At 65.7% G+C, this 57,671-nt stretch carries 49 protein-coding genes (1 of these 49 running past the window's edge); 23 read left to right on the forward strand and 26 right to left on the reverse strand.

From position 1 onward, the window contains the following. The coding region (locus ACQR1F_RS10965; protein ID WP_434913012.1) for a transposase at positions 1-684 on the forward strand (684 nt) is incomplete at its 5' end. A 302-nt stretch (positions 685-986) separates the two neighbouring features. On the opposite strand, the gene ACQR1F_RS10970 is transcribed toward ACQR1F_RS10965, so the two are convergent. The 3 genes from ACQR1F_RS10970 to ACQR1F_RS10980 form a co-directional block, all read right to left on the reverse strand. Further along, on the reverse strand, positions 987-1,889 hold the full coding sequence (locus ACQR1F_RS10970) for a 4-(cytidine 5'-diphospho)-2-C-methyl-D-erythritol kinase (protein WP_315802829.1): 903 nt from the start codon (positions 1,887-1,889) through the stop codon (positions 987-989). 167 nt (positions 1,890-2,056) lie between these two features. Next, positions 2,057-3,853 carry a tetratricopeptide repeat protein gene (locus ACQR1F_RS10975; protein WP_315802828.1) on the reverse strand — a complete coding sequence of 599 codons (1,797 nt, stop codon included), beginning with the start codon at positions 3,851-3,853 and terminating at the stop codon, positions 2,057-2,059. 241 nt (positions 3,854-4,094) lie between these two features. Then, positions 4,095-5,753 (reverse strand): electron transfer flavoprotein-ubiquinone oxidoreductase, encoded by a 1,659-nt coding sequence (locus ACQR1F_RS10980; protein ID WP_315802827.1) that lies wholly within the window; start codon positions 5,751-5,753, stop codon positions 4,095-4,097. A 304-nt stretch (positions 5,754-6,057) separates the two neighbouring features. Between ACQR1F_RS10980 and ACQR1F_RS10985 the strand changes: the two genes are divergently transcribed. After that, a complete protein-coding gene (locus ACQR1F_RS10985; protein WP_434913013.1) occupies positions 6,058-6,876 on the forward strand; it encodes a uracil-DNA glycosylase in 819 nt (272 codons plus the stop codon). Between the two features lie 147 nt (positions 6,877-7,023). Here ACQR1F_RS10985 and ACQR1F_RS10990 read toward each other — a convergent pair whose 3' ends face one another. The 4 genes from ACQR1F_RS10990 to ACQR1F_RS11005 form a co-directional block, all read right to left on the reverse strand. Next, a complete protein-coding gene (locus ACQR1F_RS10990; RefSeq protein WP_434913014.1) occupies positions 7,024-8,532 on the reverse strand; it encodes a glycosyltransferase family 39 protein in 1,509 nt (502 codons plus the stop codon). Between the two features lie 208 nt (positions 8,533-8,740). Beyond that, on the reverse strand, positions 8,741-9,595 hold the full coding sequence (locus tag ACQR1F_RS10995) for a ribonuclease HII (RefSeq protein ID WP_315802825.1): 855 nt from the start codon (positions 9,593-9,595) through the stop codon (positions 8,741-8,743). A gap of 76 nt (positions 9,596-9,671) precedes the next feature. Beyond that, the gene (locus tag ACQR1F_RS11000) at positions 9,672-10,121 is read right to left on the reverse strand and encodes a VOC family protein (protein ID WP_315802824.1); all 450 of its coding nucleotides are present in this window, start codon (positions 10,119-10,121) and stop codon (positions 9,672-9,674) included. A gap of 19 nt (positions 10,122-10,140) precedes the next feature. Then, positions 10,141-11,319 (reverse strand): PA0069 family radical SAM protein, encoded by a 1,179-nt coding sequence (locus ACQR1F_RS11005; protein WP_315802880.1) that lies wholly within the window; start codon positions 11,317-11,319, stop codon positions 10,141-10,143. A 188-nt stretch (positions 11,320-11,507) separates the two neighbouring features. On the opposite strand from ACQR1F_RS11005, the gene ACQR1F_RS11010 reads away from it, so the two are divergent. The 6 genes from ACQR1F_RS11010 (at position 11,508) to ACQR1F_RS11035 (ending at position 19,813) form a co-directional block, all read left to right on the forward strand. Then, positions 11,508-13,925 (forward strand): phosphoketolase family protein, encoded by a 2,418-nt coding sequence (locus tag ACQR1F_RS11010; protein WP_434913015.1) that lies wholly within the window; start codon positions 11,508-11,510, stop codon positions 13,923-13,925. A gap of 106 nt (positions 13,926-14,031) precedes the next feature. Further along, positions 14,032-15,957 carry a hypothetical protein gene (locus ACQR1F_RS11015; RefSeq protein ID WP_434913146.1) on the forward strand — a complete coding sequence of 642 codons (1,926 nt, stop codon included), beginning with the start codon at positions 14,032-14,034 and terminating at the stop codon, positions 15,955-15,957. Between the two features lie 8 nt (positions 15,958-15,965). Continuing rightward, positions 15,966-17,570: a PEP/pyruvate-binding domain-containing protein gene (locus tag ACQR1F_RS11020; RefSeq protein WP_434913016.1), complete on the forward strand. Its 1,605-nt coding sequence runs from the start codon at positions 15,966-15,968 to the stop codon at positions 17,568-17,570. 128 nt (positions 17,571-17,698) lie between these two features. Then, positions 17,699-18,271, forward strand: a complete 573-nt coding sequence (locus tag ACQR1F_RS11025) for a glycosyl transferase (RefSeq protein ID WP_434913017.1) — start codon at positions 17,699-17,701, stop codon at positions 18,269-18,271. Between the two features lie 65 nt (positions 18,272-18,336). Next, a complete protein-coding gene (locus ACQR1F_RS11030) occupies positions 18,337-19,266 on the forward strand; it encodes a bifunctional helix-turn-helix transcriptional regulator/GNAT family N-acetyltransferase (RefSeq protein WP_316217310.1) in 930 nt (309 codons plus the stop codon). Between the two features lie 133 nt (positions 19,267-19,399). Next, positions 19,400-19,813 carry a hypothetical protein gene (locus tag ACQR1F_RS11035; protein ID WP_316178186.1) on the forward strand — a complete coding sequence of 138 codons (414 nt, stop codon included), beginning with the start codon at positions 19,400-19,402 and terminating at the stop codon, positions 19,811-19,813. Between the two features lie 40 nt (positions 19,814-19,853). On the opposite strand, the gene moaB is transcribed toward ACQR1F_RS11035, so the two are convergent. Next, entirely contained in the window at positions 19,854-20,414 is a 561-nt protein-coding gene (gene moaB, locus ACQR1F_RS11040) for a molybdenum cofactor biosynthesis protein B (RefSeq protein ID WP_315802818.1), read from the reverse strand. Positions 20,415-20,425: 11 nt separating this feature from the next. Further along, positions 20,426-21,346 carry a KPN_02809 family neutral zinc metallopeptidase gene (gene ypfJ / locus ACQR1F_RS11045; RefSeq protein ID WP_315802817.1) on the reverse strand — a complete coding sequence of 307 codons (921 nt, stop codon included), beginning with the start codon at positions 21,344-21,346 and terminating at the stop codon, positions 20,426-20,428. Between the two features lie 386 nt (positions 21,347-21,732). On the opposite strand from ypfJ, the gene ACQR1F_RS11050 reads away from it, so the two are divergent. Beyond that, complete coding sequence (locus ACQR1F_RS11050) at positions 21,733-22,866, forward strand: site-specific DNA-methyltransferase (RefSeq protein WP_316178181.1); 1,134 nt, start codon at positions 21,733-21,735, stop codon at positions 22,864-22,866. 3 nt (positions 22,867-22,869) lie between these two features. On the opposite strand, the gene ACQR1F_RS11055 is transcribed toward ACQR1F_RS11050, so the two are convergent. The 8 genes from ACQR1F_RS11055 to mutY all read right to left on the reverse strand — a co-directional run bounded on the left by ACQR1F_RS11055 (position 22,870) and on the right by mutY (position 34,345). Next, positions 22,870-23,883: a hypothetical protein gene (locus ACQR1F_RS11055; RefSeq protein WP_434886881.1), complete on the reverse strand. Its 1,014-nt coding sequence runs from the start codon at positions 23,881-23,883 to the stop codon at positions 22,870-22,872. A 319-nt stretch (positions 23,884-24,202) separates the two neighbouring features. Further along, positions 24,203-26,734, reverse strand: coding sequence for an HWE histidine kinase domain-containing protein (locus ACQR1F_RS11060; protein WP_315802814.1), 2,532 nt, complete (start codon positions 26,732-26,734; stop codon positions 24,203-24,205). Beyond that, a complete protein-coding gene (locus ACQR1F_RS11065; protein ID WP_434913018.1) occupies positions 26,731-27,324 on the reverse strand; it encodes a biliverdin-producing heme oxygenase in 594 nt (197 codons plus the stop codon). The genes ACQR1F_RS11060 and ACQR1F_RS11065 overlap by 4 nt, the downstream gene beginning before the upstream one ends. A gap of 127 nt (positions 27,325-27,451) precedes the next feature. Next, the gene (locus ACQR1F_RS11070; RefSeq protein ID WP_434913019.1) at positions 27,452-28,072 is read right to left on the reverse strand and encodes a glutathione S-transferase family protein; all 621 of its coding nucleotides are present in this window, start codon (positions 28,070-28,072) and stop codon (positions 27,452-27,454) included. A 129-nt stretch (positions 28,073-28,201) separates the two neighbouring features. Beyond that, the gene (locus ACQR1F_RS11075) at positions 28,202-29,188 is read right to left on the reverse strand and encodes an MBL fold metallo-hydrolase (protein ID WP_316217316.1); all 987 of its coding nucleotides are present in this window, start codon (positions 29,186-29,188) and stop codon (positions 28,202-28,204) included. Positions 29,189-30,471: 1,283 nt separating this feature from the next. Then, the gene (locus ACQR1F_RS11080; RefSeq protein ID WP_434913020.1) at positions 30,472-32,715 is read right to left on the reverse strand and encodes a KAP family P-loop NTPase fold protein; all 2,244 of its coding nucleotides are present in this window, start codon (positions 32,713-32,715) and stop codon (positions 30,472-30,474) included. Positions 32,716-32,928: 213 nt separating this feature from the next. Next, positions 32,929-33,135 carry a hypothetical protein gene (locus ACQR1F_RS11085; RefSeq protein ID WP_434913021.1) on the reverse strand — a complete coding sequence of 69 codons (207 nt, stop codon included), beginning with the start codon at positions 33,133-33,135 and terminating at the stop codon, positions 32,929-32,931. A 115-nt stretch (positions 33,136-33,250) separates the two neighbouring features. After that, positions 33,251-34,345 carry an A/G-specific adenine glycosylase gene (gene mutY, locus ACQR1F_RS11090; protein ID WP_434913022.1) on the reverse strand — a complete coding sequence of 365 codons (1,095 nt, stop codon included), beginning with the start codon at positions 34,343-34,345 and terminating at the stop codon, positions 33,251-33,253. A gap of 121 nt (positions 34,346-34,466) precedes the next feature. Here mutY and ACQR1F_RS11095 point away from each other — a divergent pair, with 121 nt between their 5' ends. From ACQR1F_RS11095 to ACQR1F_RS11145, 11 genes are all read left to right on the forward strand, one after another. Further along, on the forward strand, positions 34,467-34,751 hold the full coding sequence (locus ACQR1F_RS11095; RefSeq protein WP_315802801.1) for a type II toxin-antitoxin system RelE/ParE family toxin: 285 nt from the start codon (positions 34,467-34,469) through the stop codon (positions 34,749-34,751). Beyond that, a complete protein-coding gene (locus ACQR1F_RS11100; protein WP_315802800.1) occupies positions 34,723-35,043 on the forward strand; it encodes a HigA family addiction module antitoxin in 321 nt (106 codons plus the stop codon). The genes ACQR1F_RS11095 and ACQR1F_RS11100 overlap by 29 nt, the downstream gene beginning before the upstream one ends. 26 nt (positions 35,044-35,069) lie before the next feature. Further along, a complete protein-coding gene (locus tag ACQR1F_RS11105; RefSeq protein ID WP_434840465.1) occupies positions 35,070-35,549 on the forward strand; it encodes a DUF721 domain-containing protein in 480 nt (159 codons plus the stop codon). 118 nt (positions 35,550-35,667) lie between these two features. Next, positions 35,668-36,324, forward strand: a complete 657-nt coding sequence (locus ACQR1F_RS11110) for a DsbA family protein (protein ID WP_315802798.1) — start codon at positions 35,668-35,670, stop codon at positions 36,322-36,324. Between the two features lie 243 nt (positions 36,325-36,567). Continuing rightward, a complete protein-coding gene (smc, locus tag ACQR1F_RS11115) occupies positions 36,568-40,032 on the forward strand; it encodes a chromosome segregation protein SMC (RefSeq protein WP_434913023.1) in 3,465 nt (1,154 codons plus the stop codon). A gap of 62 nt (positions 40,033-40,094) precedes the next feature. Beyond that, complete coding sequence (locus ACQR1F_RS11120; protein ID WP_434913024.1) at positions 40,095-41,084, forward strand: small ribosomal subunit Rsm22 family protein; 990 nt, start codon at positions 40,095-40,097, stop codon at positions 41,082-41,084. A 145-nt stretch (positions 41,085-41,229) separates the two neighbouring features. Next, positions 41,230-41,661: a COG4315 family predicted lipoprotein gene (locus tag ACQR1F_RS11125; RefSeq protein WP_434898209.1), complete on the forward strand. Its 432-nt coding sequence runs from the start codon at positions 41,230-41,232 to the stop codon at positions 41,659-41,661. A 189-nt stretch (positions 41,662-41,850) separates the two neighbouring features. Continuing rightward, positions 41,851-42,408, forward strand: a complete 558-nt coding sequence (locus tag ACQR1F_RS11130; protein WP_315802794.1) for a LemA family protein — start codon at positions 41,851-41,853, stop codon at positions 42,406-42,408. A gap of 33 nt (positions 42,409-42,441) precedes the next feature. Beyond that, entirely contained in the window at positions 42,442-43,641 is a 1,200-nt protein-coding gene (locus ACQR1F_RS11135) for a M48 family metalloprotease (protein WP_434913025.1), read from the forward strand. Between the two features lie 264 nt (positions 43,642-43,905). After that, positions 43,906-44,667, forward strand: coding sequence for a hypothetical protein (locus ACQR1F_RS11140; RefSeq protein ID WP_009025709.1), 762 nt, complete (start codon positions 43,906-43,908; stop codon positions 44,665-44,667). 56 nt (positions 44,668-44,723) lie between these two features. Beyond that, a complete protein-coding gene (locus ACQR1F_RS11145; protein WP_315802792.1) occupies positions 44,724-45,392 on the forward strand; it encodes a hypothetical protein in 669 nt (222 codons plus the stop codon). A 16-nt stretch (positions 45,393-45,408) separates the two neighbouring features. Here the strand turns inward: ACQR1F_RS11145 and ACQR1F_RS11150 are convergent, their stop codons facing one another. From ACQR1F_RS11150 to ACQR1F_RS11165, 4 genes are all read right to left on the reverse strand, one after another. After that, a complete protein-coding gene (locus ACQR1F_RS11150) occupies positions 45,409-45,948 on the reverse strand; it encodes an adenine phosphoribosyltransferase (protein ID WP_315802791.1) in 540 nt (179 codons plus the stop codon). Positions 45,949-46,082: 134 nt separating this feature from the next. After that, on the reverse strand, positions 46,083-48,245 hold the full coding sequence (locus ACQR1F_RS11155) for an anthranilate synthase component I (RefSeq protein WP_316178153.1): 2,163 nt from the start codon (positions 48,243-48,245) through the stop codon (positions 46,083-46,085). 1,057 nt (positions 48,246-49,302) lie between these two features. Beyond that, on the reverse strand, positions 49,303-50,103 hold the full coding sequence (locus ACQR1F_RS11160) for a DUF3658 domain-containing protein (RefSeq protein WP_316217323.1): 801 nt from the start codon (positions 50,101-50,103) through the stop codon (positions 49,303-49,305). A 60-nt stretch (positions 50,104-50,163) separates the two neighbouring features. Next, positions 50,164-50,364 (reverse strand): hypothetical protein, encoded by a 201-nt coding sequence (locus tag ACQR1F_RS11165; RefSeq protein ID WP_316217324.1) that lies wholly within the window; start codon positions 50,362-50,364, stop codon positions 50,164-50,166. A 242-nt stretch (positions 50,365-50,606) separates the two neighbouring features. On the opposite strand from ACQR1F_RS11165, the gene ACQR1F_RS11170 reads away from it, so the two are divergent. Continuing rightward, a complete protein-coding gene (locus tag ACQR1F_RS11170) occupies positions 50,607-51,785 on the forward strand; it encodes an integrase core domain-containing protein (protein ID WP_434913026.1) in 1,179 nt (392 codons plus the stop codon). 328 nt (positions 51,786-52,113) lie between these two features. On the opposite strand, the gene ACQR1F_RS11175 is transcribed toward ACQR1F_RS11170, so the two are convergent. After that, positions 52,114-52,686 carry a TetR/AcrR family transcriptional regulator gene (locus ACQR1F_RS11175; RefSeq protein WP_315802789.1) on the reverse strand — a complete coding sequence of 191 codons (573 nt, stop codon included), beginning with the start codon at positions 52,684-52,686 and terminating at the stop codon, positions 52,114-52,116. A 132-nt stretch (positions 52,687-52,818) separates the two neighbouring features. Here ACQR1F_RS11175 and ACQR1F_RS11180 point away from each other — a divergent pair, with 132 nt between their 5' ends. Further along, positions 52,819-53,235, forward strand: coding sequence for a 4-oxalocrotonate tautomerase (locus tag ACQR1F_RS11180; protein ID WP_316238228.1), 417 nt, complete (start codon positions 52,819-52,821; stop codon positions 53,233-53,235). Positions 53,236-53,296: 61 nt separating this feature from the next. Here ACQR1F_RS11180 and ACQR1F_RS11185 read toward each other — a convergent pair whose 3' ends face one another. Further along, a complete protein-coding gene (locus ACQR1F_RS11185; protein ID WP_316238227.1) occupies positions 53,297-54,349 on the reverse strand; it encodes a hypothetical protein in 1,053 nt (350 codons plus the stop codon). A 399-nt stretch (positions 54,350-54,748) separates the two neighbouring features. Between ACQR1F_RS11185 and ACQR1F_RS11190 the strand changes: the two genes are divergently transcribed. Further along, on the forward strand, positions 54,749-54,952 hold the full coding sequence (locus ACQR1F_RS11190; RefSeq protein ID WP_315802786.1) for a hypothetical protein: 204 nt from the start codon (positions 54,749-54,751) through the stop codon (positions 54,950-54,952). Positions 54,953-54,997: 45 nt separating this feature from the next. Here the strand turns inward: ACQR1F_RS11190 and ACQR1F_RS11195 are convergent, their stop codons facing one another. From ACQR1F_RS11195 to ACQR1F_RS11205, 3 genes are all read right to left on the reverse strand, one after another. Then, positions 54,998-55,672, reverse strand: coding sequence for a dienelactone hydrolase family protein (locus tag ACQR1F_RS11195; RefSeq protein WP_434890991.1), 675 nt, complete (start codon positions 55,670-55,672; stop codon positions 54,998-55,000). A 146-nt stretch (positions 55,673-55,818) separates the two neighbouring features. After that, positions 55,819-56,151: a YnfA family protein gene (locus tag ACQR1F_RS11200; protein WP_315802784.1), complete on the reverse strand. Its 333-nt coding sequence runs from the start codon at positions 56,149-56,151 to the stop codon at positions 55,819-55,821. Between the two features lie 115 nt (positions 56,152-56,266). Then, on the reverse strand, positions 56,267-57,671 hold the 3' portion of the coding sequence (locus tag ACQR1F_RS11205; RefSeq protein WP_434913027.1) for a cytochrome c1. Its footprint extends 662 nt past the window's final position; the window shows 1,405 of its 2,067 coding nt (coding positions 663-2,067); its start codon lies off the right edge, out of view — the gene reads right to left on this strand; the stop codon is at positions 56,267-56,269.

A 57,671-nucleotide genomic window follows, 5' to 3' on the forward strand; every position in this document is an offset into this window, starting at 1 on the left:
TTCGATCTGGCGAGCGAACGCTTTACCGCCTTCGAACTGACGGATGAGAGCGAGGGCGAGGTCATCGATCGCGCCGGTGTCGTGCCGGGCGAAATTCGCGTCGGCGATCGTGCCTATCTGCAGCCCGATCGGGTCGCCAAGGTGCTTGCTGAAAGCGCTGATATCGTAGTGCGCGCCAAATGGAATGGCGCTCGTTGGCTCGACGCCGACGCGAACCGTCTCGATCTCATTGCTCTGCTAAAAAAGTCGCGTGGCAAGGGACTGGTTGATCGGCCCGTCTGGATCAAGGCTTCGGCGAAAGAGCCTATCGCATTACGTCTGGTGGCGATCCGAAAGCCGAAGCAGGCGCGCGATGCCACGATCGAAAAGATCACGCGCCGGGCACGAGACATGGGCCGCAAGCTGCAGCCCGAGACGTTGGTCGCGGCCGAATGGGTCATCATCATCACCTCGCTCGATCGCGATGAATATCCACTTCCAGCAATCAGCAGCCTCTATCGATTGCGGTGGCGCATCGAGATCGCCTTCAAGCATCTCAAGAGCAGTATCGGCCTCGCGCGACCACCGGGCGAGGATCCCAGGAGCGCGAGAGCGCACATCCTCTGTCATCTTCTGCTGGCGCTGCTGACCGAGCCGCTCATCGCGGAACATCTCGGTGACTCTCCCCGCGGGGAGGCCGCGTGAAGAACGGCGTCTGGCGCCTATTGCGCTTGATCGTCGAGGCCCTCGTCGACGCCGTCATCCCCAAACCCGACGTGCAAACGTTGCAGGCCGCTGCGCGGAACATTCAACGCCATCTCCGAGAGCCGCCAAGAAAACGAGAATACCAAGCGTTAATTTGGTAAGTTAGCGCCAATGAAGCATACCCCTCACCCAACCGATCTTGTCGCTCCGTCCTAAATGCCCTCTCCCACCCTGGCGAAGCTTCGCTTCGCCTTGGGGGCGAGGGCGCTGTATTGGGCAGTCGTTTCGCAGATGCTGATGAGTTAGCTCAGCGTTCCCGCATGCACCCACCATTCGGGATGCGCGGCGGCGATCGCGGCGCCGGCGGCCTTCGCGTCGGCCTTGCTGCCATAGATCGCAAAGCACGTCGCGCCGGAGCCCGACATCCGCGCCAGCAGCACGCCCGCGCTCGTGCGTAGCGCCTCGAGCACGGTGCCGATGATCGGCTGCACCTTCAGCGCCGGCGGCTCGAGGTCGTTGCGCACCTGATCGAGTGCATCGACCCAGCCGCCGACCGAGGCTCCAGCCTTCGGCCAGGACGGCGCGGTGAGAACATCCGTCACCCCGATCAGCAGATCGCCCGGCTTGAGACCAAGCGCCTGGAACACGTCCTTGGTCGCCACCGGCACGCGCGGATTGATCATCACGCAGGGCAGGACGGGAAGCGCGAGCGGCTGCAGGTTCTCGCCGACGCCCGTCATGGTGCAGGCGCGCGAGGGCACGCAAACCGGCACGTCGGCGCCGGTCTTCAAGGCCACCGCCGCGAGGCGCGGGTCGTCCAGGGACAGGCCATTCAGTTTCGCCAGCAACCGCAGCGCCGCCGCCGCATCGGCGGAGCCGCCCCCAATGCCCGCCGCGACCGGCAGCACCTTCTCAAGGGTGAAGGCGCCGAGCTTCAGGCCGGGAACGGCCTCCGCCAGCAGCCGCGCCGCCTTCAGCACCAGATTGTCCGTGGTCTCGCCGCAGGCGTCCGCCAGAGGACCGGTCGTCGTCAGCGTCAGCTCCGGGCCCGGCACCAGCGTCAGCTGGTCCGCGCAGTCGGCAAAAGCAACGACGCTTTCGAGATCATGATAGCCGTCGACCCTGCGGCCGACGACCCGCAGGGTCAGATTGACCTTGGCGCGCCCCTGCTCCTGCAGCGCGCCGGTGACCGTGGACGCCAACATCAGCGCAATGCCCCCAGCATGTTCGGTGGTGGAGGTCGGTTGCCAACGCGCTGCGGCTCAGGCCGAAACGGACGTGGCCGACAACCGCCACCCCTTCATCAAAATCATCCGGGCTCCCCGGCAAGCCGAGGAGCCCGTGATGGCTCTCATATCGCGATCAGGACGAACTAGCCGCCCTTGCCATCGTCCTTCTTGGCGTCGGACGGCGTGTCCTTGGTGTCGTTGCTGGCCGCAGCGGGCGCCGGATCATCGGGCAGGCCATTCTGGATCTTGGCCTCGATCTTCGGCAGCTCCTCGGCCTCCGGCTTCAGGTCGCGGGCATGGGCCCACTGGAACTTGGCTTCCAGCTTGCGGCCGACGCGCCAATAGGCGTCGCCGAGATGGTCGTTGATGGTCGGATCCTCGGGCTTGAGGTCGATCGCGCGCTCGAGGTTCTTGACCGCCTCCTCGTAATTGCCGATGCGGTAGTAGGCCCAGCCGAGCGAGTCGACGATGTAGCCGTCGTCGGGCCGCTGCTCGACGGCGCGCTTGATCATCTTCATGCCTTCGTCGAGATTGATGCCCTGGTCGATCCAGGAATAGCCGAGATAGTTCAGCACGTGCGGCTGGTCGGGCTGCAGCTCGAGCGCCTTGCGCATGTCGGCCTCGGCCTTCGGCCACTGCTTGGAGCGCTCCAGGCAGATGCCGCGATAGTAGTAATAGACGCTGTTGGCCTTGTCGTTGTTGGCGGGCAGCGAATCGACGCCGAGCGAATAGGTCTTGGCGCAATCGGCGAACTTCTTGCGGCCGCGCTCGATGTTGCCGAGCGCCATGATCGCCTCGAGATCCTTCGGATCCTGGGCAATCACGTCCTTGAGGATCTTGATCGCCTCGTCGCTGCGGTCGGCGCTGTCGAGATCGGTGGCGAGCTGGATCTGGGCGTTGCGCTTCAGCGGCGAGCTCGCCGGCACCCGCTCATAGACCTTGATCGCCATCTGCGGCTTCTTCACCGTCTCGTAGAGATCGGCGAGCGACAGCAGCGCCAGCGGATGATTCGGCTGCAGGTGCAGCGCGAGCTGCAGATAGACCAGCGCCAGATCCTCGCCGCCGCGGCGGCTCAAGGTGGCGCCGATGCCGTACAGCGCCTCGGCGGCGCCGGCCTGCGGCGAGTCGACCAGCGGCGGCAGCTTCTTGCCGGCCTTGGTCTCGCGCAGACCCTCCTGCACCAGCGGATGGCGCGCGAGCTTCTTGTCGAAGGCTTCATAGATCGCGGTCGCCGCCGCCGCATCCTTGTTGCGCGACAGCCAATGCGCATAGGCCTCGGTGATGCGCAGCATCGAATCGTCGAGCTTGTATGCGCGCTCGAACCGGGTGCCGGCGTCCTTCTCCTTGCCGGCCAGCTCCAGGATCATGCCGGCATGAAGGTCCTTGAACAGCGGATACCATTCGGGACCGGTCAGCTTGTCGATATTGGCGACGGCGGTCTTCGAATCGCCCGCGCCCGCCGCGGCCCACGCCGACAGCAAGGTGGCGACGAGATCGGTGATCGGCCCGCGCACCGACTGGTTGATGTTGGTCTGGGCAGCCGCGTATTTCTTCTGCTTGATGTCCTGCACGCCGACCACGAGCCGCGCGATGCGGTTCGACTTGTCGATCGTGAGCACGCGCTCGGCGAGCTTCACGGCCTCGTCGATGTCGCCATCGGCGACCGAGGAGATGAAGGCGCGGTCGAGCAGCTCGTTGTTCTTCGGGTCGCTGCGTAGCGCCGAGCGGTAGAACGCCGCCGCCGAGGCTGCGTCGCGCTCGACGCTGGCGTGGCGGGCCGCCAGATAGCTGCCCGATGTGGTGAGCGACTTCAGATCGACGCTGGTTGGAAATTTTGCGGCGTTATCCGCAGGATGATCCGGCGTCTGGGCCAGGACGGCACCGGGGAGCAGCAAGGCAGAAACGGCAATTGCGGTCCAGCGATTGCGAATTGACAACATCACGGTGCGCTCTGGTTGTTGGAAATGACGGATCGGTACGGACACGAACCCGATCGGCAGCTCTTCAAGGCGCCGACAATGCCGCGTTTGGCGGCCAACCGCAAGGATTTGCAGGATATTCGGGTCAGCCGGGAGCCCCTTTGGCGAAGGTGACCTGCGTCAAACCGCGCCAGTATGGCCGTATCGTGGCCGGCTGCCCTCCCCGGGGCAGCCGACTCACGCAATCGTGCGCATGCGGAGGCTACATCGCCTCGTAGTTCGGCCCGCCGCCGCCTTCCGGAGGAACCCAGGTGATGTTGCCGTTGGGATCCTTGACGTCGCAGGTCTTGCAGTGGACGCAGTTCTGCGCGTTGATCACGAAGCGCGGGCTCGTGCCCTCCTCGACCCATTCGTACACGCCCGCCGGGCAATAGCGGTTGGACGGCCCGGCATAGACGTCGTGCTCGGAGCTCTTCTGCAGCGCCATGTCGGCGACCTTCAGATGCACCGGCTGGTCTTCCTCGTGATTGGTGTTCGACAGGAACACCGAGGACAGCCGGTCGAAGGTCAGCTTGCCGTCCGGCTTCATCGCAGGCTTCGGCTGATGCGCCTTGGCGGGATCGAGCGTGGCGCGATCGGGCTTGGCGTGCGACTGGGTGCCGAACAGCGAGAAGCCGAGCGTGTTGCACCACATGTCGAAGCCGCCGAGGACGACGCCGAGCACGGTGCCGAACTTCGACCACAGCGGCTTGACGTTGCGGACCTTGAACAGGTCCTCGCCCACCGGCGAGCCGCGCCAGGCGTTCTCGTAACTCACCAGCTCGTCATTGGCGCGGCCGGATGCGAGCGCGGCATTGACGTGCTCGGCCGCGAGCATCGCGCTGCCCATCGCATTGTGCACGCCCTTGATGCGCGGCACGTTGACGAAGCCCGCCGCGCAGCCGATCAGCGCGCCGCCGGCGAACGACAGCCGCGGCACCGACTGATAGCCGCCCTCGGTGATCGCGCGCGCCCCGTAGGCAAGCCGCTTGCCGCCCTCGAACACGCCGCGGATCGAGGGATGGGTCTTGAAGCGCTGGAATTCCTCGAACGGCGACAGATAGGGATCGTCGTAGTTCAGGTGGACGACGAAGCCGACCGCGACGAGGTTGTCGTCATAGTGATACAGGAACGAGCCGCCGCCGGTCTTCATGTCGAGCGGCCAGCCGAACGAATGCTGGATCAGGCCCTTCTGATGCTTGGCCGGATCGATCTGCCAGACTTCCTTGAGACCGATGCCGAATTTCGCCGGCTCGCTCTTGGCGTCCAGCGCGAACTTGGCGATCAGCTGCTTGGACAGGCTGCCGCGCGCGCCCTCGGCGAACAGCGTGTACTTGCCGAGCAGCTCCATCCCGCGGGTGAACGAGGCTTTCGGCTTGCCGTCCTTGCCGATGCCCATGTCGCCGGTGGCGATGCCGCGCACCGCGCCCTGCTCGTCATACAGCACCTCGGTGGCCGCGAAGCCCGGATAGATCTCGACGCCGAGCGCCTCGGCCTTGCGCGACAGCCAGCGACAGACATTGCCGAGCGAGCCGACGTAGCAATGATGGTTGTCCATCAAGGGCGGCATCGCGAAGCCCGGCAGCGGGATCGCGCTGCTTTCGGTCATCCAGAAGAACTTGTCGACCTTGACCTGGGTCTTCAGCGGGCAATCATCGTCCGAGCGCCAATCGGGAATGAGCTTGTCGAGCGCAGCCGGATCGATCACCGCACCGGACAGGATGTGCGCGCCGACCTCGGAGCCCTTCTCGACCACGACGATGTTGAGGTCGGCATTGAGCTGCTTCAGCCGGATCGCGGCAGTCAGGCCCGACGGGCCGGCGCCGACGATGACAACGTCGAACTCCATGGATTCGCGCGGAGGTAACTCTTCGGTGCTCATGTCTCTCAATCTCAGGCCCGGCCGGTGCAGTGGATCTGGCCTTTGCATCCCCCTGGCGCGTGCAAAGGTCAAACCCGGAGCTGCAACAGCAACAATGACTTAACTAGGGTTCCTGGAGGCGCCGGCGGTTCGCTGATGGGCAGGTCCCGAGGGGAGCGAAGGCTGGCGCCGGAACACTAGGGCGTTCCGTCCCTTTTTTGGGTTATTCCAAGCTCTTGTTTCCGATTTTTCGAGGCAGGACAACCACCGAAATGCATTCCGCCATGCGCCGAGGCGGCGTACACTGTGGCGACGATCGATCATGATGACCCCCGAGCCCCTCCCCGACGTCCGCCAATTGCTCGCCTTCTATCTGGAGGCGGGAGTCGATTGCGCGCTCGCCGACGAGCCGATCAACAGGCTGGTGGAGCCTGAGGCCGCGGCTGCTGCCGCTCCTGCCGCCCGTCAGGCGGCGGCGCCGCAGGCCGGCCGGCTGGCGGCGCCGGCGATCATTCCGCCGCGCGGCGAACCGCCGCCTCCGCCGGAAGCGGCCGTCGCCTCGGCCCGCGAGGCGGCGCGGACAGCGCCGACCCTGGAGGCGCTGCGCGCGCTGCTGGAGAGTTTCGACGGCTGCGCGCTGAAGCAGACGGCGTCGCGGCTGGTGTTCGCCGACGGCAATCCGCAGGCGCGCATCATGCTGGTCGGCGAGGCGCCCGGCCGCGACGAGGACATCGAGGGCCTGCCATTCGTCGGCCGCTCCGGCAAGCTGCTCGACCGCATGATCGCCGCCATCGGGCTCGACCGCAGCAAGGTCTACATCGCCAACGTCATTCCCTGGCGCCCGCCCGGCAACCGTACGCCGACGCCGCAGGAGACGCAGATCTGCCTGCCGTTCATCCGCCGTCAGATCGAGCTGGTCGATCCGGACGTGCTGGTGACGCTCGGCAACCCGTCGACCCAGGCGCTGCTCGGCACCACCGAGGGCATCATGCGCACGCGCGGCAAATGGCGCGACTACGACACCGGCAAGCGCACCATCCGCGCGATCGCGACCTTCCATCCGGCCTATCTGTTGCGCTCGCCGTCCTACAAGCGGCTGTCCTGGCAGGACCTGCGCGCGATCGCGACGGTGCTGGCGGTCTGAGCGCCAGTCTCCCCCGTCATTGCGAGCGAAGCGCCTTGTCCGCCGAAGCCTTCTTGGGCGTAGGCAGACGCAATCCAGAGTCCCGCCCACGACTCTGGATTGCTTCGTCGCTGCGCTCCTCGCAATGACGGAGAGCGCGGCGAAGCGCTACGGCCCTTTCGGTCGCACGATCGCCCAGCCGATGCGCAGCACCGGCTGGCGGCCGTTGATCAGCCAGTCGAAGCTGCGCGGCACCTCCGGCACCAGCCCGGGAAAGCGCTGGGCGATCTCCGGCGGGGGGGTGCCGACCGTGTCGGAGGCGCGCCACACCACGACGCCGCCGCTCTCGGCGAATTTGGCCGGCGTGACCCAGGGTGTCCGCTGCGGGGTGGCATCGAGGAACAGATGCGCGCGGCGGCGGCCGAGCGCGACCAGGCTGGCGAGTTGCGGATCGCCGGCGACCGCCTGCAGCCGCTGGTTGGTACGGCGCTCGAAACTCTCGACGAAGAAACGGGAGATGTCGCGGGCCGGCATCGCCGTCGCGACCTCGCGGTCGCCGAGCAACGGCAGCACCACAGCGCTGCCCGCCGCGAGGATGGCGGGCGCGGCGACCGCAACCGCCCAGACCAGGCGCAGCAGCCGCTGCCGCCGCAGATAGATCAGATCGCCCGACGCGACCACCATGGCAAGGCCGACCATGGTCAGGGTCACGGCAGTGCCGCCGTACACGGTCGGGAGGCCGAACAGAGCGGAGATCAGACTGCCCGCCAGCGCTGGTGCAATCGCGAAGCAATAGACGAAGTCGCGCGCGAGCGGCGGCACCGAGCGGCGATAGATGATCGGCGCATCGGTCTCGCCGCGATCGATCCAGCCGGCGTCGAGCAGCACCAGCAGCAGCACGGCCGAGATCGCCAGCAGCAGTCCCCCCGCCAGCGCGAGCCAATGCCAGGCGCGCACCGAAAGCTCGGCGAGAACGGGCAGCGCCGGTAGGCCGACGCTGTCGGAACGCAGCACGAAAATGAGATAAGGCAGTGCCAGCGCCACCACCACAAGCAGCGCGAACAGCGGATCGAACGAGCGCAGCACGCGGCGGCCCTGCGCGGTCGAGACCACGAAGCCCGCGATCAGCAGCAGCAGGCCGACGGCGGCCGGCGTGGTCAGCAGCAGCAGGCCAGCTTCGATCGACCAGGCAAACCAGGCGTTGCGCCGGCCCTCGCCGAGAATCCGCCAGCTATGGAGCAGCAGCAGCGCCCAGAGCGGACGCGCCAGCACCTCCGGACCGAATTCCAGCGTGGGCGCACCGAACGCGGTGATGGTCATGGTCAGCAGCACGGCGAGCACCGCCTGCTGGCCGCCGACGATCGCCGCCGCGAGGAGATACATCACCCACAGGCTGAGCGCCGAGCACAGCACGGCCAGCACGTAGACGCCGAGCAGATGATCGCCGGCGAGGCGATAGGCGATGTCCGACAGCCAGAACGACAGTGGCGGGCCGAGATCGGTGCCGACCTGGTACTCGCGTCCGAACGCGATGGTGGTGGCAAGCTGGCCGGGCGGGCTGCGATAGAACAGCACGGCCACGCCGAGCCACATCAGGGCCTGGCACAGCACCACGATGACGACGACCAGCCGCGGCCTTGCGCGGATCAGTTCGACAACCAGTGACGTGAAACGCATGAACGGCTGGATCGCTTAGCTGGATCGCTGAGGACGTCGAAGAGGCCGGCAGAACCGTCCCTCATCCGCAGCAGCCTCGCTGTCCGACGCCCGCAATCGATACCGCATGATCGAGGCGCACAAGACCGCCCCCGCTGCGAGGAGTGACAATTCGTGCCGGTTCGCTATCTCAAGCTTTAAGACCGCGGCGCGATCGAGGCAACCAGCATCAGGCCCCGAGCGAGATTTCGGTGGACGTGACCACCGTCACCTCTGCGAAAAGGTCGGGCTCCGGCACCTCGGTCCAGGGCTGATGCTTGCGCCGGGCGGCGACGACCGGCGCAAACAGGCTGCGATGATGTACCGAGGGGCCGAGCCGGTCCAATGCGGCGAGGTGTTCGGGCACAGCATAGCCCTTGTGCTGCTCGAATCCGTAACCAGGGCAGTCCTGCGCCAGTGCGCACATCAGCCGGTCGCGCGTGACCTTGGCGACGATCGAGGCGGCCGCGATCGACATCACCAGACCATCGCCGCCGATCACCGCCTCGCACGCGCAATCGACGTCGATGCGGTCGCGACCGTCGACGAACACGTGCTTCGGCGCCTCGGGCAGCGCCCTCACGGCGCGAGACAGCGCCCACAGCGAGGCACGCAGGATGTTGTCGCGGTCGATTCGGGCCGGCGAGGCGACGGCCACCGCAAACGCAGACGTCTTGCAGATCTTGTCGAACAGCGCCTCGCGCTGCTCCGCGCTCAGCCGCTTGGAATCATCGAGCCCCTTCGGAATGCGCGCGGGATCGAGAATCACGGCAGCAGCGACCACCGGACCAGCCAGCGGCCCCCGTCCCGCCTCGTCGCAGCCCGCGACCGGCCAGATCCCCTGCTTCAGCAGCGCACGCTCCCGCCGGAAGCTCGGCGGCGCCACCGCGATGACGCCCTTGCCGAGCTTGGCGGCGGTCTTGCCCTTGGCGCTCTGCGGCGCAGGCTTGGTCCCGGCCTTTGCAGCGGCGCTCTTCGCCACGGCACCGCTGGCGGCCTTCGCCCTGCCCGGTTTCTTTGACTGATCGCGAATCATGGCCGGCATGGTGCGGAACGGCCCGCGGCGGTGCAACCCGAACGGACCTCAATTCCCCGCTATTCGCACCCTCTCCAGCAACCGGCTACGCCGGCAGATGCACCCGATCATCGTCGCCGACATCGATTCCCGGCGCCACCACCACTTCCCAGACATGACCGTCCGGATCGGCAAAATAGCCGCTGTAACCGCCATAGTCGGTCCGTTGCGCGAGCTTCAGCAGCAGCGCGCCCTTCTCCACTGCCGACGCGAGCGCCGCATCGACCTCGGCGTCCGAACGGCAGTTCCATGCCAGCGTCACGCCGCGGAATGCCTGCGGCCGCGGCGTGTCCGGCACACCCGCGTCGTGGGCGAGCGCGCTCCACGGGTACAGCGCCAGCACCGTCCCGCCAGTGTCGAAGAATGCCACTTCCTCGCCGGTCGCGCGGAATTTTCTGACGAAGCCGAGCGATGCATAGAAGGCGATGCTCCGCCGCATCTCGGATACACCGAGTGTGATGACGGTGAACCGCGGGATAACCGCACCTGCACTCATCGCGCCACCTCCACACATGTCAGAACAGGCTGAGCTGCTGCCCGCCGCCCTTCGGCCGGACGAAATGATCGGTCGTCAGCTTGGTCCGGCGCTTGTTCAGCCCCAGCTTTTCGCAGGCGATCTCGAAGCGGCGGCCGATCATCCAGGCCATCGGGCCTGTCCCCTTCATCCGCGTGCCCCATTGCGAGTCGTAATCGCGGCCGCCGCGCATGTCGCGGATCAGGGTGAAGACGTGGCGGTAGCGGTCGGGATAATGCTCGAGCAGCCATTCGCGGAACAGGTCGCGCACCTCCAGCGGCAGCCGCAGCAGCACATAGGAGGCTTCCTTGACCCCGGCATGGGCGGCGGCATCGAGGATGCGCTCGATCTCGCTGTCATTGAGCGCCGGGATCACCGGCGCCACCATCACCGTCGTCGGGATGCCAGCCTTCGAGAGCGCCTGCAGCGCCTCCAGCCGCTTCGATGGCGTCGACGCCCGCGGCTCCATGGTGCGCGCCAGCTTCGGATCCAGCGTGGTCACTGATATCGCGACCTTCGCCAGGTTCTTCTTGGCCATCCGCGCCAGGATGTCGGCATCACGCATCACCAGCGCCGACTTCGTGACGATCCCGACGGGATGGCCAACCTTTTCCAGCACCTCGAGGATGCCGCGCATGATCTTCCGCTCGCGCTCGATCGGCTGGTAGGGATCGGTGTTGGTCCCGATCGCGATCATCCGCGGCTCGTAGCCGCTGGCCGCGAGCTCCTTCTCCAGGAGAGCGGGCGCATCCGGCTTCACGAACAGCTTGGATTCGAAGTCGAGGCCAGGCGACAGCCCGAGAAACGCATGGGTCGGCCGCGCGAAGCAGTAGACACAGCCGTGCTCGCAGCCGCGATACGGATTGATCGAGCGATCGAAACCGATGTCCGGCGAGTCGTTGCGGGTGATGACCTTGCGCGAGGTATCGGTCGCGACCGTGGTCTTGAACGGCGGCAGATCTTCGAGGCTCTGCCAGCCGTCGTCGAAGACAACGCGCGCCTCCGCCTCGTAGCGGCCGCTCGCATTGGATTGTGCACCCCGGCCGCGGCGCCGGCCCCGTTCGATGGCGACCGCGAGTTCGGGGAAGTCCTTGTCAGGACCGAAAGAAGGCGCGCCCGCCGGCTCGGAGGGCACCGGGACCGGCGGGCGCTTGAGGGCATGTGAAGATGCTCGGCTCATGGCCAAGACATAGCACACAAAGCGAACATTACAAGAACAAAGGAGAACATTTGCGCAGTGGTTCTGAGCCGGCGCAAGGCCAACCATCACATTCCCGTTCTATCCTCGCAGCGCACTGGAACGGGACGGTGCGGCGTTACTCTAATGCACTCTCCCGCGGGCGCGAAGCGGACGGCAAGCGAGGTTACATGAATATCACGTCTTCCCACCAGACCATCCCGGCCGATGATCTCGACCTGCTCGACCGCTACTGGCGTGCGGCCAATTATCTCTCGGTCGGGCAGATCTATCTGCTCGACAACCCGCTGCTGCGCGAGCCGCTGAAAGCGGAGCACGTCAAGCCGCGCCTGCTCGGCCACTGGGGGACGACGCCCGGACTGAATTTCATCTACGCCCATCTCAATCGCGCCATCCAGGCCCAGGATCTCAGCGTCATCTATATCTGCGGTCCCGGCCATGGCGGTCCGGGCATGGTCGCAAACACCTATCTCGAAGGCACATACAGCGAGATCTATCCGGATATCACGGGCGATGCCGATGGCCTGCGCAAGCTGTTCCGGCAGTTCTCCTTCCCTGGCGGCATTCCGAGCCATGCGGCGCCGGAAACGCCGGGCTCGATCCATGAAGGCGGCGAGCTCGGCTACGCGCTGGTGCACGCCTATGGCGCGGCGTTCGATAATCCCGATCTGATCGTGGCCTGCGTGGTCGGTGACGGCGAGGCCGAGACCGGCCCGCTCGCCGCGTCCTGGCATTCGAACAAGTTCCTGAACCCGGCCCATGACGGCGCGGTGCTGCCGATCCTGCATCTCAACGGCTACAAGATCGCCAATCCCACCGTGCTCGGCCGCATGGGCGACGCCGAGCTCAAATGCCTGTTCGAAGGTTACGGTTATGAGCCGCTGTTCGTCGAAGGCGCCGAGCCCAAGGCGATGCATCGGCAGATGGCGGACGCGCTCGATGTCGCGCTCGCAAGCATCCGCTCGATCCAGCAGAATGCGCGTCAGCCGGATGCAACGATCCAACGGCCGCGCTGGCCGATGATCGTGCTGCGCAGCCCGAAGGGCTGGACGGGCCCGAAGGAGGTCGACGGCCTCAAGGTCGAAGGTTTCTGGCGTGCCCACCAGGTGCCGATCGCCAATCCGCGCGGCAAGCCGGAGCATCTCGCGCTGCTCGAAGCCTGGCTGAAGAGCTACGAGCCGGACACATTGTTCGACGCGCAGGGCCGGCTGATGCCGGAGCTGCAGGCGCTGGCGCCGAAGGGCGCGCGGCGCATGGGCGCCAACCCGCACGCCAATGGCGGCCTGCTCAAGCGTGAGCTCAAGCTCCCAAACTACCAGCATTTTGCGGTCGACGTGTCCTCTCCGGGCCAGACCATCGCTGAAGCCACGCGCGAACTCGGCAAGTTCCTGCGCGACGTGATCACGCTGAATGCAGAGACACGCAACTTCCGCATCATGGGCCCGGACGAAACCGCCTCGAACCGGCTCGATGCCGTGTTCGAGGTCACCGAGCGGGTGTGGATGGAGGGCATCGAGCCCTACGACGTCCACCTCGCCCATGACGGCCGCGTCATGGAGGTGCTGAGCGAGCACCTCTGCCAGGGCTGGCTGGAAGGCTATCTGCTCACCGGCCGCCACGGCCTGTTCTCCTGCTACGAGGCGTTCATCCACATCGTCGATTCGATGTTCAACCAGCACGCCAAATGGCTGAAAGTGTCACGCGAGCTGCCGTGGCGGCGCCCGGTCGCGTCGCTGAACTATCTCCTGACCTCGCATGTCTGGCGGCAGGACCATAACGGCTTCAGCCACCAGGATCCGGGCTTCGTCGACCTCGTCGCCAACAAGAAGGCGGACATCGTCCGCATCTACTTCCCGCCGGACGCCAACACGCTGCTGTGGATCGCCGACCACTGCCTGCGCACCTATGACCGCATCAACGTCATCGTCGCCGGCAAGCAGCCTGCGCCGCAATGGCTGTCGATGCAGGATGCGGCCATCCATTGCGACGCCGGCATCGGCATCTGGTCGTGGGCCGGCACCGAGCCCGCCGACGAGGAGCCCGACGTGGTGATGGCCTGCGCCGGAGACGTCCCGACTTTGGAAACGCTCGCTGCCGTCGACCTGCTGCGCAAGGAATTGCCCGACCTCAAGATCCGCGTCGTCAACGTCGTCGACCTCATGACCCTGCAACCGAAGCAGGACCATCCGCACGGCCTCAGCGACCGCGACTTCGACAGCCTGTTCACGACCGACAAGCCGGTGATCTTCGCCTATCACGGCTATCCGTATCTAATCCATCGTCTCACCTACAGCCGCACCAACCATGCCGGCATGCACGTGCGCGGCTTCATCGAGGAAGGCACCACGACGACGCCGTTCGACATGGTCGTGCTCAACGAGCTCGACCGTTTCCACCTCGCCATCGAGGCGATCGAGCGCGTGCCCGGCCTCAGCGTGTCGGCGGCCCATGTGAAGCAGAAATTCCGCGACGCACTGATCGAGCATGCCCGCTACATCCGGGCGCATGGCGAGGACATGCCCGAGATCCGCGACTGGGTCTGGCCGAACAGCACCGGCGGCACCATGCCGACACAGGCAGGCGACTGACGTCGCCCGCACACCTTATATGACGGTTCGATGAATGATCCAACGCAAGGACTTGCGTGCGGTGCTGAGGCACGGTGACGGCATCGGAAACCTGATCGATGCCGTCATGAAATCCCAGATCATCAAGGAGCTCGGCGAAGCCGACATCCTGCTGCCGTCACTGATTGCCGACGGTCTCGCTGCCAACGACCGTGTCAAGGTGCGCATGAGCGCGCTGCAGGCCGCCGCCCAGCACGCTCAGGCGCCGGAACAGCGGCCGACCGATCTCTCGACCGAGTGCCGCGCCGCGCGCATCGCACCGGCTGATCTCGCGAGCCTGATCGGCGGCGCGCATCGCACCGCGACCGGACGCCTTGCCGCTCCCGGTCTCGCCGCGCTGATCGGTGATATCGAAAACGATACGCGCGCGATGATCCGCGCGGTCAACGCCGGACGAAGCTCCGAGGGCCAGTCTGCCGAACGCCGGCTCGGCACGATGCAACGCGCGGGCCTGCTGACGATAGGCGACGAAATCGATTTCACGCGCGTCGCGCGTCTGACTGGCGCCCAGGAAGAAGCGGACAGCCTGCACCGGCTGGTGATGGATCTCCACAAGGCGCTCAACCGCATCGCGGCCGACTGCGCCGAGGACACGCTCGACGGAGCTCATGTGTACGGGCTCGCCGCTGACGACAAGCCCGCTGTCGTCGCCTTCATGCGTGGGCTCAACGCGACGCGCGCACTCAAGTTCGACCATCCCGGCCTGGACACGATGGCGACCCGCGCCGGCGAACGCCTCCTAATCCAGAACGACATCGGCACCACCGATGCGCATGTCATGGTGATCGCGGTCCAAGGTCTGACGGTCACGGTCACCTACACCGACGTTCACCTCGCCCGCGCGAAGTTCTTCGTTCGCCTGTTCGATGGTTTCGCGGCGACCTGGAGCGGTCTCGACCGTCACACCGGGACGAACCTCGCGGACGAGAACGCGTTCTACCTGGTGACCGGCCAATTCCAGGGCAACACCGCGCAAGCGCGCGACGATTTCCTCACGGCACTCGGCGCCGCGCTGGTGTTCCTGATCGACTGGAACAAGGCCCGGAAACTGCTGCGGACCTGGCTGTCCAAGGATGATGCGATCAGACTTCTCGACTGGGCGGCGCGCAACCGGATCGGCCACCGCGCCTTCCTCGAGCTCGGCGGCAACGAACTGTTGGGTGCGGCCGTCCGGAACGCGGCGCCCCATCGTATCGGCTTCGGCGAACGTCTGGATCGCGCCCTGGGCCGCACCGCTGCAGTCGAATTTCTCAAGGCCGCGTTGCGTGCTGCGACCGAGGGCCTGCAGGCCGGCCGCTCGGTGCGGCTGGTCCGCGACCAGATCGAAGCCGATCTGGTGCGGCATCTCGATCGTGCCGACGGTGCGCTGCTCGCGATCGTGATGCGCCAGCTCGGCCTGGCCCACGACCTCGCCGCCGCGCTGAACCGCGATCTCAGTGCGCTGCAGTCCGGTGTTTCCGGCGACCGCAAGCTGCTGGCCGCACGCGCCAGCAGGATCGAACAGAAGGCCGACCGGATCGCGATCGAAGCCCGCGAGGAGATCACGCGGCTCAATGCCGAGCCGCTGATCGCGCAACTGGTCGACCGGGTCGAAGAGACGGTCGACGAGCTCGAACAGGCGGCGTTCATCGCCTCGCTCGCGCCGGCTGCGATGCCGCCGACGCTGTCGGCAGCCTTGGCCGAACTCTGCAAGGTCGCCATTGGCGGAATCGAGACGGCCGCGAGCGGCCTCGCCGCCGCTGCCGAGGTGCCCGAAGGACGGCGGGCGGATTCCGATGATGCGCTCGCCGCCGTGCTGCGCCTCATGGACAGCGAACACGCGGCCGATGCGCAGGAACGCGCGATCACCGCCCTCGTGTTCACAGCGGGCTTCGACGTCGCGACATCGCTGTCCGGGCTGGAGCTGGCGCGCGCCATCGAGCGTGCGACCGACCGCCTGGCGAGCTTCGGACATCTGCTGCGCCAGTACATCATGATCGATCTCGCGGGTTAGGAACTGCCATGTCCATCATTTGCATTTTCGGCACGAACACCGAGCCATGCTCGGCCGAGACCGTCGGCGCCAAGGCCGCCAATCTGGCGCGCATGGCGACGCTCGGACTGCCCGTGCCGCCGGCCTTCGTGCTTCCCGTCGAGCTCTGCGCCGACATCATTGCGAACCAGGCCGATGCCGAACGGCGCCTGCGCGACGGCCTGCGGGCGGGCATCCGGTTTCTCGAACAGACGACCGGCCGGGTCTTCGGCGACCATCGCCGGCCCTTGCTTGTATCCGTCCGCTCCGGCGCTGCGCGATCCATGCCGGGCATGCTCGACACCGTGCTCAATGTCGGCTGCACCTCGGCTGCCATGCGCGGCCTGATCCGCAGCACCGGACGGCCGCGCCTCGCCTTCGACTGTCGCCGGCGCTTCATCGAGAGCTTCTCCGAGACCGTGCTCGGCTTCGATGCCGGGACGCTCGCGGCGCGGCGCGACGAGCTGGTTGCGCACGAAGGTGTTGCCAACGACCGGGATCTGGACAGCGAAGCCGTTGCGCGGCTCGCGGCCGACGAACAGGCTCTGGTCGAGACCGGCAGCGATGGCTGGCTGGAGGATGCCGCAGCGCAGCTCATGGCCGCGGCGCGTGCCGTCTATGGTTCGTGGAGCAGCGAGCGTGCGCAGACCTATCGCAAGCTGCAGAACCTGGAGGACCTGCGCGGCACAGCCGTGACCGTGCAGACGATGGTGTTCGGCAATGGCGGTCTCGGCTCGGGCGCGGGTGTCGCGTTCTCGCGCGATCCCTCCACCGGGGCGCGGCAGCCCATGATCGACCTCGTGCTCGATGCGCAGGGCGAGGACGTCGTCTCCGGCCGTCGCATGCCCGACAGCGAGGATGCGATCACGCGCGCACTTCCCGCTCTGCGGGATGAGCTCGGTGCGGTGCTGCGGCAGCTCGAACAGGCATTCGGCGACGTGCAGGACGTCGAGTTCACCGTTGAAGATGGCCATTTGTGGATTCTCCAGACCCGGGCCGCCAAGCGCACGCCGCGCGCCGCGTTGAGGTTTGCGGTGGATTTGGTTCGCGAGCGGGTCATCGCGCCTCATGAGGCCCTGGAGCGGCTGGCCGACATCGATCTGGAGCGGCTGGTCGAGACGTCGCTGGTCGCGGCCGGCGCCCCGGTCGCAACAGGCATCGGTGCCTCCGGCGGCATCGCCACAGGGCGCGCCGCCTTCGACGCGGACGGCGCCAAGCGGCTGGCCGCCAGCGGCGAGCCGGTCATCCTAATGCGCCCGGATACCTCGACCGCTGATGTCGCGGGCTTCGCTGTCGCGGCCGGCATCGTGACGTCGGTCGGCGCACGCACCGCCCACGCCGCTCTGGTCGCGCGCCAACTCGGGCGGCCCTGCATCGTCGGCTGTCGTGCGCTCGAGGTGCGTGTCGAAGCCGGCTGCGCGACACTCGCCGGAACGCCGGTCGGAAGCGGCGACTGGGTGACCATCGACGGCGATCGAGGCTGCCTCTATCTCGGACGGCTGGAGATCGTGGCGACTCGACCCGACGCCGAGCTGGCCGAGGTCGCGGCCTGGCGCAGCGGTGCGACCCAGTCCGACAAACGGCTGTCCGCCTGACCCTCCCTTTTCCTCCCCGTGCCGCCAAACCGGCATGCTGCAAAATTCCGCAGCGCAGCGGGCTGATTTGGCTATGACAAGATGATAACAATCATGCCGGAGGCGCGACAGATAACGATGCCAGGTTCATGCTGAGCGTGATCATCCCGACCGAAGGTGTCGAGCAGACCGCCGTGGCCACCCTGTCGGCGCTGGTGCCCGGCGCTGCGGCCGGTGTCGTCACCGAGGTGCTGCTGGTCGATCGCTCGCCCGATTCCAGCGTGATCGAACGTGTCGCCGACGTTGCCGGCTGCCACTTCATGAAGTTCGAGGGCTCCCAGGCCGCTGCCCTCGCGGCAGGGGCGGCGAAAGCGCGTGCGCCCTGGCTGATGTTTCTGCCGGCCGGCGCGATGCTCGATCCCGGCTGGACCGACGAAACCATGCAGTTCGTCCAGAGCGTCGCCGCCGCTGGCCGGCCGCGCGCCGGCGTCTTCCGCTATGCCCGGTCTCCCTATGCCGCCATCAGCCTGCGCGACCGGCTGCGCGCGGTTGCGCGGGTCCTGGTCGGACCGCTCGGCGATCAGGGCCTGCTGATCGCCAGGGATCACTACCGGCAGCTCGGTGGATACAAGCCCGACCACAAGCGCGCCGAGACGCGGCTGCTGCGTCAGCTCGGCCGGTCCTCGCGGACGATGCTGCGCAGCCGGATCGTGATGGTGTAGCGGCACGACCATACTTGCCAAAGTCAACCAATTGGTTGACAATGGCAAATATTGGAGGTGCCCCCATGAATTCCACCCCAGCCGACGGCCAGGTCGCCGCCATCCGCGCGTTCAACCGCTTCTACACCAGGAAGCTCGGCGCACTGGACCAGCATCTGCTCGACAGTCCGTTTTCGCTGGCCGAGGCGCGTGTGCTCTATGAGCTCGCACAGTACGAGGCCATCTCGGCCAAGGAGATCGGTCTCTCGCTCGGCCTCGATGCCGGCTATCTCAGCCGCATCGTCCAAAGCTTCGACGAGCAGGGGCTGATCACCCGCACGCCTTTGCCAACCGACCGCAGGCAGCAGCAGCTCGGCCTGACCGCGAAGGGACGGCAGGCCTATGCCAAGCTCGACCGCAGCTCGCAGAAGGAGATCGCGGCCATGCTGGCGCCGCTGGCGCCCTCCGTGCGCGACCGGCTGGTCGGTGCAATGACGACGATCGCGACCGCCCTGGAGCCGCAGCAGCCGGGCCGCTCCCCGGTCCTGCTGCGCAGCCATCGTCCGGGCGACATCGGCTGGGTGGTTTCACGGCATGGCGCCGTCTACGCCGAGGAATATGGCTGGGACGTCTCGTTCGAGGCGCTGGTCGCCGAGATCGGCGCACAGTTCATCAGGAGCTACGATCCGGCGCGCGAGCACTGCTGGATCGCCGAGCTCGCGGGCGAGCCGGTCGGCTCGATCTTCCTGGTCAAGGGCAGCGGTGAGGTCGCCAAGCTGCGGCTGCTGCTGGTCGAGAAGAAGGCACGCGGGCTCGGCGTCGGCCGGGCTCTGACCGAACAATGCATCCGCTTCGCGCGCGAGAAGAACTACAGGACGATCGAGCTGTGGACGCAGAGCATTCTCACCGCCGCACGCGACATCTATGCCCGCGCCGGGTTTCGCAAGATCGCCGAGGAGCCGCACGCCATGTTCGGCGTCCCGCTGACCGGCGAGACATGGCGGCTGGAGCTGTAGCCGCGCGGCTAGCACAACAACCGCCGGTAGGCCGAGATCACCTCCACAACAGGCTGCGCATGCCGATTGCGAAGTTCCGGCGCGCCGGTAGTATCGCGCCAAACCGGGGCGGGTATCGGCAGTGATGCAATCGATGGTGCGTTCGAAGCTTGCGGCGCTTGTCGCGCTGGCAGGCTTGTTTGGGGTCGAGGCCGGGACGGCGGCTCACGCCGCACCCAAAGGGCGCGCAACGGTCGCGATTACGCGCACGACGGACTTCCTCTATCTGGCGGCGCCCGCGGCGATCGAGATCAATGGCGCCAAGGTGGCGAGCCTTGGCCGCGGCGAGAGCTATAGCGGCCCGATTGCGCCCGGCGCCACCACGATCACCGTATCGACATGGTCCTCGCCGGGCTCGTCGAACATTCGTTTCACCGCCGTGCCCGGCAAGACCTACCGGATGGTCGTGGGGCCGCGCGGCCAGAATTTCGCGGCCAGCATGATGGGCGGCCTCATCGGCGCGGCGATCGAAGGCGGCGGCGCTTTCGATATCGTACCAACGAAGTGAGACGCGCGATCAACGCGCGATACGGCATCGCGCCGTGGCCCTACGCCGTCGCGCCCTGCGCCTTGGGCCGGCGCAGATGCTCGTCGAGCCGCGGCATGATCTCGACGAAGTTGCAGGGTCGCGTGCGATAGTCGAGCTGGGCGGCGAGGATGCCGTCCCAGCCGTCACGGCAGGCGCCCGGTGATCCCGGCAGGCAGAAGATGTAGGTCGCCCCGGCGACGCCGGCCGTGGCCCGGCTCTGGATCGTCGACGTCCCGATCTTGGCGTGGCTCAGCATGTGGAAGGCGATCGAGAAGCCGTCCATGCGCTTCTCGAACAGGGGCTCGATCGCTTCCGGCGTGACGTCACGGCCGGTGAAGCCGGTGCCGCCGGTGGTGATGACGACGTCGACGCCGGGGTCGGCGATCCACGACTTCACCACCGCGCGAATCTTCTCGACATCGTCGGTGACGATCTCGCGCGCCGCGAGCTTGTGGCCGGCGGCGGTCAGGCGGTCGCTCAAGGTGGTGCCCGACTTGTCGTCGGCGAGCGAACGCGTGTCCGACACCGTCAGCACGGCGATGTTGAGGGGAATGAAGCTCTTGCTCTCGTCGATCGCCATGAGCGCGTCTCCTACAGCGAACCGGCGCTGAACGTATTGCAGGCCTGCACCGTGCCCTGCTGATAGCCGACCATGAACCAGCGCTTGCGCTGCGCGGCAGAGCCATGGGTGAACGAATCCGGCACCACGCGTCCGGTCGCCTTCCGCTGCAGGGTGTCGTCGCCGATCGCCGAGGCCGTCGTCAGCGCGGCGTCGATGTCGCCATCCTCGAGGAAGCCCGGACGCTTCTTGGCCTCACGATTGACCCACACCCCGGACAGGCAATCGGCCTGCAGCTCGACCTTGACCTGCAGCGCGTTGGCTTCGGCCTTGTTGTCCGACTGCTGCTGCATCCGCGTGACGCGCGGCAGGATGCCGAGCAGGTTCTGGACGTGGTGTCCCGCCTCGTGGGCAATGATGTAGGCCGCGGTGAACTTGCAGGCGCTGCCCGAGCAGCCCCGGAAGCGCGTCTCGACCTCGCGGAAGAAGTTGGTGTCGAGGAAGATCTGCCGGTCCGGCGGACAGTAGAACGGCCCCATCGCCGACTGCGCCATGCCGCAGCGGCCGCCATTGGTGCTGTTGCGAAACAGCACGATCTTGGGCCCGGTATAATTCTGGCCGCTGGCCTGGAAGATCTCGCTCCAGCGGTCGTCGATCTCGCCGAGCACACCGGAGATCATGTCACCCATCTCGTCCTTCGGCGCGCCGGTCTTGCCGGGCGACCGCCGGTCGGCCTGCTCCATCGGCGCGCCGCCACGGGTGATCATCTCGGCGCCGCCGATCAGGATGCGCGGGTCGATGCCGAAGGCGTAGCCGATCAGGCCGAGCACGATGATGGTGCCAATGCCGAGCCCGCCGCCGCCGATCGGCAGACCCATACCGCCGCCCATCCCGCCGCCTTCGTCGCGACGGTCGTCGATGTCGTCGCTGCGACGGAAATCATCGTAACGCATGGCGGCCTTTCCTCACTGTCCTTGCGCGGCTCTGCGCGAAATGCCTAACGCGGCAAACAGGTAAAATTTCCACTGTGTTAATCAATAACCCGGCCGGCAAATTTTGCCTAGCGCGAGCCGAAAAATCCGGCATGTGCAACCTCCCCTCGCCGGGCGGCGGCGTGCGCGCGAAGCGAAAAAGCCCATCGCAATCGCCACGTTGCGCAGAGATCATCGCGCATCGACGAACGGCTCATCATCGTCGGTGCGCGTGATGAACGCGTGCGCATCGATGCGAAAAATTTTCCCGATTAAGTCCATTTTTACTTTGCCACGTCAATGTGTGGGCAGTCGGTTGTTAGGTCCCGCGTCGCCGACAGCGTCGCCTGAGTCAGAGTTCTTGAGTCATGGTAGAGTCGCGTCGCGGGGCGTCTGCAAAGGCGCCCCGCACTAAATTTCAGCCGCTTGAAGAGCAACGAATCATCGTCGGCGACTGCGTCGCCGAGATGTCGAAACTGCAGGCCGCATCCGTCGACCTGGTGTTCGCGGATCCTCCCTACAATCTGCAGCTCAAGGGCGAGCTCAAGCGTCCCGACGAATCGCAGGTCGATGCCGTCGACGACGATTGGGACAAGTTCTCCTCGTTCGCCGCCTATGACGACTTCACCCGCGCCTGGCTGCTCGCCGCGCGCCGCGCGATGAAGCCGAGCGCGACGATCTGGGTGATCGGCTCCTATCACAACATCTTCCGCGTCGGCGCGATCATGCAGGATCTCGGCTTCTGGATCCTCAACGACATCGTCTGGCGCAAGTCCAACCCGATGCCGAACTTCCGCGGCCGCCGCTTCACCAACGCGCACGAGACCATGATCTGGGCCGCGCGTGACGAGAAGGCGAAGGGCTACACGTTCAACTACGAAGTGCTGAAGGCCGCCAACGAGGACGTTCAGGCGCGCTCGGACTGGCTGATTCCGTTGTGCACCGGCGAGGAGCGGCTGAAGGACGGCGACGGCAAGAAGGTTCATCCGACGCAGAAGCCCGAGGGCCTGCTGGCGCGGGTGCTGCTGTCGTCATCGAAGCCCGGCGATCTCGTGATCGATCCGTTCAACGGCACCGGCACGACCGGGGCCGTGGCAAAACGCCTCGGCCGCCGCTATATCGGCTTCGAGCGCGACAAGGTCTATGCGAAGGCAGCAGAGCGGCGCATCGCCGCGGTCGAGCCGCTGCCGGAGGCCACGCTCGCACCATTCATGACGGCGCGCGAAGCGCCGCGCGTCGCCTTCTCGGAGCTGATCGAACGCGGCATGATCGCGCCCGGCACCAAGCTCGTCGACTCCAAGCGCCGCCACGGCGCGCTGGTGCGCGCCGATGGGGCCATCATGCTGGGCGACAAGGTCGGTTCGATCCACCGCATCGGCGCGGTGGCACAAGGTCTGCCGGCCTGCAACGGCTGGACCTTCTGGCATGTCGAGACGAAGGGCGGCCTCAGGCTGATCGACGAATTGCGCGCCGAGATTCGCTCCGAGATGTCCGTCGCCTGACGCTCACGAATTCCGGCGTTCCTGTCCGGAATAACGCGCCAGCAGGTCTTCGACCTCGTACTGCTCATCGTAGCGAGCGTCGTCGCGCGGCACGACCGAGACCTGCGCCGTCGACTGCGACGATTTACCCCTGCGTCCCGCCAGGGCCGGATAGTAGCTGTCCACCGGCGGCAGCTGCATGCGATCGAGCTCAGGCTCCGCCGGCCAACGCGTGACGCGCCGGGCGGCCGCCGGCTCGATGCGGAGCTGCCGCCTGCCCCGGGCGCGCGCAAACAGCACGCTGATCGAGAAGCCCGCAATCGCGACTGCGCCGAGGAAAGCGAACATCCGCGTCTTGGACGCATCGTCCCCGGACATGCCGATCGTCACGGCCGGCGACGCATCCGCAGCGGCCAGCGCCGGCGTCGCGGGAGCAGCCGCTTCCGCGGCGCTGGTGTCGCTGGCGGCAGCGAGCGTGTAGGAGGATGCGCGCGGCGCGCCGGGCTCCGCCGCTGCCTGCAGCGTGCCGGACTGGTCGGGCCAACGCGTCGCAACAGCAGATTCGTTCACAGCCGCGCCGACCGGGTCGGGCGAACCCGCCGACGCTGACGCGACGGGCGCCGGCGCGGCGACCGGTGCAGGCGCGGCCGGAAATGCAGCAACCGACGGAAACGCAGACGTCGCCGGCACAGACGCCGCAGCGGTCGGCGTCGAGGACACGACCTTCACCTCATCGGCGGCGTCCTTGGACGACGATTGGATCTCGGCACGTGCATTGGCCGCGGTCGACGAGAGCTGAGCCCGCTCCTTCTGCGAGGCGAGCTTGCGCGTGACCAGCGACGCGCCCTTCGCTTCGCGATCGTCGTCGCGCAGATACCAGCACTGCTTCTTGGTCGCGCGATCGATGCGATAGAACCAGTGCTTCCCCGCCGGCGTCCCCGCAGGCTTTGCAAGGCATTCGTCTGCAGCCGATGCCGGTGTAAACTCGATTGTCGTCGCAGCCGCTCCCGCCAGCACGGCGATAGCAACGCACGGCAACAAACTCGTCGTTCGATTCGTCATCAGACCTCCGACGATTCAACGCGCCCCCGTTGCGCCGTTTCGGCGATGACTTCGTTCGGAATAAGGCTGCGGAGGTTCCATTTGTCGAAACAATGTTAGAACAGCGGTGTCCTTTGGATGCGTTCTAATATTTTCGGGCTGTTTTGTCGCAGCAACAGTGGGAATAGTCGACGCTGTGTCTCCCATCGTGCGTTATGTCGCTCACGACAAACACGCGGATGTGAGAAAACCCAAGACTGCAATCATGAATGCCAATCACCGCGACGCGCAAAGCCGACTTTGATGCGCGTGCGACTCATTTGATCTTCATCAATGCCTTCTCGACGACTTCGCGCGTGTACGGCTTCTGAATCACCGGCATGTCGGACAGCTCCGCAGGAATCGGCGCACGCTCGCCATAGCCGGTCGCGAACATGAAGGGCACGCCGAGTTCCTTCAACCGGTGCCCGACCGGCAGGCTGCTCTCCGCGCCAAGGTTGATGTCGAGCAGCGCGAAGCTCGGCACCGCGCGCTCGATCGACTTCAACGCCTGATTGACGGAGGCCGCGGTGTCGATGTGCCGCGCACCCAGCTCGAGCAGAATCACTTCGGCGCCCATCGCGATGATCAGATTGTCCTCGACGATCAGCACCGTACCGGACAGCCGCGGCGTGTCCTCTTCCTTGAACTGATGACGGGAGGGAGCGCCTGTCATCGCCGGCACCATCTGGACGAAATTGGCAGGGATCACGAAACGCGCCTGCACGCCGAGCAGGTCGAAGCGGATCTCGGCGTCGCCCTTGAGGTCGAACGGCACCGAACGCTCGATGATGGTGGTGCCGAAGCCGCGCCGCGACGGCGGCTGCACAGGCGGGCCGCCGCTCTCCTTCCAGTCGATGACCAGGCTCGAGCCGGGATCGAGCCGCCAGATCACCTGCACCTGTCCGGTGGAGTCGGCCAGCGCGCCGTATTTCGCCGAGTTGGTCATCATCTCGTGCACGACGAGCGCGAGCGTTGCGAACGCCTTGGGGTCGAGCGCGACATCCGGCCCTTCCATCAGCACCCGCCCTGCCCGCGAACCGAGATAGGCCCCCGCTTCCGATTCGAGCAGCGCGCGCAACGCGACCGGCGCCCAATTGAGATTGGTGATCTGGTCGTGGGCGCGCGCCAACGACTGGATGCGACCGCCGAGCACGGAAGCGAACTCCTCGACAGAGCTCGAGGTCTCCTTGCTGTGCGCGACCAGGCCGCGCACGAGGCTGAGGATGTTGCGGACGCGGTGATTCAGCTCCGCGATCATCAGCTCCTGCCGCTCCTGTGCGCCGCGGCGCTCGCGCGCGGCGAGCTCCGAAAGCTGCAGGATCACTTCGAGCAGAGTGATGCGCAGGCCCTCGGCGATGCGCAGGTCCGCCGAAGACCATGGCTTCGACTGGCCGGCCACCGTCTGCTGCCACAGCTCGAAGCTCTTGCGCGGCGTCAGGCGCGGCCCGAGCGGCCCCTCGGCATAGGTCTTGTTCGGATCGCCCGCCCAGTTGACCGAGCGCAACACCTCGCGGCGGAAGAAGATCAGGCAGTCGCGCGGCGTGCGCGAGATCGGGACGGCGAGGAAGCCGGCGGCGCGATCGCGGAATACCTCGCCGGCCGCGTACACCTTGGCAATCTCGGCGCTGGCGCAGATGCGGCCGGGGGAGGTCCGGTTGATGAAGCCGATGAGGTCCTGCACCTCCTCTTCGGTCGGCGTCTCGCCCTCGAGCGTGATCTCGTCGTCGGACCACACGGCGATGCCGTCGCACTCGATCATCTGCCGATAGTCGGCGACAAGGTCGAGGATCGCGCGCTTGCTGTGCGCCTGCGCAGCCGCGCGCTCGATCAGCCGTTCCTGGATCTGATGCGCACGCGCCTCATAGGCGACGTCGGTCTCGCGCTCGCGCGCCTCGAGCAGCCAGGAGTACATCTGGCCGAACAGCTCGGCCGCGGTACGCTTCTCGAACGACAGATGATGCGGCGCATAGTGATGGCAGGCGAACAGGCCCCACAGCTTGCCTTCGCGCAGAATCGAGACCGACATCGACGCGGCGACGCCCATGTTGCGGAGATACTCGATGTGAATGGGCGAGACCGCGCGCAGCACGCTCATCGACAGGTCGAGCAGTCCGGCATTGTGCGTAGGCGTCGACTGCAGCGGCGCAGGCGCGGCGTTGATGTCGGCGATGATCCGGAGCCAGTTGCGCTGATAGAGCTGCCGCGCCTGCTTGGGAATGTCCGAGGCCGGATAATGCAGCCCGAGGAACGGCTCCAGGCCGGAGCCCGCGACCTCGGCGATCACCTCGCCCGAGCCGTCGGGATGAAACCGATACACCATCACCCGATCGAAGCCGGTCAACAGCTTGAGCTGGCGCGCCGCCTCCTGCGCCAGATCCATCATCCCCGTCGTCTTGCGGATGCGGCCGAGCATCAGCCGCACCAGTTCGCCGGAATTGACGCCGGGCTCGATCAGACTGGGCTCGGCCTCGACGACGAGATACGCACCGGAAAAGTGGATGGCGAGGTCGAAAAGCTTGCCACGACCCTGCAGATCGACGCCGAACACGCGCTCGACCGCATCCGGGCCGCTGAGATAGTCGACCCTGGCACGGATCGCGGCCGCGGCCGCCTCCGAGAGCACGGCGTCGAGCGGCTGCTGCAGCAGCCATCCGAGGTCGCCGCCGAGAAAGTCCGGCGCGTTCTCCGAGGCCATGCATATGGTGAAGTCCGACACCAGCGCCAGCAGGAATCCGAACGGCTGAACCGTCCCGGGAACATGGATCGGCTCGCGATCGCAATTGGTGAGGTTGACCGGCTCGTTCATGCTGCTGCCATCGCCTTCGCAAACATCGCGAACGCTTCGCGTGCACTCATGATCACTCTGACATCGTCGCCGGGAGGAAGCGGCTCTTCCGCAAGCTGTGACAGGAAGCTGCGCCACAGCCCCTGCCCCGCGCCGTGACGCAGATAGCGCGTTGCCCGTCGCACGCGGGGGTCGGCCGAAGCCGCGACGATGCGCAGCAGATAGGCCGCCCCGAGACGCGAGCCTTCCAGGACATAGAGCGTGCCGAAGACGAAGGCACGATCGAGCGGCCGCGCCGGCAGCTCCATGGGAACGATACGGCCGTTGAGATCGGCAAGATCGGCGCGGATCGCCTCCGCGCGCCGCCGCCGGGTCCAGTCGCCGAGCATCGCGTCGGCGCCGGCACGGTCGAGCATCTGTTCCAGCGGCAACAGCACGGCCGCGCTCGCCTGCAGGAAGCGGCGATAATGCGTCGTCGTGGTCAGGTCGAAGCGGCTGAGGCGCTCGTCGAGGGCATGATGAGCCGCCGACGTGGCGGCCTTCAATCTGTTGCGAATGCCCTCGGTGCCGTCAGCGGGAATTGAGTCATCGGAAATGGCAGCCAGCGACATCAAGGGGCTCAGAAAAAGGAGATGGGGCCGCACGGCGCGCCACGGCCTCATGCAACGTCACTGGAACGGATGAGTTCCCGCTCCAAGCGACGTTTTTTTCTGGCATCCCCGGGGGCCTTGGCATTCCTCAGGCCGAGACCTCGGCAAGCGCCTTCTTCACCGCCGCCCGCTCAGCCATGCGCTTGAAATGAGCGGCGACCTTCGGGAAGGCGTTGATGTCGACGCCGTCGCCCTCGAGCCATTGCGCGATCGTGAACAGATAGGGATCGCAGATCGTGTACTGCTCGCCCATCACCCACGGGCCGCGCAGCATCTTCTGCTCGATCAGCGCGAAGCAGGCGCCCATCGTCTCCGGCACCTTCTTCTTCATGTCGGCGAAGGAGGATTCTTCGGTCGCCCAGCGATACCCGCGCATCTTGTGCGCGTGGGCGATGTGGACCGTCGAGCAGAGATAGCTGGTGAACGACTGCACCTCCGCGAAGGCGAAGACATCGTCGAGCGGTGCAAGACGAGCCTCCGGGAAGCGCTGCGCGATATAGGCGAGCATCGCCGGCGTCTCGGTCAGAACCCCCTGCTCGGTCACCAGCGCCGGAACGCGCCCCTTGGGATTGATCGCGAGATAGTCCGGGCTGTTCTGCTGGTTGGTCTTGAAGCTGAGCTTCTCGGCGACGTAGTCGGCGCCGGTCTCGGCCAGCGCGATGTGTGAAGCGAGCGCGCAGGTGCCTGGCGCCACATAGAGCTTGAGCATGGTGATCCCTGACAAGACGAGACGCGAACCTAGCGGCGGCGGCATCGGCCGTCCATCCCGCTGTCGAGGGAACACGTCTGCGCAGCCAGCATGCGCCGGCGGCCGGGCAAACGGCAAGGCGGCCTCAGGTCACAGCGGCGCCACATCCATCGTGTGGACCGCCGTCGGGAAGTAGCGGAAGCCGTCACCGGCCTTGCCGATGTGCCCGATGCCCGGCCATGGAAAGTGATAACCGAGAATCCGCGTCCGGTTGGCGGCGAGCATGTCGAGCACGCGGACGCGGGTCTTGGCGGCCTGCTTCGGGTCGGTGTCATAGGCGAACTCGATCAGCGGCTTTTCGATCAGCAGCACCGGATGATGGGAGATGTCGCCGATATAGGCGAGCTGATCCTTGCCCGACTGGATCAGGAAGATCGTATGCCCGACGGTGTGGCCCGGCGTGAACATCGCCTGGACGCCCGGCAGGAACTCCTGGCCGTCCTTGAAGAAGGTGATGCGGTCCTTGACAGGCACGAGATTGCGCACCGCCTGCTCGTAGAACGCCTTGTAGTTGGGGCCGACCTTGGCCTCGTCGGTCCAGAAGGTGAAGTCGGCTTCGGAGATGAACAGCTCGGCATTGGGGAAGCTCGGCTTGCCGTCCGGGCCGATGACGCCGCCGCAATGATCGATATGGGCATGCGTCATGACCAGCGCATCGACGTCCTTGGCCTCGATGCCCGCCTGCTTCAAGGTCATCAGCATCTTGCCGGTGGTGTCACCGAACAGCTTCGAGACACCCATGCCGTTGTCGAAGATGATGATCTTGTCTCCCGTGTTGAGCACCAGGATGTTCTGCTCGAGGGTCGCGGCGCCTGTCGGCAGAAAGTTGCTCGTCAGCATTCCATCGAGATCACCGGGAGAAATGCCGAGGAACGCCGCATGGGGATCGCCGAGCGGCAGCACGCCGTCGGAGATGATGGTGGCCTCGGCCGAGCCGAGCTTGAAGCGGAAGAACGTCGGCGCCTGCGTGTTCAGGAACGGCCCCTTGGCCAGGACGGGACTCGTGAGACCGTACAGCCCGGCCGCAGCGCCAAGGCCCAGCATCGAACGACGCGAGAATCCTGTTAGCTTTGTCATCTTTGCCTCCCCAAATCGATCTTATTCCTTGCTCGCGTTGGTCCGAGCTGCCGATCATGACGTTGTCACTTCAACAAGGTGCCGACGCTTTCCCCTTCTCGATCAGCACGCCCGTTCTCGATGAGCACGCCGCTCATGGTCATGTGCAGCACCGGTTTCCGCGCTCAACCCTCATGGTGAGGAAGCGCGCAGCGCCGTCTCCGGACGATGCTACGCATCGCCGGGAGAACCATGAGGCCCCAGCGTGGGCCTCGCCCTTCGAGACGCCCGCCGTCGGCGGGCTCCTCAGGGTGAGGCGCAGCAGCTCGGAACAGGTCTGCGCGCTCAAAGAGCACGACCATCAAACACAATCTAAGATTATCTACATCTGCAATGCAGTCGCAACGTAAAAGACAAGCCAAGCGAAAGGATTCAGCGCTGCAGTCGCGAAACTTGGCGCAGCATCGGCGGTTGCTTGCAGAATGATCGTTCCCGTCGACGCGACGCAGGGTCCATCGGCGCGGATCGGATGTCTGGCTATGCGAGTCAGGCACGCCCCTGCCATTGAGAAACAGTGTTCCTGTCGATCGATGGCGAAACACGACAGACGCGACCTCGCCGTCTCGCGGCGCGAAGCGCCCGAGCTGTTGCCGAGAAGGACCCTCGCAAAGAGGAGGGCGCAGGGAATGCCGGGTGCTGGCCGCAACCCATGGCCCGCCTGCAACAAAGAAAGCAGGCGGCAGTCACCACAGGTCCAGCCGGTCATCCGGCATTCCCTGCGCGATGGGCTTCCGTCTTATACGTGATCTCCCTGGTGCGCCGGGCTTTCTGGCCACCATCCCCACGCGAAGCGAAGCCTCGTCGTGAGTTGACATCAGCGTCGGGATGTCAGGACCACACGATTTCAACGTCCGCGAAAGACCTCGCACCCGCACCACGACAGCAAGCCGCCGCAGCGCTGCACGAGACCGGTCGACGTCGCTCGTCCTGACGACGCCGTCGCAGCCACCGCATCCCGCCCCGCGTGTCGTGACGACGCGTACGCCCCTCCTGTTGGGACGGAACGAGGCGGATAAGACACCTGATTTGGGGTGCGAGTCAAGTGAAATTCTGAAAAACGGAAACCACACATTGGAACGGATCAGAATCACGTATGTGCTTGGCACATTCTGCACCGTCGATGCGACTTGCTCGATGCAGCCGTCGCGCGGGCGACGTGGCAGGTGTGCACTGCCACCGTAATATCCGACGGCTCGTCGCCAAGCCGCCGCGCAGGCGTATGACGGAGGACAGCATGTCGATAATCATTCATCTTGCTGGAGAGGAACCCAAGCGGCGAGAAGTTCCCGGGCAAGCGGCTGATGTTTCGGTTTGCCGGTCTGTGCAAGCCTCTCTAGCCTTGCGTGGACTTCGTCGGGGTCACCGAAGTATGCGACGTATTTCGCGTGGAATGGATGATAGACACCAAGGTCGGAGCGGTTTCCCCAGCCGCGCATTGAGCTAAGCGCAGTCAAGAACTCCGAGTGAGTTTTCGTCGCTTCTGCGAAGCGGACTTTAACATCAGCGGAATTTCCCAATTGAGCCCAAAAGAACAGTACGTCCAGCGGTGCGGGTAGACTGAAGACGTTCTTCATTCCGATTGCTTCGAGACGGCTCGTTAAGATACGTACCGCTTCATCAAATTGCGGCTGCTTTAGCCATGCATTCTCCGGATATTGGCGTCCACCCTCAGGCTTTCCCGCGGCGAAGCCTTGATCCCTTACGATGTACGCCAACCAATTGACGCTCTTTCCCGTTCGGAGTGTGCTCAGAAAATCGGGCGGTGGATGCTTGTGGAAAATAAACCGCGTCCTCTCCCAAATCTCGTTGTGGCCCTCGGTCGAGGCTTGCTGCGTAATGCGCTCGACGTCGTCCATAATTTCAGCGAACGCCTTTAGCAGACCTGTCCTCTGCGCCTCATTAAAGCTGAGCGGATCGTCGATAAGGCGGTCGAGACAAACATCCAAGAAATGACCTGTTCGCTCGTGAGGACGATCCAAGAGTGCCCGTAAAATTCGAGCGGCCTCGGTCCAATCGGCCTCAACAGCATTCCGAAGCGCCGAAAGTTCTTCGTCCTTCACCGCATACGATGGCACAGCAAAGGAGAAATATCCTCGCCAATGACTTGGGCTACCGAGGCGCTTCGATTGCTCGTAACGCCCCAACTCGCCGCTCTCGAACTTAAAGACCTCGGGCGTCCCGTTGTTCCAGGATATTGAAAGCGAGTTCAATCCCGGCAACAGTTTGTCGATACCTGAAAGAAAAATGTGATCCTTCCAACCAAACCTTTCCAGTATCGAAAGAAGCTTCGCTGCCTCATCCTTCGGCTCGGTGTCTCCCGGTCGCCCTCTATCACGAGAGCTGCCGACATTTTGAAGGTAGTTCCGCGTCCACTCGTATAGTTCGTGGCATTTCAATTTCAGCAATTGCAGCCAAACAAAGTCGCAAAAGTCCGAACCCGGCGGCAGGTTCGGCCAGGAGTGCAGCACCGATTGGTACAACCTGACGACATCTCTGGGCGTGCTCAAAAGACGCCCACACCAACGGTCGAATACCATCTCCATCCGGAAGCGAGTCTCGTGGTCGACTTCTCCCATGGCGGCTGGAAAGGATTGCTTTAGGAGGCGCTTCAGATATCGACGTAGCGCAAATGGCTCCTGAGGCGGAATGGGAATTACGTCTTGAAAAATCCGTTCTAAATACTCCCTACCATCGGCGATAAGCAGCGCTGTCGAAACTTGCTTTGATAGTATTTTCCCATCAAAGCAGACGATGTAGGCGACTAAGGGAAAATCAGCCACTTTTCGGGCAAGCCGCAGGATTTCAACCGCTTCCAGCGCCTCCAGTCGATCGGTGTCATCGATGAAAACCGTAAACCGGAGTTGGGGACGCTCCTTTTGGAGCGCGTGGAGGCCCGTTACGATCTTAGATTTCAGTTCGTCCAGCGAAAGCTGCTTGCCGAAGAGGCGGGATAACATTCCCGCGGTCTTAAGTCCCGTTGCAGCGAGCGCCGTGCTGCCGGTGGGGTCAATGGTGGCGACCGCTCCGACGGGCGCCGATAGCGCATTGAGGTATCCACCGTATTTTCTGATCGCATTGGATAGTCGGTTCCATGGCCAAAGGCCAAGCCACCTCTTATGTTGCCACCAGCGCCACTGGTTCAGTGCAAGCTTATCAATCTCAGCGGCGAATGCCCCCAGGAAGGAAGCAATCAACGCGCTTTTCTCGCCAATTAGCCAGGGTTCAAATCTGATTATTACCTGATCACTTGATTGACGAAGTTCTTCAACGACAAAGTTTGCGAAAGTCGACTTTCCACTTCCCCAAGGACCTTCAATGCCGAGCGTATAGCCACCGACAGGTATTCGGCTCGCCAAGGTGGCAGCAAGTCCTTTCGCCATATCGGTCAGCCCAAACTCGTCGTACTTGGATGAGTCGAGCGGCGCATCCCCAACGATCGCTGGGGGCTCATTGCCCTCGGTTACGAGAGTTACGAGCTCGTATTTCATGTCACGAGCCTTATCCTCTTTGCTGGGCCTCTCACGACTATCCTTAGCACGTCATTTGGTAGTGGACACTGCAGCGCTTTAACCTCGTCCCATGGCGCACGCACGCCACCAACTGACTGCGCCTATACGGATGCCGCGCGCCTGCGAGCAATACTTGCGGCGTCTGTCGCATCCGAGGAATACCGCGAACTCCGCCCACTCCCGCCGACGTGTTTAAATGATCCCGCCAGCGTCGATCGAGCGCTTGGCCTGCGCTATCGCATCCTCTGCGTTGGAATAGAGTTGCGTCGTGATAACTGGCACCTCCGGACCGGGCGGCACAGCCGTACGTACCGATCCACCACCGGCCTTTCGAATAGCCGCTTTGAAATGTCCCGGCTCATCTTCAATCGTTTCAATATCAAAACCCTTGTATAGCATCGATGTGTTTTCCTTGTGTGCGGTGCACTGGACGCCAATATTACTATCTGAGCGAGAAGTGGTCGCGTGTCCATTGCGCGCCCACGCCCGCGCAGAATTCAATAAACGCGCAGCCTCAGTCCCCCAGCCCATGCGCCACCACCTTGCGCATCACATTCGGCAGCGCCTCGCCGTCGAGCGTCGCGATCGGGACCCAGCGCATGCCGTCCGGCGCGCGCGTACGGGCCGGCACGCGCGCCGTGTAGACCACGAGCTCCAGCGGGAAATGCGTGAAGACGTGGGTCACGACGCCGAGCTTGCGGTGCCAGCCTTTCACACCGGCCAACTCTGGCGCCTGCGCCAGCGCGTCGGCGTCGTCCTGGCCGGCGCGCCACGCCGAGCCGGGGACCTCGGTCATCCCGCCGAGCAGGCCCTTCGAGGGACGCGAGCGCACCAGCAGCTCATCGCCCCTGACGACGACGAAGGCGGCGCCACGCCGCAGCGCGCCGGTCTTCTTGGCGCCTTTGCGCGGGAACGTCTCCTGGTCACCGCGCTCGCGCGCTGCGCAGTCGTCGTTCAGCGGGCACAGCGCGCAGGCCGGCTTCTTCGGCGTGCAGATGGTGGCGCCGAGGTCCATCAGCGCCTGCGCGCTGTCGCCGGCGCGGGACGGTCCGAGCAAGGTGGCGGCTAGCGCCTGGATCTGCGGCTTGGCCTGCGGCAATGCCTCCTCCACGGCGAATAGCCGCGAGACGACGCGCTCGATGTTGCCGTCGACCGGCATGGTCAGGCGATCGAACGCGATCGCGGCGATGGCCGCGGCAGTGTAGGGACCGATGCCGGGCAGCGCGCGCAAGCCCTCCTCCGTGTCCGGGAAGGCGCCGTCATGCTCGCGCATCACGGTGACGGCGCAGGCATGCAGGTTGCGCGCCCGCGAATAATAGCCGAGCCCCGCCCACATCCGCAGCACGTCGTCGAGATCGGCGCTGCCGAGCGCCGTGACATCAGGCCAGCGGGCGACAAACTTCTCGAAATACGGCCCGACCGCCTTCACCGTGGTCTGCTGCAGCATGATCTCCGACAACCAGACCCGATACGGATCGGAGCGCTGTCCGGCTGGCGCACGCCATGGCAGCCGCCGGCGATGGCGGTCGTACCAGGCGAGAAGCTGTGCGGGACGCCCTGCTTCCCCGACAGCGATATCATGTTTGCGAGAAGCCTTGAGTTGAGCCACCCCTCCTCCATACGAGGAAACGAGCAACGAGACCAGAACCCTGATCCGGAAGTCCCCAACTCGTGGCAGAGCCAAATAGAATGCGCTCGCATTCTATAACGTCCCGCGTTATAAGTTCCGGATGATCCAGAGCTTCGCGGATCGCGAGACGGAGCTGATATGGAGCGGCCGACGGAGCCGGAGATTGCCGTCCGACATCCAGGATGTCGCGCTTCGCAAACTTCGTCTTTTGAATCAGGCGCGGGTTCTCGACGATCTCCGCGTGCCGCCGGGCAACCGTCTCGAAGCCTTGAAGGCTGACCGCGTCGGCCAGCATTCGATCAGGATCAACGATCAATGGCGAATTTGCTTCGTCTGGGATGATAGAGGACCGGCGCATGTCGAAATCGTCGACTACCACCGCTAGAAGCAACCTGCTGCACAATCCCCATCCCGGCGAAATCCTGCTGGAAGAGTTCCTCAAGCCGATGGGGCTGAGCCAGAACGCGCTGGCGCGTGCCGTTCACGTGCCGCCCCGGCGGATCAATGAAATCGTGCTGGGCAAGCGCGACATCACTGCCGACACCGACCTGCGCCTTGCCCGTTATTTCCGGATCTCGGAGGGCTTTTTCCTCGGTCTCCAGATGGATTATGATCTCATGCAGCGGCGCCGCGAGATTGCGCCGGACCTGAAGGCCATCCGGCCGCGTGCGGCCTGACGCCCGCGCCGTTGCGAGCATTGATCATGGCAAAGCCCGGCCGCCTCACCGCAAAGCCTCTCTCGCTGATGATGGGCGACGTGCTGACGGCCGCCTATGCAAAGCAGGGGTTTGCCGCACGTGAACTCGTGACACGCTGGCCGGAGATCGCGGGCCGCGACATCGCCGAGCATGCCCAGCCGTTGAAGATGCAATGGCCGCGGCCGGTCGAGGGCCAGCCGCAGGAGCCGGCCACCTTGATCCTGCGCGTCGAGGGGCCGATGGCGCTGGAGATCCAGCATTCCTCGGATGTGATCCTGGAGCGGGTCAACCGGTTCTTCGGCTGGCATGCGGTGGGCAAGCTGGCGCTGCGCCAGGGGCCGCTGACCCGGCCGCCGCTGAAGCGCCGCCCGGCCCCGCCCGATCCGAAAAAGGTGGCGAAGGTCGCTGAGACCCTGACCGCGATCGAGGACGACGCGCTGCGTGACGCGCTGGCCCGGCTGGGCGCGGCCATCAAGCGAAATTGACGTTCGCCGTTTGATCCCGGCTTGAGCGCCGGCATTGCCTCCAACTGGGTTTCAAGCTAGCGAAAAGGCACGTCACGAGTGTTTCAGGCGCGAGATGCGCCCATTTCGGAGCAGAGCCTTGATCATTACCCGCCGCGCCTTCACCGCAGCCTTGTCGCTGACCGGCCTCGCCGCCCTGGCGGGCCTGTCCCCGCTGCGGCTGATCTCGGACGCGATGGCGCAGAGCGCCGCCGATGTCGCCAAGCCCCAGTCCTTGCCCGACATGGCGATCGGGCCGGCAGACGCCGCGGTGACCATCACCGAATACGCCTCCATGACCTGCCCGCATTGCGCGGCGTTCAACGCCACCGTGTTCCCGAAGCTGAAGGCCGAATACATCGATACCGGCAAGATCCGCTACATCTTCCGCGAGTTCCCGCTCGACATCAAAGCCGCCGCGGGCTCGATGCTGACGCGCTGCATCGCCAATGGCGACGCACAGAAGTATTTTGCGGTCACCGACATGCTGTTCCGCTCGCAGAACGACTGGGTGGTGAAGAACACCACGGAGACGCTGACGCGGATCGGCAAGCAGGCCGGCCTCAGCCAGCAGCAGGTCGAGGCCTGCCTCAAGGACCAGGCGCTGCTCGACAAGATCGCCGCCGACCAGAAATACGCGAGCGACATTCTCAAGGTCGATTCGACGCCGACCTTCTTCATCAACGGCGAGAAGATCAAGGGCGAGGCTTCGATCGAGGAGTTTCAGAAGAAGATCAACCCGCTTCTGAAGAGCTGATTCGAGAGACTGAGTCCGACAAGACACAGCGCGGCCCCTTCGTGGGGCCGCTTCTGATTCGTGGGCCGTTCGCCGCGAGAAAGCCTTGGAAAAGCGGGGCCGCCGGGTTGCCCTCGCGGGCGGCCATCGCCATTGTCCGGCCCCTAGAATGGGGCGCAAAGGCGACTCAGTCCACATTGACATTGCCTTCCATGGTATTGTCGGGGTTGGGAGATTCGTCTCCCGCCAACAGAGAATCTGTGCATGAAACTCACGCGTCTTCGTCTTCACGGTTTCAAGACGTTCGTCGAACCGACTGACTTCGTGATCGAACCCGGTCTCACCGGCGTCGTCGGTCCGAACGGCTGCGGCAAGTCGAATCTGGTCGAGGCGCTGCGCTGGGCGATGGGCGAGACCTCGCACAAATCGCTGCGCGCGGCCGACATGGACGCCGTGATCTTCTCCGGCTCGAACACGCGGCCCTCGCGCAACCACGCCGAAGTGGTGATGACGATCGACAACAGCGATCGCACCGCGCCGGCTGCCGTGAACGACCGCGACATTCTCGAGATCTCGCGCCGCATCGAGCGCGAGGCCGGCTCGGTGTATCGCATCAACGGCCGCGACGTGCGCGCCCGCGACGTGCAGATCCTGTTCGCCGACGCCGCCACCGGCGCGCGTTCGCCGGCGCTGGTCCACCAGGGCAAGATCGGCGAAATCATTCAAGCGAAACCCGAGCAGCGCCGCCGCGTGCTGGAAGACGCCGCCGGCGTCGCCGGCCTGCATGCGCGCCGCCACGAGGCCGAGCTGCGGCTGAAGGCGGCCGAGACGAATCTGCTGCGCGTCGAGGACGTCATCGGCCAGCTCTCCGGCCAGATGGAAGGCCTGCGCAAGCAGGCGCGGCAGGCGATCCGCTATCGCGAGGTCGCGGCCAAGGTGCGCAAGGCCGAAGCGACGCTCTATCATCTGCGCTGGATGGGCGCGCATGCCGACCTCAACGACGCCGCGCATGTGCACGATGTCGCGGTGCGCGAGATGGCCGAGCGGACCCGCGAGCAGGCCGAATCCGCCCGCATCCAGGCGATCCGCTCGTCGCACCTGCCGGCGCTGCGCGAGGCCGAGGCCCGCGCCGCCGCGACGATGCAGCGGCTGAAGAACGCCCGCGACCTGCTCGACCGCGAGGAGGTTCGCGCCAAGGAGCGCGTCGGCGAGCTCGATCGCCGCCTGATGCAGCTCACCGCCGACGTCGCGCGCGAGCAGCAGCAGAACCAGGATGCGCAGGTCGCGCTGCAACGTCTTGAAACTGAAGATGCGGAGCTGAAGGAAGAGATCAAGGCGCGCGTCGAGATGCGCAGCGGCGTCGACGAGCGCGTCGCCGAGGCCGAGGCCCTGCTCGCCGAGACCGAGCGCCAGTTCACCGAGCTGACGACGCAGCTCGCCGATCTCACCGCGCGCCGCAACCAGCTCGAGGCCAACGTCCGCAGCCACCGCGACCGTCTCGCCCGGCTCGACCAGGACATCGCCAATGTCCGCGCCGACGAGGAGCGGCTGGCGCAGGAGACCGCCCATCTCGGCGATCTCGACACGCTCGCCGCCGCGCTCGAAGCCGCGGAAGAATCCGAGGCGCAGGCCGAAGCCGCGGTGCAGACCAACGAGGCCGCGCAGGCCAATGCGCGGCAGAAGCTCGAAGCCTCGCGCGCGCCGCTCGCCGAAGCCGAGAAGCGCGCGCAGCGGCTCGAGACCGAGGCGCGCACCATCTCCAAGATGGTCAACAGCGAGACCAAGAATCTGTGGCCGCCGATCATCGACGGCGTCACCGTCGCCAAGGGCTATGAGAAGGCGCTCGGCGCCGTGCTCGGCGACGATCTCGATGCTCCGGTCGATGCGTCCGCGCCGATGCACTGGACCTTCGCCGGCGCGGAGGTCACCGACCCCGCGCTGCCCGACGGAGTCGAGCCGCTCGCCGCCTATGTGCAGGCGCCGCCTGAGCTGTCGCGCCGTCTCGCCCAGATCGGGGTCGTGTCGCGCGATCGCGGCGCTCAACTGGTTTCTCAGCTCAGGACCGGCCAGCGGCTGGTGTCGCCGGAAGGCGACGTCTGGCGCTGGGACGGCTTCATTGCCGCCGCGCACGCGCCGACCGGCGCGGCCCGCCGGCTCGCCGAGCGCGCCCGCCTGATCGACATCGAGGCCGAGCTGGAGCAGGCGCGCATCGATGCCACGAACAAGCGCCAGGCGCTGGAGAGCGCCGAGGCCGAGGTGAAGGCTGCGACCGCCGCCGAGAGCGCCGCGCGCGAAGCCTGGCGCGCCGCGCAGCGCGAGGTGAACTCGGCGCGCGAGCGCCACGCCAACGCCGAGCGCGAGATCAACCGCCACTCCGCGCGCAAGTCCGCACTGGTCGAGGCCTCCACGCGTCTCGCCCATGACCGCGCCGAGATCGCCGAGCTGCACCAGAATGCGCTGGAGGCGATCGAGGAGCTGCCGGCGACGACCGAGGCCGACGGCCGGTTGGCGGCCGTGCGCGCAGAGATCGAGACCAAGCGTCGCGCCGCCGCGCAGGTGCGCGCCGAGGCCCAGGCGCTGGCCCGCGAGGCCGAGCTCGCCGATCGCCGCGTGCAGGCGATCATCAGCGAGCGCAACGACTGGTTCAACCGCATCCGCGGCGCCGGCTCGCAGATCGCCACCATCGAGGCGCGCATCGCCGAGGTGAGGGACGAGCGCGCCGAGCTCGACAACGCGCCGGAGATCTTTGCCGAGAAGCGCAGCGCGCTGATCGACGAGCTCGCGATCGCCGAGGAGGAGCGCCAGGTCGCGGCCGACGCGCTCGCCGAGGCCGAGACCGCGATGGGCGACACCGATCGCGCCGCCAAGGCGTCGCTGGAAGCGTTGTCGAAGTCGCGCGAGGCGGCTGCGCGCGCCGAGGAGCGGCTGGAGAGCGCCAAGCGCCGCATCGGCGACGTCGAGCGCGAGATCCACGACATGCTCGAATGCGAGCCGCAGGCCGTCGCGGCGATGGCCGAGATCGGTCCGGACACGCAACTGCCGCCGCTGCACGAGATCGAAGAGACCCTGGAGAAGCTGCGCCGCGACCGCGAGCGGCTCGGCGCCGTCAACCTGCGTGCCGAGGAGGAGCTCACCGAGGTCGAGGGCTCGCACACCGCGCTGACCACCGAGCGCGACGACCTGGTCGAGGCCATCAAGCGGCTGCGCCAGGGCATCCAGAGCCTGAACAAGGAGGCGCGCGAGCGCCTGCAGTCTTCGTTCGAGACCGTCAACGACCACTTCAAGCGTCTCTTCACCGAGCTGTTCGGCGGCGGCGAGGCGGCGCTGCACCTGATCGAGAGCGACGATCCGCTCGAGGCCGGCCTCGAGATCATCGCCAAGCCGCCGGGCAAGAAGCCGCAGACGCTGTCGCTCTTGTCGGGCGGCGAGCAGGCGCTGACGGCGATGGCGCTGATCTTCGCGGTGTTCCTGACCAACCCCTCGCCGATCTGCGTGCTGGACGAGGTCGACGCGCCGCTCGACGACCACAACGTCGAACGCTTCTGCAACCTGCTGCACGAGATGAAGGGCTCGACCGAGACCCGCTTCATCATCATCACCCACAACCCGATCACCATGGCGCGCATGAACCGGCTGTTCGGCGTCACCATGGCCGAGCGCGGCGTGTCGCAGCTCGTCTCGGTCGCGCTCGACGAGGCCGTGAAGATCCTCGACCAGCAGGTGGCGTGACCGTGCTCCGTCATTCCGGATCGCCGCGTCAGCGGCGCCCGGGATGACGCATGGAGAGGACGATGATCTCTCCCGATCTGCCCGCCGCGCTGAAGGCGTCCCTCGAAGCCAGGCTGCACGGGCAGTCGCGGCAGGATGCAGCCGCCCGAGCGGCCCGCATCTCGGCCGCCTATCGCAGCGGCGGCAATTCCGGAACGATCACGAGCGACACCGACGCCATCGCCTACGCCACCGTGCGGATGCCGGCGACTTATGCCGCGATCGCGGCGAGCCTGAACGCCGTGATGCAGGCCTGCCCGGACTTCGCACCGGCCTCGCTGCTGGACGTCGGTGCCGGGCCGGCGACCGCGAGCTTCGCTGCGGCGGAAGCGTTTCCGCCGCTGACCTCGTTCAACGCCGTCGATTCCAATGCAGCGTTGCGCGGGCTGGCGCTGACGCTCGCTGACGACACGATGCGCCTGCGCGACCTCTCCTATGCGCTGGGACCGGCGCGAGCGCTGCTCGATCGTGCCGGAAGTGCCGATCTCGTCATCGCCAGCTACATGATCGGCGAACTGACGGACGCCGATCGCCCTGCGATCGTGGACGCGCTGTGGGCGACGACCGGTGATACGCTGCTTATCGTCGAGCCCGGCACGCCCGCCGGCTATCAGCGCATCCTCGCAGCGCGTGACCGCCTGATCGCAGCCGGCGCTCATGTCGTAGCGCCCTGCCCGCACGCAGCGCCCTGCCCGCTGGTCGCACCGGACTGGTGCCATTTCGCGCAGCGGCTGGCGCGGTCCCGGGCGCATCGCGAGCTGAAGGGCGCCGACGTCCCGTTCGAGGACGAGAAGTTCAGCTTCATTGCCCTCACGCGCAAGCCAGCAACGCATCAGCCCGCCGCACGCGTGCTCGCGCCGCCGTCGGTCACCAAGGTCGCGACAGCCGCGAAGCTGTGCCAGGCGGATGGCGCTGCCCGCGTCGTCAGCATCCCGCGCCGTGACAAGCCCGCCTTCGCCGCGGCCCGGCGCTGGGACTGGGGCGACGGCGTCGAGCCGCCGCCGCGCCACTGAATACCTGCCCGGCCGCCGATGGTTAACGACAGGTCGAGTTTGTCTCTCATTTTCGCGATTTCGCGAAACCGGCGAGAAATCCGCGTTTGCTACGGTGAGCTGCAACGGGCGCTGACATGCGCTGCTCACAAGGGAATGCATTTCGATGTTCAGGACGATGACGATCGCTGCGATGCTGCTGGCTTCGGCAGGAACCGCCTTCGCGGGCGGCCATGGCGGCGAGTCCTCGGCGCCGCCGCCGGCTCCCAAGCAGGAAGGCCCGCCGGCCAGGGCGATCATCGGCAAGAACGGGCCGGTTCTGACGGACCCGAAAGGCATGACGTTGTACTATACCGAGCGCGACACGACCGGGACCAAATCGACCTGCGACGGCGACTGTGCCCAGAAGCGCCCCCCGCTGGCGGCGCCCGACAACGCGGTCGCGACCGGCGATTTCACCGTCATCACCCGCAGCGACGGCAAGAAGATGTGGGCTTATCGCTACCGCCCGCTCTACACCTCGCAGCTCGACAGCGCCCCCGGCGATATCAAGGGCAACGACCCCACGCAGCAATGGCGGATCGCCCGTCCCTATTGAGCCCTGCGCGTCGTTGCCTCCGGCGCCAATTCGGCCACCTGGGCGCCCATCGAACGGACCGGTCAGGCCAAAGCGACTTGAACGGGCATCCACCCTGATGCGACCAATGCACGCCGGTCCAGCTGCGGACCGGCGGCGCCGTCGCGTGTCGGCCGCCTCGTTCTCCCGCCCCCTCCCTCGGAGCCCGTCATGTCCGGCTGGATCGTCCTCGGCATCATCGTCATTCTCGTGCTGTTCGCCCTTGGCGCCTACAACCGGCTGGTCGCCCTCAGCCAGCGGGTCGGCCAGGCCTTTGCCGACATCGACGTCCAGCTCAAGCAGCGCCACGATCTGATTCCGAACCTGGTCGAGACCGTGAAGGGCTATGCCGCGCATGAGCGCGGTACGCTGGATGAGGTGATCAAGGCCCGCAATGCGGCCATGTCGGCGCAGGGACCGGCCCAGGTCTCGGCGGCCGAAGGCCAGCTCTCCGGTGCGCTCGGCCGGCTGATCGCGCTGTCCGAGGCCTATCCGGATCTGAAGGCCAATGCCAACTTCCAGCAGCTCGCCAGCGAGCTGTCCGACATCGAGAACAAGATCGCCGCCAGCCGCCGCTTCTTCAACAACGCTGTGCAGGAATACAACACCGGCATCCAGCAGATGCCCGCCGCACTGTTCGCCGGCACCTTCGGCTTCACCCGCAAGGAGTTCTTCGATCTCGGCGCCAGCCGGGCCGACGTCGAGGCCGCGCCGAGCGTCAAGTTCTGATCCCGCGCCTTCCGCGCTGAAGGGTCCGACGCCATGGCCGCCTACGGTCTCTACACCCACATCGCATCGAACAAGACCCGTTCGGTGCTGCTGCTCGGCGGCCTGTTCCTGCTGATCTATGTGCTGGTGTTCGCCGGCGCGCTGATCGCGGAGGTCATGATCAACGGCAATGGCAGCGTCGCCTATTACATGAACGCTGCCACAAGCGACCTGATCAAGGCGCTGCCGTGGGCCACGATCGGCGCGGCGGCCTGGATCGTGATCGCCTATTTCTTCCACCAGACGATGATCGACGCCGTGACCGGCGGCACCGCGGTCACCCGTCAGGAGCAGCCGCGGCTGTACAATCTGCTCGAAAATCTCTGCATCTCGCGCGGCATCACCATGCCGAAGCTGAAGATCATGGACAGCCCGGCGCTGAATGCCTTCGCCACCGGCCTCAATCAGCGGCAATACGCCGTCACCGTCACGACCGGCCTGCTCGCTGCGCTCGATGACAAGGAGATCGAGGCGGTGCTGGGTCACGAACTCACCCATATCCGCAACGGCGACGTGCAGCTGATGGTCGTGGCCGTCATCATCGCCGGCGTCGTCGGCTTCTTCGGCGAATTGTTCTTCCGCCTGTTCACCAATATGAGCTGGGGCGGCGGCTGGGGCCGCTCGTCGTCGTCCTCCTCCTCATCCGACTCCGACCGCAAGGGCTCCGGCGGAGGGGCCATCATCGTCGTGATCATCGCGGTCGTGCTGATCGTGGTGGCCTGGCTGTTGTCCCAGGTGGTCAAGCTGGCGCTGTCGCGCACCCGCGAATACCTAGCCGATGCCGGGTCGGTCGAGTTGACCAAGAATCCGGACGCCATGATCAGCGCTCTGCGCAAGATCGAAGGGCGCGGCGAGCTGCCCGGCGCCACCTCCGCCGTCATGGAGTTGTGCGTCGACAATCCGCGCGAGGGCTTTGCCGACCTGTTCGCCACCCATCCTTCCGTCGATGCCCGGGTCCAGGCGCTGATCAGGTTCGCCGGCGGTCATGATCCGGGCCCGCTGGCGCTGCCCACGGACGAGGCACAGCCGGACGACACCGGCACCGAAACGACAGACGGCGATGCGCCGCCACCGCTGCCGTCCGGCGGTCCCTGGGGCCAGGCCGATGGCCCGGCCCCGCCAGCCGGCCAGGGACAGGCCGCTCCCGAGGGACCGTGGAGCACCCCCGCGACCGGTCCCTGGGGCCGGCACTAGACGTCGCCCTCGCAGCGGAATTCAGGCGGCAATCCCGTGCGGCGGGCAATCGTCCTGCCAATCTCTTGCAAGTGTTTCCTCGCTGGCTCGAACGTTTGGACCGGAATGCCTCCGATTGCTCCGGCCTGTGACGGCGAACGCGCAAATTTCCCCGATCCCGTGCTGCAATGAATTTGAATTCTCCAGCGTTTCTGCCATGTTCGCGCCCAAAGCAGAATGCAATGCGCCGGCCCCCTGGCCGGCCTCAGGGCTGAAGGACTTTCCATGGCGAAACCGGCAGTGGTTGTGGTGGGCGCGGACAAGGGCGGGGTCGGCAAGACCACGGTGTCGCGGACGTTGCTCGATTATTTCAGCGCCAACAACGTCCCCACCCGGGCGTTCGACACCGAGCATCCGCGCGGCACCCTGAAGCGCTTCCACCCGGAGATCACCGAGATCGTCGACATGAATTCGACGCCGGACCAGATGAAGATCTTCGACACGCTGAGCGCGGTGGCGCCGTCAGTGACCGTGATCGACGTCCGCGCCGGCCTGATGTCGCCGACACTGGCCGCCTTGCGCGACATCGGCTTCCTCGACGCCGCCCGCTCCGGCCAGATCACCTTCGCGGTGTTCCACATCCTGGGCTCGTCGATCGCCTCGCTCGACGAGATCGCCGAGACCGCGAGCTACATGATCGGGGCGAAATATTTCCTGGTGAAGAACTTCATCAACAACACCAGCTTCTTCGAGTGGGACCAGTCGACCTACAATTCCTACTTCCACCGCATCAAGGACGCGACCGAGCTCACCATCCCGAAGCTCAACGAGATGGCGTTCGAGCAGGTCGAGGTGGCGTCGGTGCCGTTCCTCAAATTCGTCGCCAACAAGGGGCCGCGCGACGAGGCCGCCAACTACTCCTTCGTGCTGCGCGGCTATGTCCGGCATTGGCTCGCCAATGTCTGGAGCGAGTACGACCGGATCAAGCTGACCGACATCGTCGGCTCGACCAAGGCGGCGGCGCCGCGGCCGGCCGGGGAAAAATAGCATTCCCGTGACTGATGGGACTTTATCGCAACCGCATTTGACCTGATATAGGTCGGATGCCCGCGACGCCCGTCTACATCGTCTGCTCGCCCCGGCCGCAATCCGGGAAGACGCTGCTTGCGCGGGTCCTGAGCGAGTTCCTGCTGCTCAAGAACGGCCAAGTGCTCGCCTTCGACGTCACCCTGCGCGAGCCGTCGCTGCTCGACTTCCTGCCGCAGATCACGGAAACCGCGACGATCGAGGACACCTACGGCAAAATCCAATTGATGGACCGGGTGATCCTCAACGACGGTATCCCCAAGGTGATCGACCTCGGCTACTACTCGTTCGACGAGTTCTTCAAAATGTCCGAACAGATCGGCTTTTTGAAGGAGGCCGCACGGCGGAACGTGGTCCCGATCGTGCTGTACTGCGCCGAGGGCGACCGCGTCTCGATGCGCGCCTATGACGCCCTGCGGCGGCAGATCCCGAAGGCACAGCTGATCGTGGTCGAGAACGACCACGTGCTGCGCGAGGAGCTCCCCGACCTCTACAGCCGCAGCAAGCATCTGCGCATTGCCGCCCTGCCCGCCTTCCTCCGAACCTACATCGAGCGCTTCTCGTTCTCCTTCACCGGCTATCTGCGCCAGGAGAAGGACCCCTCCACCGAGCTCTATCAATGGATCCGGCGCAACTATTATGCGCTGCGCGAGATCGAGAACGAGCTCCTGATGCAGCGGTCCTGACGCCGCCGCGCGCGTTTCAGTGCCCTTCGAACGAGATCAGCGTGCGCACGGGCACGTCGAGCGCGCGCAGCTTGGCGGCGCCGCCGAGATCCGGCAGGTCGATGATGAAGCAGGCCGCCACCACGGTCGCGCCGATCTGGCGCAGCAGCTTCACCGCGCCCTCGGCCGTGCCGCCGGTGGCGATGAGGTCGTCGACCAGGATCACGCGCTCGCCGGGCTGCACCGCGTCGACATGCATCTCCATCTCGTCGGTGCCGTATTCCAGCGCGTAGGACATGCTGACCGTCTTGTGCGGCAGCTTGCCCTTCTTGCGGATCGGCACGAACCCGGCCGAGAGCTGATGCGCGACCGCGCCGCCGAGGATGAAGCCGCGGGCCTCGATGCCGGCGACCTTGTCGATCTTCGATCCGGCCCAGGGATGCACCAGCTCGTCCACCGCGCGGCGGAACGCGCGCGCGTCCGCCAACAGCGTCGTGATGTCCCGGAACAGGATGCCGGGCTTCGGATAGTCCGGAATGGTGCGGACCGTGTTCTTGATGTCCAGATCGAACGTCATCGTGCTCTCGCTACCTTGTTTTGCCGTGACCGCGAGGAATTCGTCATTGCGAGCGAAGCGAAGCAATCCAGGGCCGCGAAAACAACTCTGGATCGCTTCGTCGCTACGCTCCTCGCGATGACGGCGACCACCTGTTACGCCGGCTGCTTCAGCCGGAATGCATTCTCCACGATCCGCAAACCGACGGCATCGCCGAGCGACATCAGCGATTCCGGATGGAACTGCACGCCGCCGACCGGCAGCGTCTTGTGCTCGATCGCCATCGCCACGCCGTCCTCGGTTGCCGCCGTCACCGTCAGCACCTCGGGCATGCTGTCGCGCTCGACGAACAGCGAGTGATAGCGGCCGATCACGATCTCATTCGGCAGCCCCTGCATCAGGCGGCCGCCGCGCACCTGGACCCGCGAGGGCCTTCCATGCGCCGGCTGGGCGAGCTGGCCGAGCTGGCCGCCGAAATACTCTCCCATCGCCTGCACGCCGAGACAGACGCCGAAGATCGGCAGCTTCTTTTGAAGCGCGGCATCGATGGTGGTCGAGATCTTGAAGTCCTCGGGACGGCCCGGCCCCGGCGACAGCACGATCAGATCCCAGCTGCGCTCGGCCAGCATCTTCAGTGCATGGACATAACGCACCACCGTGACGTTGGCGCCGACCTGGCGGAAATAGTCGGCCAGCATGTGCACGAACGAGTCGTCATGATCGATCAGCAGCACGTTCTTGCCGGAGCCTGTCGCGTCCGGCGCCGTCGACGACAGCGGCTTCGGCGGATCGCCGCGCAGCGCCTGGAACAGCGCCGCCGCCTTGACCTGGCACTCGCGATCCTCGGCCGCGGGGTCCGAATCGAACAAACAGGTGGCGCCAACGCGCACCTCGGCGAGCCCGTCCTTCATGCGGATGGTGCGGATGGTGAGGCCGGTGTTGATCGAGCCGTCGAAATTCACGGCGCCGATCGCGCCGGCGTACCAGCGCCGCGGCGAGCGCTCATTGTCCTCGACGAACTGCATCGCCCACAGCTTTGGCGCGCCGGTCACGGTGACGGCCCAGGCGTGGGTCAGGAACGCGTCGAGCGCGTCGAAGCCCGGCCGCAGCATGCCCTCGACGTGGTCGACGGTGTGGAACAGCTTCGAGTAGGTCTCGATCTGGCGGCGCGCCAGCACCTTGATGGTGCCGGGCACGCAGATGCGCGCCTTGTCGTTGCGGTCGACGTCGGTGCACATGTTGAGCTCGAACTCGTCCTTCTCCGAGTTCAGGAGCTGACGGATCTGCTCGGCATCGCCGATGGCGTCGCGGCCGCGCGCGATGGTGCCGGAGATCGGGCAGGTCTCGACGCGGCGGCCGTCGGAGCGGACGAACATCTCGGGCGACGCCGACACCAGGAACTCGCCGTCGCCGAGATTCATCAGCGCGCCATAGGGCGACGGGTTGATCCGGCAGAGCCGCTGGAACACTTCCGCCGGCGAGCGCTCGCACGGCTCGGCAAACAACTGGCCGGGCACCGCCTCGAACAGGTCGCCGCGGGCAAAGGCGGCGCGGGCCTTCTCGACCGTGGCCTGGTACTCGCCCGGCGCGTGGTCGGCAAAGCCCTGGCGCGGCTCCTTCAGATAGACGCTGGCGTCGGTGTCGCGCGGCAGGCCTGATGTCGACTGGCCGTTCCAGGAGAAATCATAAGACAGCACGACGCCGCGGCCGGTGGCGCGGTCATAGGCCAGGAGGCGATCGGGCACGTAGAGCACGATGTCGCGCTGGTCCTTTTCGCGCGGCCGCTTCTGCACGAGGTCCTCGATCTGGAAGACGAGGTCGTAGGCGAAGGCGCCGAACAGGCCGAGCAGCGGATCGTCATTGGCGGACAGCGCGGCGATCATCGCCCGCACCAGCGACATCACGCTGGCGCGGCGGGTGCGTTGGTCCTCCTCGACCGGGGCAGGCCCGCGGACGATGTGTCCGGCCAGCCGCGCCGGCGAAGCCGCAGTAATGACCACGCAGGGCTCGCGCAACGTGTCCTTCAGGAACGCGATCAGCACCTCGCCGCGGCGGTTGAGCGCCTGCAGGGTGAAGTCGGCGCCCTTGGTTTCCAGCACCAGCGGTGGGTCGGCGAAGCCGAGGTCAAAACTCTCGTAGCGGCCGGGCACGGTCGTGCCCGAGGACAGCACCACGCCGCGGCGGCGGTCGAGCAGGTCGATCAGGTCGTCGAGCCGGCTGGCATTGCCGGAAAACTGCTCGACGGCGCGCGTGATCGCGAGCCCGCTGGAGGTGCGGTAGTCGCTGCGGGCCGGAAGGGCGAAAACGGTCCTGTTCATGGGGTCCTCTTGGGCGTCCTCTTACGGAATTTGCCGAGGAAACGCCACACAGGACCAACCGGAAGCCGCCGCTGCGTGGCGGCCCCTCTGCGATCGAATGTCAAACAAATCGCACCGGCCACCTCTTACAAGGTGCGCCACCAGAGACGGGCTGGGCGGACAAGGGTGCTCATGGCGCGGAACTGACCACGGGCGGCGGCCGGGGTCAAGGGCGGCGGGGACACAGATCGGGGTGGGATGCGTCGGCAAATCAAGAGCAGCGCCGCGAGCCGGCTGCCCGATATAGTGCCCTCGCCCCTTGTGGGAGAGGGCATGTGCGGCCCATCCGCGAACGCGGTTGGGTGAGGGGTCTCTCTCAACGAGTGGCGCTTGCAGAGGCATACCCCTCACCCAACCGCAATTGCGGCTCTGTCCTACATGCCCTCTCCCACAAGGGGCGAGGGCGCAGTCACGCGCACCGGCGGGGCGAAGGCGAGAGCCTTGGCAGGGCGAGAACGGAACATGCGTTAGCATTCTCGCGACACGATCGGCCCGAGTGATGATGTTCAAGACCGCCCTCTCTAAGTCGAGGGCGCAGGGAAGGCCGGACATCGGCTGATGCCCATGGCCCGCCTGCAGCAAAAAAAGCAGGCGGCAGTCACCACAGGTCAGCCGGACGACCGGCCTTCCCTGCGCGATGGTTTGACGGATTATACGCATTCTCCCCGGGGACCGGGCTGTCTTGCCCCCGTGACCAGCGGATCATCATCACCACCGGCGTAGCCTCAGCGTCGGGAGGCCAGGACCATGCGACTTCACCGTGCGCGCCCGCCGTTCGTCCGCACGACAAAAGCCATGCTGCGACGTGACGCGCCCACCGCATCTCCACCCCGCGTCTCGTGACGACCGCGATACGCCCCTCGTGCCGGGGTGGGACGCGCGCATCAAAGCATGAATTCTGAAAAGTAGAAACAAGAATATTTTTGCCCGAGGGACTGGACAGGCCAAATCAGCTTGAGGCGGCTGAGGAATTTCGTCTCGAAACGCGCTCAGCGAACTCGCCGGCCAAGAGCGGCCGTTACCCCTCTGCAGCCGGCAATCGCAATTCGCTGCGACTGATCTCGAACACGTCGCCACGACATTCCAGACGACCGGCTGCGACAAGCGCACGGGCTCGCGCGATCAGGAGCAGATCACCCGTCTGAAGCGTGGTTGTCGGAGGTTCGCAGAGAGCCTCGCCGATGATCCTCGCGGCCTTCTGCCATTCGGCAGCGGCGTATGACAGCAGCACGGGATCAAAGAACGAGATCGGCGCCGATATCAGCTCGCCGTCGCTGAGGACGCGCAATGGCGCGTTGTCAGCTTTCAGGCGCGCCCAACGTTCGCGATACACATCACGCGACCCGGGGGTCAGGTCCTCCGCGAGATCCCAGAGATTGTTGTCGCTGATGACCTCAGGCGGAAGCAGCGCCAAGCTGACGGCCAGCTGCGGCTCGGTCGTGCCTCCTCTCCGCACCATGGTGTCAGTGAGATCGATCACCTCAAGGGGCTCCTGACCGAGCCGCCACAGGAATTCGAGAAAGCCGGCATATTCCTGGGTCGAGCGTCGAGTGAACCAGACGATCCTTCGGTGATTGCGCGAGAGGGCCTCGCTCCAGAACGATGTTGCCTGACCGCCGACCTCGTCCCAGCCAGAGAATCCCAATTTCTCTTCCACCCAAGCGGTTCGCAACGCCGGATCGGGCGGATCGATCGGGCCGAAGCTCAAGCTGTCGGGAAGGCCGATCACGCGCTCGTCGCGGCCGGATTTCCCAAACGCTGCGCGCAACGTACCCGCCGCGGACGAATTGAAGACCACATGAAGTATTGAACCGGACATCGCAGAATCCCTTGCTGGCGTGATCCACTAATCCCCAGTCGGCCGAGCCACGGCGTCGCCTCACGCGCCACCAACCGCCGAGCGAGCCTTCTGAAGCGCATCAATGACTCGATCGAGCTCCTCAGCTTCCATGAGGACCTCGATGTCTCCGGCCGTCCTCAACGACAACACCAATCCAACAGCATTGCCGACGACGCGAGCCAGCACGATAGCGTCGTCACCGGAATTCTTATCTACAAAGGCAATCGGCTCGATGATCATGTGTATTCCAGGATTGCTTGGCGAGTTGCCATACCAGCCCTATCGGCAGCGGCGCTGAGGTCGAGTTAGTACCACGACGGCGGTGCGCTCCCCTCCCCCTTGCGGGGAGGGGTCGGGGGTGGGGGTGGGGGCGGTATGAACCGGGCTGAGTCCTGACATTCTAGACCGGGTTGATTCCTGACAGGCAAGCTTCGTCTGATTCGAAGGAGGATCGGACGATGCCTTTCAGGGAGAGCAGTCCTGTGGAGCAGCGTATCGGATTGTTTCGGGAGTACGACACGAGAGCTTTTACGGTGACGGAGCTGTGCGCGCGGCACAGCATCAGCCGGGAGACGTTCTACGTGTGGAAGCGCCGCCGCGAGAGTGGGGACGCGCAATGGTTCGAGGAGAAGAGCCACGCGGTGCAGAACTGTCCGCATGCGACAACTGACCGGTTGGCCAAGCGCATCATCGCAACGCGACGACGGTTTCCGCATTTTGGCCCAAAGAAGATAAAGGCCTGGCGCACATGCGAGCGGCCGGAGGTCGAGTGGCCGGCGCCCTCGACGATCGGCGATATCCTGAAGCGTGAAGGCTTGGTCGAAGCGCGACGGCAGCGGCGTCGGGGGATTGCGCAAGGCGAGGTCATGACGCCGGCGGCGGGCCCAAATGACGAGTGGGCGATCGACTTCAAAGGCTGGTTCCGCACCGTCGATGGCACGCGTTGTGATCCGCTGACGATCACCGACGCGGCGAGCCGCTATCTCATCGAGGTGCGCATCGTTGATCCGACATCGGCCGGCCTGAAGGGCGCGCTGGAGCGTGTTTTCAAGGATATCGGCCTTCCCGGCGCAATCCGCTCCGACAACGGTGTGCCGTTCGGGTCGAGCGGAGCCGGCGGCCTTTCCGCGCTTTCGGTGTGGTGGCTCAAGCTCGGCATCGAGCCGCGCTACATCCCACCCGCCAGCCCGCAGGACAACGGCCGGCACGAACGCATGCATCGCACGCTGAAGGCCGAGACCTCGAAGCCGCCGGCAGACAGCGCCGCCGAGCAGCAGAGGCGCTTCGATGCCTTTCGCCGCCACTTCAATGAGGAGCGGCCGCACGAGGCGCTCGATCAGATGGCACCCGTCAAGCTTTGGCGCTTGCCGTCGCGCTGCATGCCAGGTCACCTCGACGATCCCTGGTATGACGCTGATCACGAAGTCCGCCGTGTGCGTCCTACCGGCGATATCAAATGGCGGGGCGAGTACGTCTTCGTTGGCGAGGCGCTCGCCGACGAGCTGATTGGCATGGTCCGGCATGAGACCGGCGGCCACATCGTCCGCTTCTACGGCCGAGACCTCGGCCTCATCGACCGCGACCGCCGTTTCCTGCGCTTTGCTCCGCCGCGTGCGCGGCTCCGCGTCGCGCAGGAAACGGCGGAGACAAAACAGCAGTGATCGAATACTGTCAGGAGTCAGCCCGGTCCAAAATGTCAGGGATCAACCCGGTCGGTCAGGCCGTGGGGCGCTGACGTTCGTGGGAGCACGCCAAAGATGCGACCCAGACCAGCACTGCCAAAGAGGACGATACGATCGTCATACCCCTGCTCATGGGTGACGAGCCATCGCTGATGGTCATCCATCGCAGGCGATTTCATCACGGGCAGGGTGACTCGTGGACCCCCACCCCCGACCCCTCCCCGCAAGGGGGAGGGGAGCTCACCGCCGTTGGGGCGAGAGGCCGGGTTCAAACTTGCGAAACGGAGCGCTTCCCGCGGTGCCTGTCCTACAGAAGCCCTCGCGCGGCTTGCTTGAGATGGGCGGCGATGGCGTCGCGGGCTTCGGGTGAGGCGACGCTGCGCGCCATGGTCACGCCGCCCGAGAGAAGCGCCATCAATGCCCAGGCCTTTTGCAGCCGCGCCTCGTCGGTCTTTCCCTGCAACCCTTTCGCGATCTGCCGGGCGACCCGTTCGAGCGCCGCGCCGTAGCTGGCCTTGATGGCCGCGCTGGCGCGCGTGACGTCCGGGGTCAGGCTCTGCAGGCCGCAGCTCGCATCCAGCGCGCAAGTGAGGCGCTCACCGAGATAGAAGGCGACGAACGTCTCGGCCCAGCGGGCGCCCTGCTCCGCCTGAAGGGCCGCAATGCCGGCTCTGAGTTCCTCGAGTCCGGCCAAGGCGGCGGATTCGAACGCGGCGTCCTTCGACTTGAAATGACCGTAGAATGCGCCGGAGGTGACCCCGGCCTCCTTGGCCAGACCATCGACGCCGATCCCGCCATAGCCGAGCCGGCGAAATCCGCGGCCTGCGGCCTCCAACAGTTTTGCCTTTGCTTCCAGCTTATGTTCGGCCTGATACCGCATCTGGCGCCTCTCATAGCGATCGTTATTTCATGATTGACTCATAACGATCGTTATTCTATTAATACATCACGGTCGTTATATAATGGCCGCCATTCCCCGGACAACCGCCATAGCGCGGGCACAGGAGGACTCATGCCGATCAGTCTCACACTCACCGAAGGCGTCATCGCTGCCGACAAGGCGCCGATCGCCGTCGCGCGGATCACGGAAGCGTTCCTGAGACATCATGGTCTCGCGGGAAACAGGATCATGACGGCGAACGTCACAGCCCATCTGAACATCCTGCCGAAGGGCCAGACCTTCGCCGGTGGCACGCCTGTCGACGGAGCCTGGATCGAGACCAAGACGCCGTCCTTTGCGCTCGCCAGCCACGACATCCAGACGGCGTTCTTCGGCGAAGCCACCGACATTCTGCATGACCTCTCCGGCGGGGCGCTGGCGAGGGACCGGATCTGGTCCAACGGCGTCCATGCCGTCGACGGCACCTGGAATCTGCACGGCAGGCCGATGACCAACGAAGCGCTTGTGGGAGCCATCACCGCAGGCTGACCACGGCCATCGCGGCCGCTGCCGCATCGCGCGGCGGCGGCCCTGACCGAATGCCGACCGCTCACGTCCCCGGCTTCACCAGCCCGAGCTCCGCGAACTTCATCTCCGTCGCCACCACCGCGTTCTCATACACCTCGCCGCGCTCGACGAAGTAGTTGAAATAGCCGGCCGGCGTCTCCGGCTGGATCTCGACCAGCTCCACGGTCTTGTATTTGGGATCGGTGATGGCGCCGCTCGCGATCAGGTCGTTGATGCGCTTGAGCGCATCGACCTCGGCCTTGTAGCCGACCGAGAACCACATCTCGGTGGTCCAGTCCTGCACCTCGAACCAATTGGCCGGCGCCTGGCCCTGCCACCCCTGTGCGAGCGGGCGGACGGCGAAGACGCGGTCGAAACCGTGCAGCTCGGAGATGATGCTGGCACGGTGATAGGCGCCGTCCATCTGTCCCTGCGGCAGCTTGGTGAAGCCGTAGAGCGACAGCCACAGCGCCGCCTTGACCGCTTCCGGCGTGATCGGGCGGATGGCGCGCTCGGCCAGCACCTCGGAGGCGTAGCGCAGGTCGCGCTTCGCCGCCGATTGCCGCGCCTTGACGGCATGAGCATTGGGAACCGACTTCTCCGACGGCAGCAGCGCCCGCGCCGCCTCGTTGCCGTAGAGATAGCCGGTGCCGGTCTCGGGATCATAGGTGTTGAACACGACGCCGATCGGCGTGGCGTTGAGCGTCTCCGCCGCGTGCGCGAAGTCGGCCTCGCTGCGCACCGGGACATATTGCTGCGCCGGCCACAGCCGGTCGGCGAGGGCGTTGAACGGGCCGTCGCGCCAATCCGGCCAGGAGACGAGGCGCGCCAGCGCCTCGGCATAGGCGGGACGGAACACCCCGGGATAGCCGAACATCACCGTGCGCAACTGCGACGCCGGATCCCGGTGGCGGTCGGAGGACATCAACTCGTTGCGCAGATCGAGACCCTGAAGCCACGCCGACAGCACCAGGATCTGGCCGGATGTCGCGGTGACGAGATCCGGCGTCACGCCCCAGGCGCGGGCCGTATCGAGGAAGCCGGCGCCATGGGCGTTCAAGCCGCCCAGCCCGGCCAGCGCAAAGGCCACACGCACGGCTTTCTCCATCAGCAGAGGGATCGGGGAATGCTACCTCAGATTGTTTCTGCGACGCAACCGGCGACGAGACGCGGCGAATTCGAACATCGAACGAAGCGACGCGTTTCGAACATGATCAACGCTCATATCCCGGCGAAACAACGGTGATTCGCGGAAACCTCGCAGCGCCAGGCGGCAAAAAGCTGCAGCCGGCGGCTGTGCGGCCCGTCACAACCTCATGTTGCGCGCGTGCATGAGGCCTCTCCTGTCGATCGGCGGTTGTCACAACCGCAAAAAGTTACATAACTTGACCGTGCGTGAGGGCAACACCTGTTGTCTATCTGCCATAGTATGGCAATGATTGGTTAACCATATTGAATTACCTTGGTTAACATGGCTCGCGGCAAACAGCCTTCTGTGTCGCATGCGCTTCCGAAGCAGCAGACGCTGCTCGATTGCTTCCTGGAAGCGCAGGCGAAGAGGACGAAGCGTCGACGGCGCTCGGCCGACGCGGCGACCAGCATCGATCCCGCCCGTCCCTTGGAGCCGACCGACGACGCCTCGTCCCGCGACGAGGCCGAACAGACGTCGGCCGAGATCAAGGCCGTCCGCGCGGTGTAAAGTCCGCGCGGCACCGCTTCGGACCGGTGCGCCCCTGCCCTCAGCTCAGCCGAGATGCTTGTGGAAGAACGCCGTGGCGCGGCCCCAGGCGAGCTCGGCGGCCGCGCGGTCGTGCACGGTCATGCGCTGCTCGTTCACGAAGGCATGCTCGGCGTCGTAGCGGTAGAGCTCGAGCGACTTGCCGGCGGCCTTCATCGCCGCCTCGAAGCCGTCCACCAGCGCCGGCGTGCACCAATCGTCCTTCTTGGCGAAATGGGCCTGCAGCGGAATCTTGACGTCGGCGGGCTTGGCTGCCTGCTCCGGCGGAATGCCGTAGAACACGACGCCCGCGGTCAGCTCAGCGATCCGGGTGGCGCCGATGATCGTCACCGCGCCGCCGAGACAGAAGCCGGTGAGGCCGACCTTGGCGCCGTTACGGGCGAGATATTGCGCGGCGCCGCGCACCGTCTGCGTGGTCGCGTCCATGAAATCGAGCGAGTTCATCTCGCGGCCTGCCGCATCCGTGTCGTGATACGGCACCACCGTGCCCTTGTAGAGATCCGGCGCCAGCGCGTTGAAGCCGGCCAGCGCGAACCGGTCGCACATGCCCTTGATCTGATCCTGCAGGCCCCACCATTCCTGGATGACGACGACGCCCGGCGCATTGCCCTGCGCCGCCTTGGCGAGATAGCCCTTGGCCTCCTGGCCGTCGGGGCGCTTGAAGCTGATGAGTGTGCCCATGATGGTCCTCCGCAATTTCTGTTTGGGACGTTGGGAATGCGGTTTACCGCAAATGCGCGTCCGGCGCGACGGGAGGGGATCGGGTTCGCTTCAACGTGACCGCCTTCGTAGCCGGATGTCGCCACGCTCGGCCACGGGTCGCCGCGCTACACCGGCAGCGACCGTGGCGCGAACAGGATCACGGCCATGCCGGCGAGGCAGATCAGGGCGCCGGCGGCGTCCCACAGATCGGGGCGATGGTCTTCGACCAGCCAGCCCCACAGCAGCGCCGACGTGATGTAGATGCCGCCATAGGCGGCGTAGGCGCGGCCGGAGAGCGGGCTGTCGGCGAGGGTCAGCAGATAGGCGAAGCCGGCAAGCGCGACCATCCCCGGCAACAGCCATAGCGGCGAATGGCCGAGCCGCAGCCAAGCCCAGAACGCAAAGCAGCCGCCGATCTCGAGCACGGCGGCGCCTGCGAAGGCCAACAATGACGTCATTGCGTCCCCTCCTCTGCCGTGCCTCGCCAATGCTACGACGGCCAGAGCGGCCAAAAGAAAAAAAGCCCCCAGAGGGGGCTTTTTCAATCGCATGCGGCGATGGCTCGCGCTCCGCTCAATGCGCGGCAGCCCAGACCCGCTTCTTGGTGAAGTACATCAGCCCGGCGAAGATGATCAGGAAGATGAACACCTGATAGCCGAGGCGCTTGCGTGCTTCCATGTGCGGCTCGGCGGTCCACATCAGGAAGGTCGCGACGTCGTGGGCATACTGCTTCACGGTGGCCGGCGAGCCGTCGTCGAACGTCACTTGGCCGTCGGACAGCGGCGGCGGCATCTTGATCGCGTGGCCGGGGAAGTACTTGTTGTAGTACGAGCCGTCCGGGATGGTCACGCCGTGCGGCGGGGTCTCTTCATAGCCCTGCAGCAGTGCGTTGACGTAGTTCGGGCCCTGCTCCTGGAACTGGGTGAAGAAGTCGATCAGGAACCAGGGGAAGCCGCGCTTGTAGGAGCGCGCCTTGGCGATCAGCGACAGGTCCGGCGGCGCCGCACCGCCATTGGCCGCACGGGCCGCCTGCTCGTTCGGGAACGGCGCCGGGAAGTAGTCGGCGGGACGGCCCGGGCGCTCGAACATGTCGCCGGCGTCGTTCGGACCGTCCTTGATCTTGTACTCGGCGGCGAACGCGGCCGCCTGGGCTGGCGAGTAGCCCGGGCCGCCAGGCTCGGCCAGATTGCGGAACGCCACATAGTTCAGCGAATGGCAGTTCGAGCAGACTTCCTTGTAGATCTTCAGGCCGCGCTGCACGGCGCCGCGATCGAAGGTGCCGAACGGACCTGCAAACGACCACTTCACCGACGGCGGGTTCTCCTGGCCTTCGCTGGCACGGGCATCGCCCATGCTGCCAGCGAGCAGCGACACCGCGGCGACCAGCGCAATCGCGGCCGAGGCCACCACCTTGCGGCCGGACTTCGCCAGCACGTCGTCGGCGATCGAGTTCGGCAGCGGCCGCGGCCGCTCGATGCGGGCGAGCAGCGGCAGCGCGATCAGGAAGTAGGCGAAGTACAGCACGGTCAGGATACGGCCGAGCACGACGTAGACGCCCTCCGGCGGCTGCGCGCCGAGATAGCCGAGGCCGACGCAGACGACGACAAAGATCCAGAAGAACTGCTTGCCGAGCGGACGGTACTTGTTCGAGCGGGTCTTGGCCGAGTCGAGCCAGGGCAGGAACACCAGCACGATGATCGCCGCGAACATCGCGATCACGCCGGCGAGCTTGTTCGGCACCGAGCGCAGGATGGCGTAGAACGGCAGGTAGTACCATTCGGGCACGATGTGCGCCGGGGTCACCGCCGGGTTGGCCGGGATGTAGTTGTCGGCGTCGCCGAGATAGTTCGGCATGTAGAAGATGAACCAGGAATAGAAGATCAGGAAGCAGGCGACGCCGAAGAAGTCCTTGATCGTGGCATAGGGCGTGAACGGCACCATGTCCTTCTCGGTCTTCGGCTCGACGCCGGCCGGATTG

It is taken from the genome of Bradyrhizobium sp. HKCCYLS3013 (assembly GCF_051167615.1).
Taxonomy (GTDB): domain Bacteria; phylum Pseudomonadota; class Alphaproteobacteria; order Rhizobiales; family Xanthobacteraceae; genus Bradyrhizobium.

Coding starts and splice junctions, on each gene's coding strand:
- ACQR1F_RS10970 (WP_315802829.1), bottom strand. CDS start 1,889: ATGTTGGCGTCCACGGTCACCGGCGCGCTGCAGGAGCAGGGGCGCGCC.
- ACQR1F_RS10975 (WP_315802828.1), bottom strand. CDS start 3,853: ATGTTGTCAATTCGCAATCGCTGGACCGCAATTGCCGTTTCTGCCTTG.
- ACQR1F_RS10980 (WP_315802827.1), bottom strand. CDS start 5,753: ATGAGCACCGAAGAGTTACCTCCGCGCGAATCCATGGAGTTCGACGTT.
- ACQR1F_RS10985 (WP_434913013.1), top strand. CDS start 6,058: ATGACCCCCGAGCCCCTCCCCGACGTCCGCCAATTGCTCGCCTTCTAT.
- ACQR1F_RS10990 (WP_434913014.1), bottom strand. CDS start 8,532: ATGCGTTTCACGTCACTGGTTGTCGAACTGATCCGCGCAAGGCCGCGG.
- ACQR1F_RS10995 (WP_315802825.1), bottom strand. CDS start 9,595: ATGCCGGCCATGATTCGCGATCAGTCAAAGAAACCGGGCAGGGCGAAG.
- ACQR1F_RS11000 (WP_315802824.1), bottom strand. CDS start 10,121: ATGAGTGCAGGTGCGGTTATCCCGCGGTTCACCGTCATCACACTCGGT.
- ACQR1F_RS11005 (WP_315802880.1), bottom strand. CDS start 11,319: ATGAGCCGAGCATCTTCACATGCCCTCAAGCGCCCGCCGGTCCCGGTG.
- ACQR1F_RS11010 (WP_434913015.1), top strand. CDS start 11,508: ATGAATATCACGTCTTCCCACCAGACCATCCCGGCCGATGATCTCGAC.
- ACQR1F_RS11015 (WP_434913146.1), top strand. CDS start 14,032: ATGAAATCCCAGATCATCAAGGAGCTCGGCGAAGCCGACATCCTGCTG.
- ACQR1F_RS11020 (WP_434913016.1), top strand. CDS start 15,966: ATGTCCATCATTTGCATTTTCGGCACGAACACCGAGCCATGCTCGGCC.
- ACQR1F_RS11025 (WP_434913017.1), top strand. CDS start 17,699: ATGCTGAGCGTGATCATCCCGACCGAAGGTGTCGAGCAGACCGCCGTG.
- ACQR1F_RS11030 (WP_316217310.1), top strand. CDS start 18,337: ATGAATTCCACCCCAGCCGACGGCCAGGTCGCCGCCATCCGCGCGTTC.
- ACQR1F_RS11035 (WP_316178186.1), top strand. CDS start 19,400: ATGGTGCGTTCGAAGCTTGCGGCGCTTGTCGCGCTGGCAGGCTTGTTT.
- moaB (WP_315802818.1), bottom strand. CDS start 20,414: ATGGCGATCGACGAGAGCAAGAGCTTCATTCCCCTCAACATCGCCGTG.
- ypfJ (WP_315802817.1), bottom strand. CDS start 21,346: ATGCGTTACGATGATTTCCGTCGCAGCGACGACATCGACGACCGTCGC.
- ACQR1F_RS11050 (WP_316178181.1), top strand. CDS start 21,733: ATGGTAGAGTCGCGTCGCGGGGCGTCTGCAAAGGCGCCCCGCACTAAA.
- ACQR1F_RS11060 (WP_315802814.1), bottom strand. CDS start 26,734: ATGAACGAGCCGGTCAACCTCACCAATTGCGATCGCGAGCCGATCCAT.
- ACQR1F_RS11065 (WP_434913018.1), bottom strand. CDS start 27,324: ATGTCGCTGGCTGCCATTTCCGATGACTCAATTCCCGCTGACGGCACC.
- ACQR1F_RS11070 (WP_434913019.1), bottom strand. CDS start 28,072: ATGCTCAAGCTCTATGTGGCGCCAGGCACCTGCGCGCTCGCTTCACAC.
- ACQR1F_RS11075 (WP_316217316.1), bottom strand. CDS start 29,188: ATGACAAAGCTAACAGGATTCTCGCGTCGTTCGATGCTGGGCCTTGGC.
- ACQR1F_RS11080 (WP_434913020.1), bottom strand. CDS start 32,715: ATGAAATACGAGCTCGTAACTCTCGTAACCGAGGGCAATGAGCCCCCA.
- ACQR1F_RS11085 (WP_434913021.1), bottom strand. CDS start 33,135: ATGCTATACAAGGGTTTTGATATTGAAACGATTGAAGATGAGCCGGGA.
- ACQR1F_RS11095 (WP_315802801.1), top strand. CDS start 34,467: ATGATCCAGAGCTTCGCGGATCGCGAGACGGAGCTGATATGGAGCGGC.
- ACQR1F_RS11100 (WP_315802800.1), top strand. CDS start 34,723: ATGTCGAAATCGTCGACTACCACCGCTAGAAGCAACCTGCTGCACAAT.
- ACQR1F_RS11105 (WP_434840465.1), top strand. CDS start 35,070: ATGGCAAAGCCCGGCCGCCTCACCGCAAAGCCTCTCTCGCTGATGATG.
- smc (WP_434913023.1), top strand. CDS start 36,568: ATGAAACTCACGCGTCTTCGTCTTCACGGTTTCAAGACGTTCGTCGAA.
- ACQR1F_RS11120 (WP_434913024.1), top strand. CDS start 40,095: ATGATCTCTCCCGATCTGCCCGCCGCGCTGAAGGCGTCCCTCGAAGCC.
- ACQR1F_RS11125 (WP_434898209.1), top strand. CDS start 41,230: ATGTTCAGGACGATGACGATCGCTGCGATGCTGCTGGCTTCGGCAGGA.
- ACQR1F_RS11130 (WP_315802794.1), top strand. CDS start 41,851: ATGTCCGGCTGGATCGTCCTCGGCATCATCGTCATTCTCGTGCTGTTC.
- ACQR1F_RS11135 (WP_434913025.1), top strand. CDS start 42,442: ATGGCCGCCTACGGTCTCTACACCCACATCGCATCGAACAAGACCCGT.
- ACQR1F_RS11140 (WP_009025709.1), top strand. CDS start 43,906: ATGGCGAAACCGGCAGTGGTTGTGGTGGGCGCGGACAAGGGCGGGGTC.
- ACQR1F_RS11145 (WP_315802792.1), top strand. CDS start 44,724: ATGCCCGCGACGCCCGTCTACATCGTCTGCTCGCCCCGGCCGCAATCC.
- ACQR1F_RS11150 (WP_315802791.1), bottom strand. CDS start 45,948: ATGACGTTCGATCTGGACATCAAGAACACGGTCCGCACCATTCCGGAC.
- ACQR1F_RS11155 (WP_316178153.1), bottom strand. CDS start 48,245: ATGAACAGGACCGTTTTCGCCCTTCCGGCCCGCAGCGACTACCGCACC.
- ACQR1F_RS11160 (WP_316217323.1), bottom strand. CDS start 50,103: ATGTCCGGTTCAATACTTCATGTGGTCTTCAATTCGTCCGCGGCGGGT.
- ACQR1F_RS11165 (WP_316217324.1), bottom strand. CDS start 50,364: ATGATCATCGAGCCGATTGCCTTTGTAGATAAGAATTCCGGTGACGAC.
- ACQR1F_RS11175 (WP_315802789.1), bottom strand. CDS start 52,686: ATGCGGTATCAGGCCGAACATAAGCTGGAAGCAAAGGCAAAACTGTTG.
- ACQR1F_RS11180 (WP_316238228.1), top strand. CDS start 52,819: ATGCCGATCAGTCTCACACTCACCGAAGGCGTCATCGCTGCCGACAAG.
- ACQR1F_RS11195 (WP_434890991.1), bottom strand. CDS start 55,672: ATGGGCACACTCATCAGCTTCAAGCGCCCCGACGGCCAGGAGGCCAAG.
- ACQR1F_RS11200 (WP_315802784.1), bottom strand. CDS start 56,151: ATGACGTCATTGTTGGCCTTCGCAGGCGCCGCCGTGCTCGAGATCGGC.